Origin of the sequence: Flavobacterium arsenatis (assembly GCF_031456785.1) — a bacterium.
Taxonomy (GTDB): Bacteria; Bacteroidota; Bacteroidia; order Flavobacteriales; family Flavobacteriaceae; genus Flavobacterium; species Flavobacterium arsenatis.
This window is the reverse complement of the sequence record NZ_JAVDVI010000002.1, coordinates 1-57,671: the sequence shown is the minus strand read 5'-3', so window position 1 is coordinate 57,671 and position 57,671 is coordinate 1. Positions and strand designations below refer to the sequence as shown.

General features: G+C 36.3%; 57 protein-coding genes (1 of these 57 running past the window's edge). 34 read left to right on the top strand and 23 right to left on the bottom strand.

All coding sequences use genetic code 11. From position 1 onward, the window contains the following. Positions 1-348 carry the 3' portion of a thioredoxin family protein gene (locus tag J2X31_RS02995; protein WP_310024290.1) on the top strand. Its footprint begins 246 nt before the window's first position, so the window shows 348 of its 594 coding nt (coding positions 247-594); its start codon lies off the left edge, out of view; its stop codon occupies positions 346-348. Position 349: 1 nt separating this feature from the next. Here J2X31_RS02995 and J2X31_RS02990 read toward each other — a convergent pair whose 3' ends face one another. From J2X31_RS02990 to J2X31_RS02965, 6 genes are all read right to left on the bottom strand, one after another. Next, entirely contained in the window at positions 350-682 is a 333-nt protein-coding gene (locus J2X31_RS02990; RefSeq protein ID WP_310024289.1) for a type II toxin-antitoxin system RelE/ParE family toxin, read from the bottom strand. After that, positions 655-822 (bottom strand): hypothetical protein, encoded by a 168-nt coding sequence (locus tag J2X31_RS02985; protein ID WP_310024287.1) that lies wholly within the window; start codon positions 820-822, stop codon positions 655-657. Before J2X31_RS02985 ends, J2X31_RS02990 begins: the two co-directional genes overlap by 28 nt. Before the next feature lie 158 nt (positions 823-980). After that, positions 981-1,691, bottom strand: coding sequence for a tRNA pseudouridine(55) synthase TruB (gene truB / locus J2X31_RS02980; RefSeq protein WP_310024286.1), 711 nt, complete (start codon positions 1,689-1,691; stop codon positions 981-983). 6 nt (positions 1,692-1,697) lie between these two features. Continuing rightward, a complete protein-coding gene (locus J2X31_RS02975) occupies positions 1,698-2,507 on the bottom strand; it encodes an undecaprenyl-diphosphate phosphatase (protein WP_310024285.1) in 810 nt (269 codons plus the stop codon). An 89-nt stretch (positions 2,508-2,596) separates the two neighbouring features. Then, the gene (locus tag J2X31_RS02970; protein WP_310024284.1) at positions 2,597-2,836 is read right to left on the bottom strand and encodes a DUF3098 domain-containing protein; all 240 of its coding nucleotides are present in this window, start codon (positions 2,834-2,836) and stop codon (positions 2,597-2,599) included. Positions 2,837-2,860: 24 nt separating this feature from the next. Further along, positions 2,861-3,736, bottom strand: coding sequence for a cell division protein FtsX (locus J2X31_RS02965; protein WP_310024282.1), 876 nt, complete (start codon positions 3,734-3,736; stop codon positions 2,861-2,863). Positions 3,737-4,306: 570 nt separating this feature from the next. On the opposite strand from J2X31_RS02965, the gene J2X31_RS02960 reads away from it, so the two are divergent. From J2X31_RS02960 to J2X31_RS02950, 3 genes are all read left to right on the top strand, one after another. After that, a complete protein-coding gene (locus J2X31_RS02960; RefSeq protein WP_310024679.1) occupies positions 4,307-7,303 on the top strand; it encodes a leucine--tRNA ligase in 2,997 nt (998 codons plus the stop codon). A gap of 146 nt (positions 7,304-7,449) precedes the next feature. Next, the gene (locus J2X31_RS02955) at positions 7,450-8,103 is read left to right on the top strand and encodes a hypothetical protein (protein ID WP_310024280.1); all 654 of its coding nucleotides are present in this window, start codon (positions 7,450-7,452) and stop codon (positions 8,101-8,103) included. 78 nt (positions 8,104-8,181) lie between these two features. Next, positions 8,182-8,880, top strand: coding sequence for a zinc metallopeptidase (locus J2X31_RS02950; protein ID WP_310024277.1), 699 nt, complete (start codon positions 8,182-8,184; stop codon positions 8,878-8,880). Between the two features lie 383 nt (positions 8,881-9,263). Here J2X31_RS02950 and J2X31_RS02945 read toward each other — a convergent pair whose 3' ends face one another. Continuing rightward, positions 9,264-9,734 carry an Lrp/AsnC family transcriptional regulator gene (locus J2X31_RS02945; protein ID WP_310024275.1) on the bottom strand — a complete coding sequence of 157 codons (471 nt, stop codon included), beginning with the start codon at positions 9,732-9,734 and terminating at the stop codon, positions 9,264-9,266. Between the two features lie 446 nt (positions 9,735-10,180). After that, positions 10,181-11,566 (bottom strand): saccharopine dehydrogenase family protein, encoded by a 1,386-nt coding sequence (locus J2X31_RS02940; RefSeq protein WP_310024273.1) that lies wholly within the window; start codon positions 11,564-11,566, stop codon positions 10,181-10,183. A 118-nt stretch (positions 11,567-11,684) separates the two neighbouring features. Here J2X31_RS02940 and J2X31_RS02935 point away from each other — a divergent pair, with 118 nt between their 5' ends. Then, positions 11,685-12,071: a DUF423 domain-containing protein gene (locus tag J2X31_RS02935; RefSeq protein WP_310024271.1), complete on the top strand. Its 387-nt coding sequence runs from the start codon at positions 11,685-11,687 to the stop codon at positions 12,069-12,071. A 78-nt stretch (positions 12,072-12,149) separates the two neighbouring features. After that, a complete protein-coding gene (gene pckA, locus J2X31_RS02930; protein WP_310024270.1) occupies positions 12,150-13,754 on the top strand; it encodes a phosphoenolpyruvate carboxykinase (ATP) in 1,605 nt (534 codons plus the stop codon). 131 nt (positions 13,755-13,885) lie between these two features. Here the strand turns inward: pckA and J2X31_RS02925 are convergent, their stop codons facing one another. The 4 genes from J2X31_RS02925 to J2X31_RS02910 form a co-directional block, all read right to left on the bottom strand. Beyond that, positions 13,886-15,064 (bottom strand): acyl-CoA dehydrogenase family protein, encoded by a 1,179-nt coding sequence (locus J2X31_RS02925; RefSeq protein ID WP_310024269.1) that lies wholly within the window; start codon positions 15,062-15,064, stop codon positions 13,886-13,888. 212 nt (positions 15,065-15,276) lie between these two features. After that, positions 15,277-15,987 carry a tRNA1(Val) (adenine(37)-N6)-methyltransferase gene (locus J2X31_RS02920; RefSeq protein ID WP_310024268.1) on the bottom strand — a complete coding sequence of 237 codons (711 nt, stop codon included), beginning with the start codon at positions 15,985-15,987 and terminating at the stop codon, positions 15,277-15,279. A 442-nt stretch (positions 15,988-16,429) separates the two neighbouring features. Further along, positions 16,430-16,954 (bottom strand): ribosome maturation factor RimM, encoded by a 525-nt coding sequence (gene rimM, locus J2X31_RS02915; RefSeq protein ID WP_310024266.1) that lies wholly within the window; start codon positions 16,952-16,954, stop codon positions 16,430-16,432. Positions 16,955-16,967: 13 nt separating this feature from the next. Continuing rightward, positions 16,968-17,546 (bottom strand): 30S ribosomal protein S16, encoded by a 579-nt coding sequence (locus J2X31_RS02910; RefSeq protein ID WP_310024265.1) that lies wholly within the window; start codon positions 17,544-17,546, stop codon positions 16,968-16,970. Positions 17,547-17,780: 234 nt separating this feature from the next. Here J2X31_RS02910 and J2X31_RS02905 point away from each other — a divergent pair, with 234 nt between their 5' ends. From J2X31_RS02905 to rbp, 3 genes are all read left to right on the top strand, one after another. Continuing rightward, complete coding sequence (locus J2X31_RS02905; RefSeq protein WP_310024264.1) at positions 17,781-18,305, top strand: DUF6252 domain-containing protein; 525 nt, start codon at positions 17,781-17,783, stop codon at positions 18,303-18,305. A 63-nt stretch (positions 18,306-18,368) separates the two neighbouring features. After that, complete coding sequence (locus tag J2X31_RS02900) at positions 18,369-19,583, top strand: sensor histidine kinase (RefSeq protein ID WP_310024263.1); 1,215 nt, start codon at positions 18,369-18,371, stop codon at positions 19,581-19,583. A gap of 104 nt (positions 19,584-19,687) precedes the next feature. Beyond that, positions 19,688-20,089 (top strand): RNA-binding regulator, encoded by a 402-nt coding sequence (rbp, locus tag J2X31_RS02895; RefSeq protein WP_310024262.1) that lies wholly within the window; start codon positions 19,688-19,690, stop codon positions 20,087-20,089. A gap of 110 nt (positions 20,090-20,199) precedes the next feature. On the opposite strand, the gene J2X31_RS02890 is transcribed toward rbp, so the two are convergent. From J2X31_RS02890 to J2X31_RS02880, 3 genes are read right to left on the bottom strand one after another with little or no spacing between them, the layout of a single operon-like run. Continuing rightward, positions 20,200-22,821 (bottom strand): carboxypeptidase-like regulatory domain-containing protein, encoded by a 2,622-nt coding sequence (locus tag J2X31_RS02890; protein ID WP_310024260.1) that lies wholly within the window; start codon positions 22,819-22,821, stop codon positions 20,200-20,202. Then, a complete protein-coding gene (locus J2X31_RS02885; protein WP_310024259.1) occupies positions 22,814-23,617 on the bottom strand; it encodes a GLPGLI family protein in 804 nt (267 codons plus the stop codon). The genes J2X31_RS02890 and J2X31_RS02885 overlap by 8 nt, the downstream gene beginning before the upstream one ends. Positions 23,618-23,649: 32 nt before the next feature. Beyond that, positions 23,650-23,850, bottom strand: coding sequence for a hypothetical protein (locus J2X31_RS02880; RefSeq protein WP_310024256.1), 201 nt, complete (start codon positions 23,848-23,850; stop codon positions 23,650-23,652). 420 nt (positions 23,851-24,270) lie between these two features. Between J2X31_RS02880 and dnaE the strand changes: the two genes are divergently transcribed. The 4 genes from dnaE (at position 24,271) to trxA (ending at position 30,318) form a co-directional block, all read left to right on the top strand. Next, positions 24,271-28,782: a DNA polymerase III subunit alpha gene (gene dnaE, locus J2X31_RS02875; protein ID WP_310024254.1), complete on the top strand. Its 4,512-nt coding sequence runs from the start codon at positions 24,271-24,273 to the stop codon at positions 28,780-28,782. A 205-nt stretch (positions 28,783-28,987) separates the two neighbouring features. Further along, complete coding sequence (locus J2X31_RS02870; RefSeq protein ID WP_310024252.1) at positions 28,988-29,701, top strand: Abi family protein; 714 nt, start codon at positions 28,988-28,990, stop codon at positions 29,699-29,701. Further along, positions 29,586-29,891 carry an Abi family protein gene (locus J2X31_RS18205; RefSeq protein WP_374725207.1) on the top strand — a complete coding sequence of 102 codons (306 nt, stop codon included), beginning with the start codon at positions 29,586-29,588 and terminating at the stop codon, positions 29,889-29,891. The genes J2X31_RS02870 and J2X31_RS18205 overlap by 116 nt, the downstream gene beginning before the upstream one ends. A gap of 106 nt (positions 29,892-29,997) precedes the next feature. After that, on the top strand, positions 29,998-30,318 hold the full coding sequence (gene trxA / locus J2X31_RS02865; protein ID WP_310024249.1) for a thioredoxin: 321 nt from the start codon (positions 29,998-30,000) through the stop codon (positions 30,316-30,318). Between the two features lie 47 nt (positions 30,319-30,365). On the opposite strand, the gene J2X31_RS02860 is transcribed toward trxA, so the two are convergent. Continuing rightward, positions 30,366-32,249, bottom strand: coding sequence for a tetratricopeptide repeat-containing sensor histidine kinase (locus J2X31_RS02860; protein WP_310024246.1), 1,884 nt, complete (start codon positions 32,247-32,249; stop codon positions 30,366-30,368). Further along, positions 32,246-32,950 (bottom strand): LytR/AlgR family response regulator transcription factor, encoded by a 705-nt coding sequence (locus tag J2X31_RS02855; RefSeq protein ID WP_310024244.1) that lies wholly within the window; start codon positions 32,948-32,950, stop codon positions 32,246-32,248. Before J2X31_RS02855 ends, J2X31_RS02860 begins: the two co-directional genes overlap by 4 nt. 166 nt (positions 32,951-33,116) lie before the next feature. Between J2X31_RS02855 and J2X31_RS02850 the strand changes: the two genes are divergently transcribed. The 8 genes from J2X31_RS02850 (at position 33,117) to J2X31_RS02815 (ending at position 39,024) form a co-directional block, all read left to right on the top strand. Continuing rightward, positions 33,117-33,479, top strand: coding sequence for a hypothetical protein (locus J2X31_RS02850; protein WP_310024242.1), 363 nt, complete (start codon positions 33,117-33,119; stop codon positions 33,477-33,479). A gap of 10 nt (positions 33,480-33,489) precedes the next feature. Next, a complete protein-coding gene (locus J2X31_RS02845) occupies positions 33,490-34,131 on the top strand; it encodes a hypothetical protein (protein WP_310024241.1) in 642 nt (213 codons plus the stop codon). A gap of 429 nt (positions 34,132-34,560) precedes the next feature. After that, positions 34,561-35,442 carry a lipase family protein gene (locus tag J2X31_RS02840; RefSeq protein WP_310024240.1) on the top strand — a complete coding sequence of 294 codons (882 nt, stop codon included), beginning with the start codon at positions 34,561-34,563 and terminating at the stop codon, positions 35,440-35,442. A 47-nt stretch (positions 35,443-35,489) separates the two neighbouring features. Further along, positions 35,490-35,963 (top strand): hypothetical protein, encoded by a 474-nt coding sequence (locus J2X31_RS02835; RefSeq protein WP_310024238.1) that lies wholly within the window; start codon positions 35,490-35,492, stop codon positions 35,961-35,963. A gap of 12 nt (positions 35,964-35,975) precedes the next feature. After that, positions 35,976-36,818 (top strand): hypothetical protein, encoded by an 843-nt coding sequence (locus J2X31_RS02830; RefSeq protein WP_310024237.1) that lies wholly within the window; start codon positions 35,976-35,978, stop codon positions 36,816-36,818. A 9-nt stretch (positions 36,819-36,827) separates the two neighbouring features. Continuing rightward, complete coding sequence (locus tag J2X31_RS02825) at positions 36,828-37,847, top strand: DUF4421 family protein (RefSeq protein WP_310024236.1); 1,020 nt, start codon at positions 36,828-36,830, stop codon at positions 37,845-37,847. Beyond that, positions 37,844-38,572, top strand: a complete 729-nt coding sequence (locus tag J2X31_RS02820; RefSeq protein ID WP_310024235.1) for a DUF3667 domain-containing protein — start codon at positions 37,844-37,846, stop codon at positions 38,570-38,572. The genes J2X31_RS02825 and J2X31_RS02820 overlap by 4 nt, the downstream gene beginning before the upstream one ends. A gap of 29 nt (positions 38,573-38,601) precedes the next feature. Next, entirely contained in the window at positions 38,602-39,024 is a 423-nt protein-coding gene (locus J2X31_RS02815; RefSeq protein ID WP_310024231.1) for a hypothetical protein, read from the top strand. Between the two features lie 94 nt (positions 39,025-39,118). Here J2X31_RS02815 and J2X31_RS02810 read toward each other — a convergent pair whose 3' ends face one another. Then, the gene (locus tag J2X31_RS02810; RefSeq protein ID WP_310024230.1) at positions 39,119-40,657 is read right to left on the bottom strand and encodes a SulP family inorganic anion transporter; all 1,539 of its coding nucleotides are present in this window, start codon (positions 40,655-40,657) and stop codon (positions 39,119-39,121) included. A 93-nt stretch (positions 40,658-40,750) separates the two neighbouring features. Between J2X31_RS02810 and J2X31_RS02805 the strand changes: the two genes are divergently transcribed. The 4 genes from J2X31_RS02805 to J2X31_RS02790 all read left to right on the top strand — a co-directional run bounded on the left by J2X31_RS02805 (position 40,751) and on the right by J2X31_RS02790 (position 44,166). Further along, positions 40,751-41,479 carry a phosphodiester glycosidase family protein gene (locus tag J2X31_RS02805; RefSeq protein WP_310024229.1) on the top strand — a complete coding sequence of 243 codons (729 nt, stop codon included), beginning with the start codon at positions 40,751-40,753 and terminating at the stop codon, positions 41,477-41,479. Beyond that, entirely contained in the window at positions 41,476-42,123 is a 648-nt protein-coding gene (locus J2X31_RS02800) for an alpha/beta hydrolase (protein WP_310024228.1), read from the top strand. The genes J2X31_RS02805 and J2X31_RS02800 overlap by 4 nt, the downstream gene beginning before the upstream one ends. Before the next feature lie 112 nt (positions 42,124-42,235). Continuing rightward, positions 42,236-42,652, top strand: coding sequence for a YMGG-like glycine zipper-containing protein (locus J2X31_RS02795; protein ID WP_310024227.1), 417 nt, complete (start codon positions 42,236-42,238; stop codon positions 42,650-42,652). A gap of 170 nt (positions 42,653-42,822) precedes the next feature. Further along, positions 42,823-44,166, top strand: coding sequence for an FAD-dependent oxidoreductase (locus J2X31_RS02790; RefSeq protein WP_310024225.1), 1,344 nt, complete (start codon positions 42,823-42,825; stop codon positions 44,164-44,166). Positions 44,167-44,314: 148 nt separating this feature from the next. Here J2X31_RS02790 and J2X31_RS02785 read toward each other — a convergent pair whose 3' ends face one another. Beyond that, complete coding sequence (locus J2X31_RS02785) at positions 44,315-45,838, bottom strand: helicase HerA-like domain-containing protein (RefSeq protein WP_310024224.1); 1,524 nt, start codon at positions 45,836-45,838, stop codon at positions 44,315-44,317. Positions 45,839-46,294: 456 nt separating this feature from the next. Here J2X31_RS02785 and J2X31_RS02780 point away from each other — a divergent pair, with 456 nt between their 5' ends. From J2X31_RS02780 to J2X31_RS02750, 7 genes are all read left to right on the top strand, one after another. After that, entirely contained in the window at positions 46,295-47,125 is an 831-nt protein-coding gene (locus J2X31_RS02780; protein ID WP_310024223.1) for a MotA/TolQ/ExbB proton channel family protein, read from the top strand. A gap of 50 nt (positions 47,126-47,175) precedes the next feature. Further along, positions 47,176-47,793 carry an ExbD/TolR family protein gene (locus tag J2X31_RS02775; RefSeq protein ID WP_310024222.1) on the top strand — a complete coding sequence of 206 codons (618 nt, stop codon included), beginning with the start codon at positions 47,176-47,178 and terminating at the stop codon, positions 47,791-47,793. 15 nt (positions 47,794-47,808) lie between these two features. Then, a complete protein-coding gene (locus J2X31_RS02770; protein WP_310024220.1) occupies positions 47,809-48,363 on the top strand; it encodes an ExbD/TolR family protein in 555 nt (184 codons plus the stop codon). A gap of 39 nt (positions 48,364-48,402) precedes the next feature. Beyond that, a complete protein-coding gene (locus J2X31_RS02765; RefSeq protein ID WP_310024219.1) occupies positions 48,403-49,206 on the top strand; it encodes an energy transducer TonB in 804 nt (267 codons plus the stop codon). Between the two features lie 248 nt (positions 49,207-49,454). Then, positions 49,455-50,387, top strand: coding sequence for a substrate-binding domain-containing protein (locus tag J2X31_RS02760; protein WP_310024218.1), 933 nt, complete (start codon positions 49,455-49,457; stop codon positions 50,385-50,387). 11 nt (positions 50,388-50,398) lie between these two features. Next, positions 50,399-52,102 carry a tetratricopeptide repeat protein gene (locus J2X31_RS02755; protein WP_310024217.1) on the top strand — a complete coding sequence of 568 codons (1,704 nt, stop codon included), beginning with the start codon at positions 50,399-50,401 and terminating at the stop codon, positions 52,100-52,102. 251 nt (positions 52,103-52,353) lie between these two features. Beyond that, on the top strand, positions 52,354-52,986 hold the full coding sequence (locus tag J2X31_RS02750) for a 7-carboxy-7-deazaguanine synthase QueE (protein WP_310024215.1): 633 nt from the start codon (positions 52,354-52,356) through the stop codon (positions 52,984-52,986). Between the two features lie 76 nt (positions 52,987-53,062). On the opposite strand, the gene J2X31_RS02745 is transcribed toward J2X31_RS02750, so the two are convergent. After that, positions 53,063-53,773, bottom strand: a complete 711-nt coding sequence (locus tag J2X31_RS02745; protein WP_310024213.1) for a class I SAM-dependent methyltransferase — start codon at positions 53,771-53,773, stop codon at positions 53,063-53,065. A 68-nt stretch (positions 53,774-53,841) separates the two neighbouring features. Here J2X31_RS02745 and J2X31_RS02740 point away from each other — a divergent pair, with 68 nt between their 5' ends. Then, complete coding sequence (locus J2X31_RS02740; protein ID WP_310024677.1) at positions 53,842-54,339, top strand: YkgJ family cysteine cluster protein; 498 nt, start codon at positions 53,842-53,844, stop codon at positions 54,337-54,339. A 31-nt stretch (positions 54,340-54,370) separates the two neighbouring features. On the opposite strand, the gene J2X31_RS02735 is transcribed toward J2X31_RS02740, so the two are convergent. Both J2X31_RS02735 and J2X31_RS02730 read right to left on the bottom strand, forming a co-directional pair. Continuing rightward, entirely contained in the window at positions 54,371-54,595 is a 225-nt protein-coding gene (locus J2X31_RS02735) for a hypothetical protein (protein WP_310024211.1), read from the bottom strand. A 117-nt stretch (positions 54,596-54,712) separates the two neighbouring features. Next, positions 54,713-56,020 (bottom strand): exo-beta-N-acetylmuramidase NamZ family protein, encoded by a 1,308-nt coding sequence (locus J2X31_RS02730; RefSeq protein WP_310024209.1) that lies wholly within the window; start codon positions 56,018-56,020, stop codon positions 54,713-54,715. Positions 56,021-56,111: 91 nt separating this feature from the next. Here J2X31_RS02730 and J2X31_RS02725 point away from each other — a divergent pair, with 91 nt between their 5' ends. Continuing rightward, positions 56,112-57,365 carry an ABC transporter permease gene (locus J2X31_RS02725; protein WP_310024208.1) on the top strand — a complete coding sequence of 418 codons (1,254 nt, stop codon included), beginning with the start codon at positions 56,112-56,114 and terminating at the stop codon, positions 57,363-57,365. On the opposite strand, the gene J2X31_RS02720 is transcribed toward J2X31_RS02725, so the two are convergent. After that, a partial coding sequence (locus J2X31_RS02720; protein ID WP_310024207.1) for a hypothetical protein occupies positions 57,298-57,671 on the bottom strand: 374 nt, incomplete at its 5' end. The genes J2X31_RS02725 and J2X31_RS02720 overlap by 68 nt on opposite strands.

The window sequence follows — 57,671 nt, the reverse complement described above, 5'->3', positions numbered from 1 at the left end:
GGCTGGTGTGGCGATGCAGCTCAACTGCTTCCGATATTCAACAAAATGGCAGTTTTGTCGGACAATATCGATTTGAAAATTGTTTTCCGAGATGAAAATGAAGCTTTGATGAATTTGTTCCTGACAAATGGCGGAAAGTCGATCCCAAAGTTAATTGTACTTGAAAAAGAAACCTTGAATGTAATTTTCGATTGGGGACCAAGACCGTCTGGAGCAACAAAATTGATGAAAGATTATAAGGAAAAATTTGGCGTGATTGATGAAACCATCAAAACCGAATTGCAATTATGGTATTTGCACGACAAGGGAATTTCTACCCAAAATGAGATTTTGGCACTGATGGCCTGAATTAGAGTTTTACTTTTCGTACTTGCTTGATTGTTTTTGGTGAACGGCTTCCGTGGAATGCTCTTAAAACTTCAATTCTATTCACTCTTATTCTGTGGATAATCAAGTAAGAGCCAATAATAATGTTGCGATAGATTTTAGTTTTGGTTTCCAAATGACGGCATTCTGGATGGAGAAGATATTGGGTTTCTAAATTTTCTACATCGTATAAAATGTTATCAAAAAAAGAATCGGCTAGTCTTATTCCAAAAGTAGCCTCTCCATATTCATATATATCTTGGATGTCTGAGTAGTAAAAACTGGATTTTATGACTTTTTTCTTTCCGCCCTCCATTTGTTAAAGCGTTCTTTAAATTCTTCAACCGTCATAAATTCGCCTTCTTCAGCTTCTTTTATCATTGAAACAAATTCCTCTTGAGGCATTGGTTTGCCTGGAGTTGCTCTGTTTTTTTCTTTTTTATTGGAAGTTTTCATAAAAAGATTATTTTGAAAGTGATAGTAAAGATAAGAAAAATGCTTATGAAAATAAATTGGCTAGGGCTTTTTTAATTTAGAGGTAGGAATTCCATTACTTGCACGTTTGCAAGCCAAGTGAATTTCTACTCAAGATGAGATTCTAAACCTTTTATAATTTAAGAATTAGCTTCGGAGATTTTGGTGATTTGTTTTTCAAATTCTTCAGGCGAAACACCATTCTCAACATTGTAATCGCCAATTTTTGTACGTCTCAGAACCGTCAAATGCGAACCCGATTCCATTGCCTTTCCAAAATCAAAAGCCAAGGAACGGATGTAAGTTCCCTTGCTGCATTTTACTCTGAAATCAATCTCAGGAAGAGCTATTCTGGTGATTTCAAATTCGTAAATAGTGGTTTTCCGGGATTGAATTTCAACTTCTTCACCTGCACGAGCGTGTTCGTATAAACGTTTTCCATCTTTTTTAATCGCAGAAAAAATTGGAGGTTTTTGGTCGATTTCACCCAAAAACTGCTTCACAGTTTCGTGAATCAATTCTTCATTAATGTGAGAAGTTGGAAAGGTCTGATCGATTTCCGTTTCTAAATCGTAGGATGGAGTAGTAGCACCAATATAAAAAGTTCCTGTATATTCCTTAGCCTGACCTTGAATTTCTGAAATGCTCTTAGTGAATTTTCCAGTACAAACAATCAGCAATCCGCTTGCCAAAGGATCTAAAGTTCCGGCATGGCCAATCTTGAATTTCTTTGGAAGTCCGGCCTTGTTGATTAGGGCATATTTCAATTTATTAACCGCCTGAAAGGAAGTCCAATGCAAGGGTTTGTCAATTAATATAACCTGTCCTTCCTGATATTCTTGTGCTGTCAATTTAAATTATTTTAGATAAATGAAATAAACCAAAAGCAAGCTTCCGGCAACAATTCGATACCAACCCCAAGGCTTGAAACCGTATTTCTTGATGACACCGATAAAGAATTTTATGGCAATAATTGAAACTATAAAAGCGATAACATTCCCAATTAAAAACAGCTTCAAGTTTTCGCCGTTTTCCATCAATAATTCATATCCTTTAAGTTGCGAATCATTATAAGTCTTTAGAAAAACCGAATAACACGTAACGGCCAACATCGTAGGAACCGCCAAAAAGAAAGAGAACTCCGCAGCAGTCTGTCTCGTTAATCCTTGTTGCATACCACCGATAATCGAGGCGGCAGAACGGCTTGTTCCCGGCATCATCGCCAAACATTGCCAAAAACCAATCGTCACGGCTTTCTTGATGCTGATTTCTTCTTCAGTAGTAACCGTTGGATTTTGAAAGTATTTATCAATAAATAAAAGGACAAAACCACCCAAAATTAACACAATCGCAATCGGAATAGGATTTCCCAAAACCGCATCAATATAATCATCGAAAATATATCCCAAAATTAAAGCAGGAACAACGGCACAAGCCAATTTGATATAAAAATTAAACTTACTGAAGTCGAAAAACTTCTTCCAATATAAAACAACAACGGCCAAGATAGCTCCAAATTGAATCGAAACCTGAAATAGTTTTACAAAATCATCCTCTTGTATTCCAAAATAAGAACTCAAAAAAATCATGTGTCCGGTTGAAGAAACAGGAATATATTCCGTTAAACCTTCAACAATTGCAATAAGAATCGCTTGTATTAAATCCATAAAATAATTAGAAAATGTAGTAATTAGAAAATTAGATAATGAGTTGAATTGGCAATTTGAATTATCTAATTACCGAATTATCAAATTGACTAATTCTTCTTCGGGCTTTTTAAAATTGCATAAATCGTAATTCCAAAACCAATCAACACCGTCGTTGGTGCCAATCTGATTCTTCTGAAATTAAAAATATCTTCGCTAAAAACCGCCGGATCATCCGAACCTCCGCCAGACATCAAGATGAAGCCCAAAGTAATAACGGCAAGACCAATCAGTAAAATTTTATAATTTACCTTCTCAAAAAGAAACTCGTGTTGTGGTTTATTTTCCATTTGTATATTTTTTTTAATCTAAAATTAATAAAGGTCATCCGTCCTCAAATTCAGGAAACGTTGTGTCGCAAAGAACGTGCTGATCCAAGTAATCAAAATCCCAACCAAAAGCACACCAAGCAAAATCGCTCCCGTCATCAATTGGTCTTCCAGAATTTCAAGATTTGGATAAGTAGTGTCAATATAATATAACGTAGCAACCAAAGCGATAATCGCCAAAACAGCCCCAATAATTCCCAATCGGATACTTCTCCAAATGAAAGGTTTTCTAATGAACGACTTTGTCGCCCCAACCATCTGCATCGTCTTGATAATAAAACGGTTCGAGTAAATAGAAAGTCGCATCGAACTGTTAATCAATAAAACCGCCACCAAAGCCAGAAATCCGCTGATGCAAAGGATATAAAAACTCACTTTCTTGATGTTATCGTTCACCAAATTCACCAATTGTTTATCATACACCACATCCGAAACCATCTCGTTGCTTCTCAAACGGCTTTCAATTTTTGCAATACTGTCGTTCACGATATAGTCTGCCTTTAAATGCAGGTCAAACGAATTCTGCAACGGATTGGCACCCAAAAATGTCATGAAATCCTCTCCAATAATATCAGTATGCATCTTGGCCGCTTCTTCCTTGGTCACATAATCATGTGATAAAACAAATCTCGCCGTTTTCATTTCATCGTCAAAAGCCTTGATAATCGTGTCATTGGCCTCGTTTTTCATAAAAACCGTCATCACAATCGTTTCCTTAAAATCGTCCGAAAGTTTTTTAGAATTTACAACAAACAAGCCCAGAATCCCCAACAGGAAAAGCACCAGGAAAACACTTAAAACAACCGAGAAATAAGAAGAAAGCAGTCTGCGTTTTTGAAATTTATCGTAAGAAGAACTCATCTATATAATAATTTTTGGTAAAAATAATAAAGAATTTCTTTAAACACAGTTTATAACGCTCAAAGTTTCAACTTTCGTACAATAAACGTAAATTTGCCACCTCGAATCGATTTTTTTTGTATAGAAGCGAATCGTTCGGGCATTTTTGGAATCCATTTTCCCGCTTTCCGAAGTAGTTTTTGTCTCGTTAAAGAAACGAGACAAAAAGCTACTTTCTCCAATCGGGGCTATTGGAAAAATCATATTACCTTTGGAATCGTTGGTTTTAGGATTACGTTCAAATAAATTACGAATCAAAATATCATCCCTACGGGATTAAAATTTTTAATAGTTTTTTTTAGAAAAAAAAACCACAGGGTTACATTATTAAAGCAAAGAATTTCAGCTAACCAAAACCCCGTATGGGGTGGCATTATTGTAGATGTCAAATAATTGATAAATACAAAAACCCGTAGGGTTGACATTATTATAGATTGCAAAGAATATACGAATACCAAAAACCCGTAGGGTTGACATTATTATAGAAATAAAACAAATCAAAACCCCATCGGGGTGCCATTAATTATAGAAATGAAATACAATCCTAACGAGATCGAAGCCAGATGGCAAAAGTATTGGGCAGAAAACGGAACCTTCCAAGCCGATAACAATTCAGACAAGCCAAAATACTATGTTTTGGACATGTTTCCTTATCCATCCGGAGCCGGCTTGCACGTTGGGCATCCACTGGGTTACATCGCTTCTGATATCTATGCACGATTCAAACGCCACCAAGGTTTCAACGTCCTGCATCCACAAGGCTACGACAGTTTCGGACTTCCTGCTGAACAATATGCTATACAAACCGGTCAGCATCCTGATAAAACTACGAAGGAAAACATCGCCCGTTACAGAGAACAACTAGATAAAATCGGTTTTTCTTTCGATTGGAGTAGAGAAGTTCGTACCTCAAACGCCGATTATTACAAATGGACACAATGGATTTTCATCCAATTGTTCAATTCTTGGTACGATAAGGATGCAAATGAAGCTCGTGACATCAAGACCTTGGTAATGGATTTCGAAGAAAACGGTAACGCAAAAGTAAACGCCGTTTCAGACGATAATATTCCAACCTTCTCTGCCGAAGATTGGAAATCCTATTCAAAAGAAGAACAAGAAAGAATTCTACTAAAATACAGATTAACGTTCCTAGCCGAAACCGAAGTCAACTGGTGTCCGGCATTGGGAACTGTTTTGGCAAACGATGAGATCGTAAACGGCGTTTCAGAACGTGGAGGACATCCCGTAATCCGCAAGAAAATGACGCAATGGAGCATGCGGATTTCTGCCTATGCAGAACGTTTGCTTCAAGGTTTGGATACCATCGATTGGACAGAATCCTTGAAAGAAAGCCAAAGAAACTGGATTGGAAAATCAGTCGGAGCTTCGGTAACTTTTAAAGTAAAAGACTCTGAATTCGAAAGAAATGCTGTCGATTATATCTTAAGCGGAGACGAAACCAACGACCACAAAATTGAAGTCTTCACCACAAGACCCGACACAATTTTCGGGGTAACGTTTATGACCTTGGCACCAGAACACGACTTGGTTGCCAAAATCACAACACCTGAACAAAAACAAGCTGTAGAAGCCTATGTAGAAGCAACAGCAAAACGCAGCGAACGCGAAAGAATGGCCGATGTAAAAACCATTTCGGGTGTTTTCACTGGTGCTTATGCCGAACATCCTTTCACAAAAGAAGCCATTCCAGTTTGGATTGGCGATTACGTTCTGGCTGGTTATGGAACCGGAGCCGTTATGGCCGTTCCTTGTGGTGACGAACGCGATTATGCTTTCGCAAAACATTTCAATATTCCTATCGTAAACATATTTGAAAACGTAGATATTTCGGAAGAAGCCTACGGTTCAAAAGACAATGTGGTGATTGCCAATTCCGATTTCCTAAACGGATTGAATTATAAAGAAGCCACCAAAAAAGCCATCGAAGCTTTAGAGGAATTAAACCAAGGAAAAGGAAAAACAAATTACCGCCTGCGTGATGCCGTTTTCTCCCGCCAAAGATATTGGGGCGAGCCTTTCCCAGTCTATTATGTAAACGAATTGCCACAGATGATCGAAACACAGCATCTGCCGATTCGCCTTCCGGAAGTAGAGAAATATTTGCCAACCGAAGACGGACAACCGCCTTTAGGAAACGCTACAGATTGGGCTTGGGACACCGTTAATAATACAGTGGTAAATAACGAATTGATTGACGACAAAACTATTTTTCCTTTGGAACTCAACACCATGCCAGGTTGGGCAGGAAGTTCGTGGTATTGGTTGCGTTATATGGACGCCCACAACAACGACGAATTTGTTTCGGAAGAAGCACAAAACTATTGGCAGAATGTCGATTTATATATAGGAGGAAGCGAACACGCTACGGGCCACTTGCTGTATTCCCGTTTCTGGAACAAATTTTTGAAAGACAGGGGTTTTGTCAACCAAGAGGAACCGTTCAAGAAATTGATCAATCAGGGGATGATTTTAGGGATGAGTGCTTATATTAGAAGATATAATATAAATTTAGACGGTAAAACTTTCCTTTTTGTTTCTTCGAATAATCAACCATCAATGAAATCTGCAGGAGGATTTTGTTATTTAGAATTTGAAAATGGAGAAAAAATCACAGAGGTTAATGGAGAAAAGTTTAATGAAATTGGAGCACAAACAATCCATGTTGATATTTCATTAATCAATGAAATTACAAACGAATTAGATATAAATAAATTTATAAATCATCCTATATATATTGAATATAAAAATTCTTTATTTGTTGGTGAAAATGGTAAATTTATTAGTAATGAAAATGACAAAATAAAAGTTCATCGCGAAGTAGAAAAGATGTCAAAATCAAAATACAACGTAGTAACCCCAGACGACATCTGCGAAGAATACGGAGCCGACACCTTACGTTTATACGAAATGTTCCTAGGTCCGTTAGAACAAGCAAAACCTTGGAACACCGCCGGAATCACAGGTGTTTTCGGATTCTTGAAAAAACTATGGAAACTCTATTTCGACGAATCAGGAATGATAGTAACTTCAAATCCGGCAAGTCCTGAAGCCTTGAAAGCGTTACATAAAACCATCAAGAAGGTAAACGAAGACATCGAAGGCTTCTCTTTCAATACCTCCGTGAGCCAGTTTATGATTGCCGTAAACGAACTGACGGCTCTAAAATGCCACGAACGTTCCGTTTTGGAACCGCTTGCCATTTTGGTTTCGCCTTATGCACCACACATCGCCGAAGAATTATGGAGAAGATTAGGCCACGAACAAAGCATTTCAACCGCTCCTTTCCCAAAATTCAACCCTGAATATTTGGTAGAAAGCAACAAAGAATATCCAGTTTCGTTCAACGGAAAGATGCGTTTCACTATGACCTTGCCTTTGGATCTAACCAAGGAACAAATCGAGGAAATCGTCATGAAGGACGAAAGGACCATCAAGCAACTCGACGGAAAGATGCCAAACAAAGTCATCATCGTTCCAGGAAAAATAATCAACTTAGTAGGATAAAATAATTGATTCATAAAGTAAATCCCGAGTCGTTTTTTCGACTCGGGATTTTTCTTTTCAAACAACTGTTAATTTTAAATTAAAATCAAAAATTTGGCTAAATATTTGTTTTATAATTAATATTAGTAACCAAAAACTATAAAATCATGAAAGCATTTTACCCTACCTTGTTTTTTGTTTTGTGCTCGTTGACAAGTAGTAACGCACAAAACGACACGACCTCTGTTGAAAAACCTCAAGAAATGACAGTCGATTTGATGGCAATTTACACACCTGTTTTGAACAAAGATTTTTACGGTTTTAACTTCGATTTCAAAGTTTATGTAAAAGAAAAATGGGCAACAGGAGCTAGTTTTTCCTATGCTGGAAAAGAAGTTGACAACAATTTTGGCTATGAAGTTGAACGACCATCACTCAATTTTCTTGCCATCGGTTGGATCAACCAGTATGATGTCATCAAAAAGGAAAAATTCCGATTAGGACTAAATGTCAATAATGGAGTGATCGTTTCCCGCCTCATGGATAAGGATGTCATCGAAGAAGTTTGGACAGAATTTGGCCCTCAGGAAAATTTCAAAAGAGTACGAACCAATACTTTCTATCTGTTCGAGCCAGGCATAGATGCTTCAGTTCGTTTGTTTGGCAACAATTTTTTCCCAGATTTCTATTTGACGGCAAAGGCTAAATACCGTGTCGCAGTAGGAAACGCAAGGTTTGGAGAAACCAGTGATTTCACCAATTATTATGTTGGAGTGGGAGTGTCGCTCATAGGTTTCATGGAAAAACCCGATAAAAATTAACAAGATGAAATTATGTCAGTTCGCTAAAATTGGCTTGCAATTTGCTATATTTGAAGAAACAATAAAAATCAGAACAAAATGATAGGATATTATATATTAATCGGAATTATCGCTTTAGTAAGTTGGGCCGTTAGTGCCCGATTGAAAAGCAAGTTTGAGCAATATTCAAAAGTTGCATTAAGAAATGGAATGAGCGGTGCCGAAATCGCAGAGAAAATGCTAGCCGATCACGGAATTCGTGATGTTAGAGTAATTTCAACACCAGGCCGTTTGACCGATCATTACAATCCAGCCGACAAAACCGTAAACTTAAGTGAAGCCGTTTATAACGAACGAAATGCCGCAGCTGCAGCCGTTGCCGCTCACGAGGTAGGACACGCTGTTCAACACGCCACGGCTTACGAATGGTTGAATATGCGTTCAAAACTAGTTCCAATGGTCAATATTTCATCAGGAATGTCACAATGGCTAATCATTGGTGGATTAATTTTGGGAGCTGCTTCGGGTCTAGGATTCGGTTATTATATTGCAATAGCAGGTTTGGTTTTGATGGCAATTACCACGCTTTTTACCTTCATAACGCTACCTGTAGAATATGACGCAAGTAACCGTGCATTAGCTTGGTTGAAAAATAAAAATATGTTGAGTCAGCAAGAATATGCAGGTTCGGAAGACGCCCTAAAATGGGCTGCAAGAACCTATCTTGTGGCAGCAATCGGAGCCTTGGCATCGTTGCTTTATTGGGCTTTACAAGTTTTTGGAGGTTCAAGAGACTAATTTTCAACGAAAAAATAACAGGAATCCGTTTCGAAAGAAGCGGATTTTTTTTATGTGTTTAATTAAAAGCGAATCGACAGTCTTAGAAATAAAACCATGTTCCTGCCTTCCTTCCTCTCGTCTAAAAGGACGAGATCCCTCCAGTCAGGGCTAGAGAGGAAACTTGAGGCTTCTTTATATTCGCTTGGAAATAGAATTACGCAAAACTATTCGACTAACTTGTCATCCTGACGAAGGAAGGATCCCACACAAACTGGATCCATGTTTTTGTAGATCTACTTGTTGAGATCCTTCCTTCGTCAGGATGACAAGTTTGGAGATGCAGCTTATGGTAAAAAAGATGGTTTCGACAATCCAAAACTCTAAACTCTAAAATCTAAACTCTACAACTGTATCTGCCTTTCAATCTGTTGATCCAGCGAAATAAAAGTTTCCGTTCTGGAAACCCCTCCGATAGCTTGAATTTTAGTATTCAGCAGCGTCATCAAATGCTCGTTGTCGCGGCAAATAATCTTGATCAAAATCGACCAGTTTCCGGTGGTATAATGGCATTCTAAAACCTCGGGAATTTTTTTTAGCTCCTTTACAGTTTCGAGGTTTGTTGCGGCTTTTTCTAGGTATATCCCAACGAAAGCCATCGTGCTATATCCCAAAACCCGATTGTTCACCACAAACTTTGAACCCGAAATAACGCCAGATTGTTCCAGCTTTCGCAAACGTTGGTGTATTGCCGCTCCCGAAATTCCTATTTTATTGGCAATTTGTAGTATCGGTTTTCGGGCATCGTCCATAAGGTCTCGTAGGATTTCCTTGTCGATTCCGTCTATTTCTATTTGTAAGGAGTTTATTTTCATTTTTGGTTGTATTGAAACTTAAAAGTTGTTTTTGATTTAAATTGAAAAGTAAATATAGGAATTTATGATTTAAGATTTTGGATTGCGGAAATAGATTATTGAATACAACCTTTCTTTTCATAATCTAAATACCACAATGTTGTCATCCTGACGAAGGAAGGATCTCCATAAGGATCTCTACAAAAAAACTGGATTCAGTTTGTGTGGGATCCTTCCTTCGTCAGGATGACAAGTTTGTGAAGTGGTTTGCATAGTTCTAGCTCCAAGCGAATATAAAAGTGCCCCAAGTTTTTCATTTAGCCCTGATGGTTGCTACTATCCTTTTGTTCTGGGGTTCAGAACAAAAGATAGTGGCATCCAGCAGGAAAATGGTTTTACTCCCAAGACTACGGATTCGCTTCAAATTGAACAAGAAAATCCGCTTCTTTCGAAACGGATTGTTGTATTTATGAGTATTTTAGATTAGCTCCAATTTTATCGGGATTATAGCCAACGTAGGGCATTGTTTTTTCGTGAAAGCGTACGCCAAATTCTTCGAGTTCTTTCAATATCGGAAGATAGACTTCCTTGTTTAATGGAAGTTGGACACCCGGTGTGGTGATTTTGCCGTTTAGGATCAGCAAGGTTGCCATTGCTACGGGAAGCCCAACGGTTTTGGCCATTGCGGTATAGGTTTGGTCTTCGCCAATGCAAACCATTTTCGAGTCGATTTGTTTTTGCTCGCCATTTAATTCGTATCCGAACTTGTGGTACATTACAATCATGTCCTTGTCGTCTTTTTCCAGAGTCCAGCTGTCGTTTAGGATTTTTTCTAGTATTTGTGCTGGAGTTGCATTTTTGAGTCCAACAATCTTGTTTTCATTAAAAATGTCGAGTTCTACTAGCTTGTCCCACATGATGTCGTCTTGTTCGATTCCGAGGCTCAAACGTGTTTTCAACTCAATGGAATCCGTTGGGTGATAGGGAAGGAAGAGGTTGATGAATTCGCGATAGCTGATGGTTTCGGAATTGTCAATCAAATAGGTATCGTCGGTCATGCCGAGTTGCACAAACATGTTCCAAGCTCTAGAGTAACCAACACGTCGGATGGTTCCTCTATATAAGGTAAGGATGTCTTCGAGGCCATAGATTTCGCGGTATTTCAAGGAATCGCGGTTTGCGTATCCTTCAAATTTTCCGTAGCCTTCTACTTCCAAGAACTCTGTTCTTCTGAATAATTTATGATACGGAATGTATTTATAGGTACCTTCCTGGATGAATTTTGCGGCACCACCCTGTCCCGCCAGAACTACGTTTCTTGGAGCCCAAGTGAATTTGTAATTCCACAAGTTATTGTCGGATTCTGGAGCGACCAAACCGCCACAGAACGATTCAAAAAGCAACATTTTCCCGCCTTGTTCGCGAATTTCATCGATTATTTTCATGGCACTCATGTGATCGATTCCAGGATCGAGGCCAATTTCGTTCATGAAAATGAGGTTATTCGCTTTTGCTTCGGCATCTAAAGATTGTATTGCTTCGCTTATATAGGAAGCCGTGACCATGTGCTTTTTGTATTTGAGGCAGTCTTTTGCTACTTCAAAATGCAGGTGAGCCGGTAGCATCGAAATGACGACATCGGCCTTTTGAATTTCGGTTTGTCTTTGGTTTTCATCAAAAATATCAAAGGCTAAAGCTGTGGCATTTGGATGATTGGCGGTCTTTTTTTCTGCCAGTTCAAGTGATAAATCTCCTATGGTGAGGTGTAGTTGTTCCTCTTCGGATTTGCTTAAAAGGTATTGGATGAGTGAGGAAGCTGAACGTCCTGCTCCAATGATTAGTATATGTCTCATAGTTAGTTTGTGTCACACAAAAGTAGGCATTTGTTATATTTAGATAAAAGAAAAACGTTAAGAATCTTTTATATTTTTTTAAAATGATGTTTGCCTAACTTTATCCAAAATTAAAAAGATGAATAAAAAGATTATTTCTACGGGAGCAATTTTAGGTGCCATTGCAATTATATTAGGTGCTTTTGGAGCACATGCTTTGAAGAAAGTTTTGGATGTCGAGCAACTTTCTACTTTTGAAACTGGAGTAAAGTATCAAATGTATCATGCGTTGTTTTTGCTTTTTGTTGGAACCTCTGTTTTGGTATCCGAAAAGGCAAAAAAAGCTATTTATTATTTAGTGATAACAGGAACGGTCTTTTTTTCGGGTTCCATCTATCTTTTGGCAACAAACGACCTTACAAGCTTTGATTTCAAAGTTATCGGATTCGTAACTCCTATTGGAGGATTCCTATTAATTATGGCTTGGATTTGGTTATTCTTCGATTTATTCAAGAAAAAATCATAATTTTTAAATAAACTACAACGTTGTAATTAATAATTTTTACTTTTGTACTCTGTTTAAAAACAACATAACAATAAAATTATGGATAATAACGCTTTATTTACGAAATCGATTTCGTTAGAAGGTCTTGGGATCAAAAACAATAATGTTCACTATCAGCTGACTCCGGATGAACTTCACGAGATTACAATCCAATCGGGACAAGGAGTTGAAAATTCTACAGGAGCTTTGGCAATCAATACTGGAGAATTTACGGGAAGATCACCACAAGATAGATTTATAGTTAGAGACAGCATTACAGAAGATAAAGTTTGGTGGGGTAAAGTGAATATTCCTTTTTCATCAGAAAATTTCAATAAACTATATGATAAAGTGATGAACTACCTTTCTAATAAAAATGAAATTTTTGTTAGAGATAGTTATGTTTGTGCGGATGACAATTACCGTTTAAATGTTAGAGTTGTAACAGAAACCGCATGGTCGAATTTATTCTGCTACAATATGTTTTTAAGACCGGAAGCTTCAGAGCTTGATGGTTTTTCAGCAGATTGGCATGTGGTGTGTGCTCCAGATTTTATGGCAGATCCGGCTGTTGATGGAACACGTCAGCACAATTTCGCCATATTAGACTTTACTAGAAAAATTGCCTTGATTGGCGGAACAGGTTATACAGGTGAAATGAAGAAAGGTATTTTTTCTGCCTTGAACTTTATTCTTCCGGTTGATAAAAATGCTTTGCCAATGCACTGTAGTGCGAATGTTGGCGACAATGGCGATACAGCAATTTTCTTCGGGTTGTCTGGAACTGGAAAAACAACTTTGTCAGCCGATCCAAAAAGAAAATTGATTGGAGACGACGAACACGGTTGGACAAGTGAAAACACCGTTTTCAATTTCGAAGGCGGATGCTATGCAAAAGTGGTAAACCTAACGGAAGAAAACGAACCGGATATTTTTAGAGCAATCAAAAAAGGAGCAATACTTGAAAATGTGGTTTTCAAAGCGGGAACAAATGAAGTAGATTATGAAGATACTTCCATCACTCCAAACACTAGAGTTAGTTACCCGATTTACCATATTGATAATATTCAGCCGGGTTCTATCGGAAAAAATCCAAAAAATATATTTTTCTTAACAGCAGATTCATTCGGAATTTTGCCTCCAATCTCAAAATTGACACCAGGTCAGGCGGCCTACCACTTTATTTCGGGCTATACTGCAAAAGTAGCTGGAACTGAAGCGGGAGTTACAGAGCCACAGCCTAATTTCTCTGCTTGTTTTGGAGCACCATTCATGCCTTTGCATCCAACAAAATATGCTGAGATGTTAAGCAAGAAGATGAAGGATGCTGGTGTAAAAGTTTGGTTGATCAATACAGGTTGGACAGGTGGTCCTTACGGAATTGGCAATAGAATGAAATTAAAATACACCCGTGAAATGATTACCGCTGCCTTGAATGGAGATTTAGATAACGTAGAATTTGTGAACCATAAGGTTTTTGGAATTGCAAAACCACAATCTTGCCCCAACGTACCAAGTGAAATCCTAAACCCTAGAAATACATGGGCTGATAAAGATTTATATGATGTAAAAGCAGTTGAACTAGGTCAGAAATTCAAGGAAAATTTTGCAAAATTCGAAGAGTTTGCCAACGAAGAAATTATAGCTGGCGGACCATTAGTATAAAAGAACAAAAGTTAGTTTTAATTCCCAAATTTCCCAGTTATGAAAATAGCTGGGTTTTTTATTTGGTTGTACCGCAAAAAAAATTCCATTCGCGAAAGTGAATGGAATCAATATTTTGAATATAATTCAGTTTATTTGAAAGCGGCAATTCCAGTAATATCCATACCTGTAATCAACAAGTGGATGTCGTGAGTTCCTTCGTATGTGATTACAGATTCTAAGTTCATCATGTGACGCATGATAGAATATTCGCCTGTAATTCCCATTCCGCCAAGAATTTGTCTGGCTTCTCTGGCAATGTTGATGGCCATATCCACATTGTTTCTTTTTGCCATAGAAATTTGAGCTGAAGTTGCTTTTCCTTCGTTTCTCAAAACACCCAATCTCCAAGTTAACAATTGAGCTTTTGTGATTTCAGTGATCATTTCGGCTAATTTCTTTTGCTGCAATTGTGTTCCAGCAATTGGCTTGTCAAACTGAATTCTTTCTTTTGCATAACGCAAAGCGGTGTCATAACAATCCATTGCGGCACCGATGGCACCCCAAGCAATTCCATAACGAGCCGAATCCAAACAACCAAGTGGCGCTCCAAGACCAGATTTATTTGGCAATAAATTTTCTTTCGGAACTTTCACATTATCAAAAATCAATTCACCAGTTGCAGATGCACGAAGCGACCATTTGTTGTGGGTTTCTGGAGTTGTAAAGCCTTCCATTCCTCTTTCTACAACCAATCCGTGTATTCTTCCTGATTCGTCTTTTGCCCAAACTACGGCAATATCTGCGAAAGGAGCATTTGAAATCCACATCTTTGCACCATTCAATAAATAATGGTCACCTTTGTCTTTAAAATTAGTAGTCATTCCAGCAGGATTAGATCCGTGGTCAGGTTCGGTCAAGCCAAAACATCCAATAAATTCTCCAGAAGCTAACTTTGGCAAATACTTCATTCTTTGTTCTTCGTTTCCGTATTTCCAAATCGGATACATCACCAAAGAAGATTGAACAGAAGCTGTTGAACGAACGCCAGAATCACCTCTTTCAATTTCTTGCATGATCAATCCGTAAGAAATCTGGTCTAATCCAGCACCACCATATTCTTCAGGAATATAAGGTCCGAAAGCACCGATTTCTGCCAAACCATTAATAATTTGTTTTGGGAATTCTGCCTTTTGAGCATATTCTTCAATAATTGGCGATACCTCACGCTTGACCCATTCACGGGCTGCGTCGCGTACCATTTTATGTTCGTCTGATAATAATTCGTCTAAAAGATAATAATCTGGAGCTTGAAAAAGGTCTGGTCTCATGATATGGTTTTTTAAATCTTCGCAAAAATAACTAATCATTTCTAACAAATCAATAATTCAAAGTGATAATTTCCAGATTAAATTCGATTTTGTTCTAATTCGGGCAATCCGTAAACGGCCGGGCTATCCGTTGCAATCTTTTTTGTTTTTAAAGAAAAAACAAAAAAGGATTTCCACTTCTATCCCTATTGCGAAAACTGCTAAATGATAATTTACATCTTCAAATAAAAATCCCTAGTCAAAGCGATGTATTCTTCTGTGTAAACATGCCGGGAAATTTCAATAACCAATTCGTCAACAGGGAAATTTCCCAATGTATTTCGGCTAAAAGCCAAAAGACTACGTTTGATTTCAGCAGTTGGAGTTCCTTTCACACGAGTGATTTTTATGGGAAATAAATCAACTTCTTTTGCAAGGGAGATGAATTTTTCTTCTTCTTTAAAAGGAATAATTACGGAGAAGATTCCCTTTTCTGAAAGTAATAAGGCTACGGCTTCAATCAATTCTTCGAAAGGCATTGCATCTGCAAAACGAGCCAAATCTCTTTGTTCATTTTCTGTTTTATAATCTTCTGTATAAAAAGGAGGATTCGAAACAATCAAGTCGTATTCGTCTTCCGGTTCTTCTATAAATTCATCCAAACCTGCGTGAAAACAAAATAATCGGTCGCTCCAAGGGGAATTTTCAAAGTTATCTACTGCTTGTTCGTAGGCTTCTTCGTCAATTTCGAGTGCATCAATTTGTTCGGCATAACTTCTCTGGGCAATCATTAAGGCAATGATTCCGGTTCCGGCTCCAATATCCAAAACAGAAAAAGTTTTTTCAGGAATTGGAGTCCAAGCTCCAAGCAAAACGCCATCGGTTCCAACTTTCATGGCACATCGGTCTTGTTCTACTGAAAATTGTTTGAAGTTAAATTTCATAAATTCCAATATTTTAAATTCCAAACTGGTTGAAATCATTTAGGAGAATTGATTTTTGTAATTATGGTTGAAGGTATTTTTCTAATTCTTCAACTTCAAAGAGTAAAACTTCAGAAGTTGTTTTCCACTCTGGATTTAATTCTTGTAGTAAACGAATCCAATATTTTGATTCTTTTGCTTCTTTTCATGCAATTTTTAATCTAAAAGACACGTCTTTTTCGCCAAGTTTCTCATTTGCCCTGTTTTCCATCTTCTATATTTGAAGTAGTTTTAGGTAACAATCTAATATATAACCTACACTCTTTGGCAAATAAAAAAGTTCTTTTCTCTAAATCAAACGGCTTATTTATCATTGAAGTGTATTATTGAAATTTTAAGTTCTCGAATTTTAAAATTTGGAACTACTTGAGCGTTGGAATTTGGAATTTTAATATTGGAATTTCTAAAGATACATTTCAATCAGTCCCTCCGGTAAATCCATCACCACTTTTTTGTTCTCGCGATCAATCTTTACAAGAAAATGATCAATCATTGGAACTAAAATTTCCACATCGCCATTCAAAACTTCAAAAAGAGGTTGGGCAGTAGTGTCATTAACCGATTGAATTTTACCGAAAACCCCCAAGCGTTTGTCTTCAATTTCAAAACCAATCACTTCGTGGAAATAAAATTTGTTGCCCGAAAGTTTTGGCAACATCTTCAAAGGAAGATAAATATGATTGCCAAGTATGGCATCGGCTTCTTCCTCATTGTTCACATCTTCAAAACGAACTCGTAGAAAGTCATTCTTGTGAAGAGAACTATTTTCAATAAAAAAAGGAACCAAGTGTTTGCCGCATTCGACAAACACTGATTCCAAGTTTTCGTATAACTCGGGTTCATCAGTATCTAAATAGATAAGGACTTCACCCTTGAAACTAAATTTTTTTGCGATTTTACCTAAATAGAAACAATCTTCTTTACGCATTATCGCATCAAAATTAAGCTTGAGTTTCTTCGTTGTTTTCTTCTGCAGCAGGAGCTTCTACTTCGGCAACAGCCTCGTCAGTAGCTTCAACTTCAGCAACTTCTTCTTCAACAGGAGCATTTGCAGCGATTGCATCAGCTTCAGCTTTTGCAGCAGCAGCTAAACGTTTTGCGTTAACTTCTTGTTCTGCTTTGAAAGCTTTTGCTTTAGCATCAGCCTGAGCTTTTGATAAACCGTCTTTCTTAGCGTCCACTTTTCCAGCTTTAGCATCTAACCAAGTAGATAATTTTGCATCAGCTTGCTCTTGCGTCAAAGCACCTTTACGAACTCCTCCATCAAGGTGGTGTTTCAATAAAGCACCTTTGTAAGAAAGGATCGCTCTTGCAGTGTCAGTTGGCTGAGCACCGTTGTGCAACCATTTTACAGCGCTATCAAGGTTCAAGTCGATAGTTGCAGGGTTAGTGTTTGGATTGTAAGTACCAATTTTCTCTAGGTATCTACCATCTCTTTTTGAGCGAGCATCTGCCGCTACAACCCAGTAAAAAGGTTTTCCTTTTTTACCGTGTCTTTGTAATCTAATTTTTACAGACATAATCTAAGATTAAATTTTGAGGTACACGACCTCGATTAATTAAGGGTGCAAATATACATCTTTTTTTGATTTGCCCTATTTCTAATTGATTTTTAATGAGTTGTTGGTTTTTAATTTAACCTTGCGGTGGAAATTTGTTAATTATTAATTCACATTGTGAATTTGTCTAAAATTGTTTAGCATATTTCGTTTTAAAAACTATTTTTGTAATCAATTAATTTAGAATACCAAATAATGAAAAAAATTGTATCACTTTTAATAATTTTAGTTCTATTTACTTCTTGCGAAGAAAATATTAGTTCAAACTCACCTTCATTTCAAGCAAGCAAGGATAATTTTATGTGGAGAGCCAACGATTATACAGCAGTGTATAATCCACTTGATAGCACATTAGTTATGACGGCATTTAAGGGTTTGGAAGTAGTGAAGCTATATTCCTATCCAGTAATAATTAATGGAACAGGAGCGAGTACTTTTTTTGAAAACGCAATTTTTGAACTAGGGAATGATGATGTTAATTCTGCATTTTATTCATTTGCAGACAGAGGTGTGAATTTTGAATATGAAACAGGAGTTTCGGACGTTCCAAATGGAGAAATTGTATTGGAAAACACAATAAATCAAAAGCCAGGAACTATTTCAGGTAAATTCAGATTTGACGCACCCTATGTTGGAGCTAGTGAAAGTGCTCCAGAAAGGATAAACTTTCAAAATGGTGTTTTCTATGAGATACCAATCACGATTGGTGTAAACCAATAAGCAATCAACCATTCTGAAAAGAATGGTTTTTTTATATAAGTAAATTAAATTCGGAATAAAAGTATGCAAATTCCTAAAACTCCCGAAAACGAATCTAGAAGACTAAAAGCTTTAAAAGAGTACTCAATATTAGACACCCTTCCTGAAGAAGAATACGACGATATTACAAAATTGGCCTCAAAAATTTGCGAAACGTCGATTTCTACCATAAGTTTGATTGATGAAAAAAGACAATGGTTTAAGTCAAAAGTTGGCTTGAATGAAACAGAAACAAGCAGGAATAACTCCTTTTGTGCTCATGCGATAATTGAGCCAGATAAAATTTTCACAGTAAAAGATTCAAGATTAGACTCCAGGTTCTCTGAGAATCCATTGGTTGTAGGTGAGCCACATGTTATTTTTTATACTGGCGTTCCGCTTGTAAGTCCGGAAGGTTTGCCACTCGGGACTTTATGTGTAATCGATGACAAACCCAAAGAGCTCAACGATGAACAGTTGGTGGCTTTGAAGGCGCTTTCTAATCAGGTGGTTAGTCTTTTTGAGTTGAGAAAAAGCAAAATGTTGCTAGAAAAATTCTCAAAAGATCTTGAAACCAGAAATATTGAACTCGAAAAATTTGCTCATGTAGCAGCACACGATATTAAATCGCCTTTGAATAATATTTCCAGCCTGACAGAAATCTTAATTTCTACATATTCAGAAAATTTGAATGAGGAGGCAAAGATCTTGATGTCTATGCTTGATACTTCTTCCATCGCTTTGCGAAATCTGGTGGATGGTATTTTAGAACACAGTAAGAGCGATTCTATATTGGTGGAAGCCAGAAGTGCTTTTGAAATTAAGAAACTTGTAGAAGAAACGATTAAACTTTTGGATAACAAAGGCGAATGTCAATTTATATTGTCTTTTGGAAATCAAATTGTTTTTACCAACAGGATTGCACTCCAGCAGATATTGATTAATTTGATTGCAAATGGCATTAAGTATAACGACAAGAAAGAAGTTGTCATAGAAATTGGTTTCAAGGATACCGAAAATTTTTATGAATTTTCGGTTGGAGACAATGGTCCAGGAATAAAGGAGGAAAACCAGCAGAAAATCTTCGGGATTTTTGAAATTCTCACCAATGAAGACCGTTTTGGGAACAAAGGAAATGGAATTGGACTTTCTACAGTGAAAAAATTGGTAGAAGGTCTTGGAGGGCAAATAAGCGTTGACTCTGAAATGGGTAAAGGGACAAAGTTTGATTTTACCATCAGCAAGTTTGATTTTATCTAAAATTAAAGTTAAATTTTTTTTCTTTGCTGTATAAATAATCTAAACCATAGTAGATTACAAATTAAATAAACTACATTTGTTGGAATTATAATAAATAGTACATTATGAATATTTTTGTTGGAAGCCTTCCATTTAGTATTGAGGAAGCAGATTTAAGAGAATCTTTTGAGGCTTACGGAGCAGTTGACTCAGTAAAAATCATTACAGATAAATTTACTGGAAGAAGTAAAGGTTTTGGTTTTGTTGAAATGCCAAACGACGACGAAGCACAAAAGGCGATTGACGAATTGAACGGAGCTACTGTTCAAGGACGTGCAATTGTTGTAAATAAATCAGAGCCTAAACCAGAAGGAGAAAGAAGAAGCTTCGGTGGTGGTGGAAACAGCCGTGGTGGAGACTCTCGTGGAGGTTTCAGAGGTGGAAACGATCGCAATAGCGGTGGTGGATACGGAGGAAACAGCCGTGGTGGAGACAACCGTGGAGGTGGAAACAGAGGAGGTTACTAATAACTTCTTTTCGGATTCTATCCAATAATGGGATGATGTACTGTTAGAGATTAACTTTATTTTTTTACCTATACAAAACCATTCGTCAACTTGGCGGATGGTTTTTTGTTTTAGAACCTATATTTAATGGTTAAAAGCAGATATCTTGGAACGAGATTTATGCTGGATTTGTAGGTTGTAAAATCATTTACAGAAATTAGTGTAAATTCGTTTTCATTGACTAAGTTGTTTGCTATCAATCGATAGGAGAATCTACTTTCGCTAGGTGTATAATTTATAATTGCATTTACAAATGAGTAATTTTGATTATTCATTTGATAAAATGTGCTGTTAATTTCAGCTAACCAATTTTTTGAAATGCTGTAATTTGCATTTATAAAAGCATCTTTGGTTTCATTTTTTGATGCTATTTCCATAAATTTAGATTTAAAGAAATTGTAATTGAAACCAAAATCAAAGTTTAGAGGAAATGAAAAATAAGTTGTAGCCGAAAATTTATAACTACTGAAATAGTTTTCTGCATTACTAAAAGTATCGCTGTTGACTTTCATGGGATTGACACTCCAGTTTTGCGATGTTTCTAGCTTTGTAGCTGTTTTTAATTTTCTGAAATAATTCACAATACTAAATGAACCGTTGTAACTCTCGCCTCCATCTGCTAAAAAATAGGTAGAGAAATTAAAATTTTCGTTTATACTACTTTCTGTATTATAATTTTTTGCCGAATTGATATATAAAAAATTTGTGTTTAATGAGAAGCGTTTCACGTCATTAAAATACGTGTGAGAGAAGTGCAATAATTTATTTTTTAGTAAGCCTTCATAATCAGATCCTTTTTTAAAGCTTCTATAATCCGATAATTGAAAATTACTTGCTAAATAATTTATTTCCGGTAGATTGCTGTTTTCTGAATAGGATATATTGATGTTTCCAAAACGGTATCTTTTTAAATTTAGAGCTATCCTTGGATTGATAATGGACTCCACATAAGAATTAAAATTGCTTTTAAAATTATTCTGAATCAAATTTAGACTACCTGTAAAATCAATATGATTATTAAAGTTATAACGCAAACCGTTTTCAAGTGTTGCGACATTTTGTTTTAAATTACTAAAGTTAGTGTAGTCACTATTTTGGTTTTCATTGATGAAAAAATTATTCTTTAGGATTTCATCATTGCTTTCAAATTGAAGCCCTAAAAGATGTTCAAGTTTTTTATAAGTTGAAACTAGCTTGCTTTTTACACCAAAATACTGGACTTTATAGTTGGCATTTTGCCTAATCTTGGCATCAGCTTCGGTATTTAGGAAAGTGTTTAATAAAGGAGAAATTATACTACTTTTTTGGGCAATTCGATCATTTCCGAAATACATATAATTAATGAGCACTTTTGTTTCTGATAGTTTATAAGTATGATTTAAATGATTGTAGAATGTTTCATTTCTATCGTTTGAATATTGATCAACTTGGCTTTCATTAAAAAATAAATCTGCATTTATCTTGTTGTTATTATTCTTGTAAATGAAAATATTTGTCAAGTAATTTTTTTCGTTTATAAAATATTTCAATTCTAATTCTCCAGATGAAAGTGTCTTGTTTCCACCATAATTGCTTATTTCAGTGTTGGTAATAGGATTTGGCTGAATGTTAAAAACAGTTTCAGAAAATGAGTCTTGTATCTGATGGTCGTTCGCAAAGTATCCAACACCTCTTAAAATAATATTTGGTTTTATTTTTTTAGTAAAGCTCAAAGAATTAAAAAAAGCCTTATTAAAAATACTTTGCGATTTACTAAAAGAGCTGTTTTCATTGCTATTGATATTGAAAAAATTTTTAGCTGTTTTTTCGATTCGGTCTTCGCCGAAAGAGTTTAATTCTATTGAAGCTTGCGAAATTTGATCAGTAGCTTTTTCTCCAGAATTATTATAATCTGCAAGATAAAAAAGCTTGATGTTCTTTTTTAATAATCCTAAATTCAGGCTTTCTTTCCATCGGTTTTCAGAAACTACACCAGCTCCTGCAGTAACATTTCCGAACCAAATATTTTGCTTGTCGGCTTTTAGTTTTAAATTGAGTGCAACTTTATCAGAACCGGAAAGTTTTTTCAATATAGGGTTGTCTTCAAAATTGTCAATTATTTGAACTGCATCAAGCACTTTTGCATCAAGATTTTTAGAAAGAATCTTGTAGTTTTTGTCAAATAAATCATCGCCTTCAATTAATAATTTATCTATTGGTTTACCGTGAGCTTTTATAGATCCGTCACTTAAAATTTCAATTCCAGGTAGTTTTTTTAAAATATCTTCAATAGTTTGTTCTGTTTTGTTGCTAAACGAGGCTACTTTAATAGTTGTAGTATCTCGGTCAATTTTTATTTTTTGATGTGACTCGATAACTACTTCTTTCAAAACTTCACTATTTTCTTCAAGTGTAAAATTTAGCTTATAGTTTGATTTAGAATTCAATTCCGTTTGGTTTTCTTTCTTATAAAATCCTAAAGAAGAAACCGTAATGATAATAGATGCATTGTCTTCTTTTTCAAAATCTAAACTATAATTTCCATTTTCATCCGTATAAGTATAAGTCAAGGTATGCTGTTTTTTATCCGAAACGACAACAGAGGCACTTTCAATGCCTCTGTTTTGCGTATCTTTAATGACTCCTGAAATTTGAATTTGTTGAGCAAAAGAAGAATAAGAAAGGAATAAAATAAATAAAAAGTATCTATTCATTTTTACCTATTATTTCTATAAAGTGGTCTTTTAATTTTCCCTTTACAGGAACAATGCCAGGATGTTGTTTAGAAATAATTATCATTTTTTCATACGATTGTTGAATTTCTTCTCTGCAATATTTCTCAAATTCGGGAATTGATAAATAGGTTGCTTTATTGCCTTTAATGTTTCTAATATTACTAATGGGTTCTCTAGTGTTACTAGGATATTCTACACTTTTAAAATACCAAAAAACATTTTTTTCACTATCATAAGCTTCAAGAATTAAACCAGGTAGGCCGTTTAGTTTCCAAGGACCAAAAGGCACTGGGATTTCACTGGTAAACCAAGCAGTATAATTTCTTCCCCTAAAAAGTGCAGTAGCTTTTTTGCATGTGAAGTTGCCAATTTTCTTTGTTTCATTACTAATTTTCCAATCGATCTTTGTAGCAATTTCATTAACAAAAACTTGATTTCCTCTTAAAAAATTAGACCAAATTGTATTTTTTTTTGTATTGTAAAATACCTGATCGCCTATTCTGCTTACTTTCATTCCTAAATGAATGCTTGCACTTTTTTCATCATCATTAGAATAAGTAGTTTGTTTATCTATATTCTCCGTTTTTTCCAAACTGTCTTTAGCGGTTACATAATAGGATTTTTCCTTGTTAAAAACCATGTAAGCATTGCTATCGGGTCCTTTAGCGTTTCCAGTTCCAATTGCATCAATAAAGCCATAATAAATCAATCCTTTTTTCTGGCTATATAAAGTAGATGCGTATAATAAAATAAAAATATATAATAAGTTTTTCATAAAAATAAAAATGCTTTATGCTTTGAATGTGATTATGGGGTACTAACGGGCATTCTGCAAATTAAGTTGCCAATGTCCTTAGCAGCACTTAGTCCACATTCGCAACTGAAATAATATACTGCACCATCACTACAAGTAGCTTTATAATGTTTTTTTTCTGAATCCCCAAGACTTGAAAATGATAATAGTGATAATGATAATATTGCTACTGAAAATATAAATATTTTTTTCATGATTTTATTTTTGTCCTTTAGAGGCACAGATTAGCGATCCTACATATTTTGCATCATCTAACTTGCAATCACAAGTAAAATAGTGAATTGTGCCGTCTTTACAAGTTTGTTTATAGAGTGTTTGCACAACAGGTTCTTGATTGGTTGATTTAAATGATGATAATCCCATTACTAAGGCAGTAAGAGTTAATGTAAACATTGTTTTTTCATAAATATAATATTAAATTGTTTTTGTTTTAAAGCATAAAGCCTTACAAATAACAAATAAAAAAATAACATTTCAAAGTGTTTTTTTTAAATAATTCAATAAATCCATAAAATGTATTGTTGAAGGAGGTTTAGCTCTATTATTTTTTTAATAAAAAAAGCGTAATTTTGGAATTTACTTTTTCACTATTATAATTTGGAATTTTTAAGCCTATGTATTTAATATTCGATACCGAAACCACCGGATTACCAAAACGTTGGGATGCACCCATTACCGATGTCAACAACTGGCCTCGATGCATCCAAATAGCTTGGCAGTTACACGATGAAATGGGGAAGCTCATTGAGCATCAAGATTATCTGGTAAAACCAGAAGGTTTTAATATTCCCTATGATGCCGAAAGAATCCACGGTATTTCAACCGAGTTGGCTCAGGCCGATGGTATTTCATTAGCAGAAGTCTTAGAGAAATTCAACATTGCCCTATCAAAAGCAAAATTTATAGTAGGCCAGAACCTAGGTTTTGATGTCAATATTATGGGTTGTGAATTCCACAGAATGGGTGTGAATTCTCCAATGAGCTTGATGCCAGTTTTGGATACCTGTACAGAAGTTACAGCTTCGCTTCTCAAACTTCCAGGAGGAAGGGGAGGTAAATTTAAACTTCCAACATTAACAGAATTACACGAATACTTATTCCATAAACCTTTTGCAGAAGCCCACAATGCAACTGCCGATGTTGAAGCAACTACAAGATGTTTCCTTGAATTAATCCGCCGTGAGGTTTTTACAAAAGAAGAACTTGATGTTCCTTCAGGTTATTTTCAGGATTTTCAAAATTACAATACCGGAGAAATCCAGCTCATCGGATTAAAACATATTAATCTAAAAGCAGCTTCGGATAAAATCAGGGAAAGTTTCCAAAAAGCACAGGAAACGCCAATCGCTACTCCATCATCTGGAACAAATAAAGCTTTTGCTGATGCACGTTTCGCTCATCTTCACAATCATACACAGTTTTCAGTATTGCAATCAACCATTGCCATTAATGATTTGGTAAAGGCATCGGCTAAATTTAAAATGCCGGCTGTTGCCATGACCGATACTGGAAATATGATGGGAGCTTTCCATTTTGTGAGTGCGGTTATGAACCACAACAAAGCGGCTTCTGCAAAGAATAAAACATTAATTGAAAGTGGAGAAGAACCAACAGAAACGGAAATCAAGCCAATTGTTGGTTGTGAATTCAATATATGCGATGATCATAAAGACAAGACCAAGAAGGACAACGGATATCAAGTAGTCTTATTGGCAAAAAATAAAAAAGGCTACCATAATTTAGCCAAAATGTCTTCGATTGCTTTTACGGACGGATTCTATTATGTTCCCCGAATTGATAGAAAAGTCGTTGAGAAATACAAAGAAGACCTGATTGTATTATCCGGAAATTTATACGGAGAAATTCCGAGTAAGATTTTAAATGTAGGTGAAAACCAAGCCGAAGAGGCTTTAATTTGGTGGAAAGAACAATTCGGAGCTGATTTTTATCTGGAATTAATGCGTCACAAGCAGGAAGATGAAAATCGTGTCAACCAAACTTTGATTACTTTCGCAAAAAAACACAATGTTAAGCTAATTGCTACCAATAATACCTATTATGTAAATAAAGAAGATGCCAATGCCCACGATATTTTATTGTGTGTAAAAGATGGCGAAAAACAGGCAACACCAATTGGCCGAGGCCGAGGGTATCGCTATGGAATGCCCAATCAAGACTATTATTTCAAGTCTGGCGAAGAAATGAAGCAGCTTTTTGCTGATTTGCCAGAAGCCATTATCAATATTCAAGAAGTAATCGATAAGGTTGAGGCTTACTCTTTATATAGAGATGTATTGCTTCCAAAATTTGATATTCCAGAAGAATTTTTTGTTGTCGAAGATGAAGCCGATGGCGGTGTTCGTGGAGAAAACAAATACTTGCGACACCTTACAATGGTTGGTGCCAAAAAAAGATACGGTGAAATCACACCAGACATTCAAGAGCGTTTGGATTTTGAATTATTGACAATTTCAAATTCTGGATATCCGGGTTATTTCTTGATTGTTCAGGATTTCATTGCCAAAGCACGTGAAATGGACGTTTCTGTTGGGCCAGGTCGTGGTTCTGCTGCAGGTTCTGCGGTTGCTTATTGTTTAGGAATTACGAACATCGACCCCATTAAATACGATTTGCTTTTTGAGCGTTTCCTAAATCCCGACCGTGTGTCGATGCCTGATATTGATATCGATTTTGATGATGAAGGCCGAGGTCGTGTAATGGACTATGTAATCAATAAATACGGCTCAAATCAGGTAGCTCAAATCATTACCTATGGTAAAATGGCAACAAAATCGGCCATTCGTGATACCGCCCGTGTACTGGATTTGCCACTTTTTGAAGCCGATAGAATAGCAAAATTGATTCCTGGAATGATGCCATCCAAATGGAATCTGGCTCGATTTTTATCCGAAGATGAAGGCGAAGTCAAAAAAGCTTTACGTTCGGAAGAATTTGATCGGGTGAAGGAATTGATAGCAATAGCCAATGTAAAAGATTTAGCTGGAGAAACGATTCAACAGGCTAAAATCCTCGAAGGATCGATGCGAAACACCGGAATCCACGCTTGTGGTGTCATCATCACGCCAAGTGATATTACCAATTTCGTTCCCGTAACCACAGCTAAAGATTCTGATTTATATGTAACCCAATTTGACAACTCGGTTGCCGAAAGTGCCGGATTGCTGAAGATGGACTTTTTGGGTTTGAAGACCCTTACCCTGATAAAAGACACGGTTAAGTTGGTGAAATATCGTTTAAATATCGACTTGGATCCTGATGCTTTTCCGATAGACGATAAGGAAACCTACGAACTCTTTCAAAGAGGTGAAACGGTTGGGGTTTTCCAATACGAGTCGCCCGGAATGCAGAAATACATGAAGGATTTGAAACCTACGGTTTTTGCCGATTTAATTGCGATGAATGCCTTGTATCGACCAGGACCTTTGGAATATATCCCTTCTTTCGTTCGAAGAAAAAATGGAGAAGAAGAAATAAAATACGATTTGGAAGCCTGTGAAGAATATCTGGCAGAAACCTATGGAATTACAGTTTACCAAGAGCAGGTAATGCTTTTGTCGCAAAAATTGGCAGGATTCTCAAAAGGTGATGCCGATGTTTTGCGTAAGGCGATGGGGAAAAAGCAAATTGAAGTCCTCAATAAGATGAAGCCTCAATTTGTGAACCAAGCTGCTGAAAAAGGACATGATCCTGTAATTTTAGAAAAAATATGGAAAGACTGGGAGGCATTTGCGAGTTATGCCTTTAATAAATCGCACTCTACTTGCTATGCTTGGATTGCCTACCAAACGGCTTATTTGAAAGCCCATTATCCGGCGGAATATATGGCGGCCGTTCTTTCGAATAATATGAACGACATCAAGCAGGTTTCTTTTTTCATGGAAGAATGCAAACGCATGGGCTTGCAGGTTCTAGGTCCAGATGTAAATGAATCGTACTATAAGTTTACGGTAAATGAAGATTATGCCGTCCGTTTCGGAATGGGAGCGGTGAAAGGTGTCGGAATGGGAGCCGTTCAAACCATTGTAGAAAATAGAAAAGACGGCAATTATAAATCAATTTTTGATTTAGGAAAACGAATCGATTTAAGAGCTGCCAATAAGAAAGCATTCGAAAATTTAGCTTTGGCTGGAGGTTTTGATTGTTTCACTGATACGCATCGGGCTCAATATTTTCATCACGATGGAGACGGAATCACCTTCTTGGAAAAAGCCATCCGTTATGGTGCAAAATTTCAGGAAAACGAAAATTCATCACAGGTAAGCTTGTTTGGAGATGCTTCGGAAGTACAAATTGCCGAGCCACAAATTCCACCTTGTGAAGATTGGAGTACCATGGAAAAACTCGCCAAGGAAAAAGAGGTGGTTGGAATTTATATTTCTGGACATCCGCTTGACGATTTTAAATTTGAAATGAAATACTTCTGCAATGCAAGATTGGAATATTTAAAGAATCTAGAGAAGTTTGTGGGTAGGAATCTCACTGTTGCCGGAATTGTAACCAACGTACAAAGACGAACCGCCAAAAACGGAAAGGATTGGGCTATTTTTACACTCGAAGGATACGATGAAAGTTACGAGTTCAAGATATTTGGAGAGGAATATCTAAAGTTTCATTATTATCTGATTGCAAATAACTTTGTCTATTTCAAGATAAATGTAAAAGAAGGATGGACGGATAAAGAAACCGGTAAGAAAAGCGAGCCAAGAATGCAGTTTCTCGAAGCAAAACAATTGCAAGACATCCTGACTTCATTCGCAAAAAAAATCATTATCGATTTGGACATTAAACAGTTGGAAACCGATTTCATCCAAAACCTTAACGATATTTTTCAAAGACATAAAGGCGATAACCAAGTGGCGTTTGAAGTTTTAGAAAAAGATAAAGTGCAACGAATCGTTCAAGAAGAGCCTGTTTTGACAGAATCGGAAGAAGAGGTTCAGGAAGATGATGAAACGGCACAAATGGTACAAGTTTTGGTTCCAACAGTAGTTGAGGAAGATAGGATAATCACGAGGCTTTCAATGTCGAGCAGAAAGAAAATTAAGATATCAAATGAATTGTTGCAGGAACTTGAAAAAATGCAAATTGAATTTAAGCTGAATTAGGTTGTTTAACAATGCATAAATTTAATTAAGAAAGTTAAAATAATCAATGTAGAATATCTTAGAAAAGTAGATGAAATACTAAAATTTAGTAAAGGATTTGTATAAGTTGTATAATTGTTCGTACATTTGTATCAACATGCTTACTCCGCTTCTCGTCAGATCAGCGCGCTCAGAGTAAGCTTTTTGCATTTTTATACTTTCGTTAATGAGTTTAGTTCCGTTTAATAAACCGCCATTTAGCTATCTCCAACAGCTAGAACAACTACAAGAACGAGGTTTGCAAATTCCTAATGTTGCAAAAGCAACGCATTTATTAGAAAGCATAAGTTATTATAGATTAAGTGGATATTGGTATCCATTGTTGGCGGATAAAGAAAATCATACTTTTAAAGAATCGGCCACATTTGATACTGCTTTTAATTTGTATTGTTTTGATAGAGAACTTCGTGTTTTAATTATTCAGGAATTAGAAAAAATTGAAGTTTCAATTCGAGCAAAAATGATTTATTTATTATCACATCAAAATGGTGCTTTTTGGTATCAAGATACGAACTTATTTAAAAATCAAATTAGTCACAGTAAAACCTTAGTTAGTTTAGACAATGAGTACAAAAGAAGTGATGCTGATTTTATTGTAGCTTTTAGAGATAAATATTCTAATCCGTTACCACCAAGTTGGATGCTTTTAGAATTAACATCTTTTGGAACGTTATCTTCTTTATTTAGTAATTTAAAGCCAACAAGAACTAAACGAAATATTGCTAATTATTTTGGTCTGGATGAAAATACCTTTGCTTCTTTGGATGCACAGTATTGTTTACATCAGAAATGTTTGTGCACATCATTCGCGTTTATGGAATCGTGTCATGAGTATCCAACCAATAAAACCAATAAATACAATAAAACCTTGGTTAGATGACAGTGCAGTATCAAACAATAAAACATATTTTATTTTGTTAATGGTACTATATTTATTACAAACAATTAATCCAAAAAATTCTTTTTCACAAAGATTTCAAGCTTTATTAGCAAAATATCCAAATGTTGATACAAGAGCAATGGGTTTTCCAGGTAATTGGAAAAATGAACCCATTTGGAAAGAACAGTAATTACTTCTAACGATAATTGAATAGCCAAAACTGATTTTCATTTAACAAAAGATTAAAGATAAAAAGAGTAATTTTGTACAATAAATTAAACTAAATAATTAAAAATATGGCATTAGCAATAACAGATGCTACTTTTGACGAAGTAGTATTGAAATCAGACAAACCAGTAGTAGTAGATTTTTGGGCAGCTTGGTGTGGACCATGTAGAATGGTTGGACCGGTTATCGACGAAATTGCAACAGAATATGAAGGAAAAGCAACAGTTGGTAAGGTTGACGTTGACGCAAACCAAGAATTTGCAGCAAAATATGGCGTTAGAAACATTCCAACAGTTTTGGTTTTCCAAAACGGAGAGGTAGTTGGTCGTCAAGTTGGAGTAGCTCCTAAAAAAGCTTACACAGACGCTATCGATGCTTTGTTGTCTTAATCAAAAGCACTCATTATAAAGAAGGTTTGACGAAAGTCAAGCCTTTTTTATTGGTCAAATTTTAAGGTAAAAATGGTTCCTTGGGTTGGTTCGGAAGTTACTGAAATCTCACAATTAATGGATTTTGCCAAATCTCGAATCAAATGCAATCCTAAACCCGATTTAATTCCTATGACTTCTTTATCGTCATACAAAGCTTTAAATTGATCCTGATTTATTCCAGGACCATTATCGGAAACCGACAAATAAATTTTTTCGTTTTCCTTCCAGGCTTTCCAAACAATGGTTGGATTTGTCGTTTTTTCTAATGCTTTGATGGCATTTCCTGTCAAATTTCTAATGATGGTTTTCAAATAATTTTCATCTGAAATCAATTCGATGTTGGAAGGATTTTCGAACACAATTATAGTTTTTTCTTCGCTTGAAAAATGCTTTTCCGTATCTTCAAAGAGTTTCGCAATCGAAAGCTTTTTAGGTTGAGGCATAAAGTTTTCCATCTGTCCTTTGGACCAAAGCAACAAATCTTCCATCGAAGTCAGTAGGTTTTCGGCACCTGTAATTGTTTTGTTTTCCAATCGTTTCTTGATTTCTTCATTCAATAATTCTGGATTTTCTTTCTGAAGATGTAAAAAATGGATGAGGTTTGAAACTGGAGCCCTTAAATCGTGATTTAAAATCGAAAAGAAACGCGTCTTGGTTTTATTTGCCTGGTCCAAATCCGAATTTAATACTTTTAATTTTTCATTTGTTTTTCTTCTGTTACTGCTTTGATAAAAAAGCAAGACTCCAATTGTAGCCAACAGAAAAATTCCTCCAATATAAAACCATTTTTGTTTTTCCTTGGTTTCAAGCATCAATTTGTTGAGTTGAATTTCCTTGTCGCGAAGTTCAATCTCTTTCTGACTTTCCAATTTGGCAATCTTGTTTTTGCTTTCCTGTGAAAAGATGGAATCTCTCAAATTGTAATGTTTCACAAGATAAAGATGTGCTTCGTTTGGTTGATTTTTCAAGGCATATAAATCGGACAGACGTCCATAAGCATCCATCAAATTTTGTCTCGTGTCCGATAATTTGGAATAATCAACGGCTTTCTTCAGCATTTTCTCAGCATCTGAAAGTAGTTCGCTTTTGGCTTTACGGCTGAACTTTTTCCTTAATCCATCGTCCTTATACAATTCTAAATAAGCAGTCGAAAGGATAATGCTGTTGTTCACTGCCGAAACATAATCTGGAGCAATACTGTCCCAAATCGATTTAGATTCTAACAGATAATCAAGCTTCAATTTATAATCAGGTGTGACTTCTGCCAGAAAATTTGTCAATTCTGCAATCTGAAAAACATCCTTTCGTTCCTTGAAAATCTTCAAACTCTTTTCAAAAAAATCCTTTGCTTGTTTCTTTTTATTTTGGTCTCGGGCAATAAGTCCCATTTGATAATAGCAATAGGCAAGCGTCTCAATATCATTTGCCTTTACTGCAATTTTATACGACTCGTCGATGTATTTTTGTGCAAGAGAAAAATTCCCTTCCCGAAGATAAATGTTGCTGATGTTCATCAAAGTAATGTGCCGAAAATTCAAAAGATTTTCAGAGTATTCCAATGATTTTAAGTAGTAATCCAGTGCTTCCGAGTGTTTTCCTCGATCCAGATAACTGTTCCCGATGTTGTTGTAGCAAATTGTAAGTCCTTTTGTCCACTTTATTTTTTTTGAAAGTTGCAATGCTTCGTGGGCATAATCCAATCCTTTCTGGAAATCGGTAAAACGATAACAGTATTCTAATTTTATCAGGCTTCTGATTTTTACAGAATCAATCCTAGTGGTTTTCACGACATTTAAAAGCGAATCAATCTTCTGCTGCTTTTTCACGTCTGTTTCTTGGGCGAAAATCCCAAAACTAAAGAGCAGGTATAGCAAAACAATCTTTTTCATGGCAAAAGGGATAACGCATCTTTGTAGCTTCTTCCAATTGGGATAGCGATATTTTCATTTATAAAAACTTCATTCGATCCAATTTTATGAATTAGGTTCTTCTGAACGGCAAAACTCCGATGAATCCGAACAAACGATTGAAAATGGTCTTCTTTTAACAACGTTCCAATGCTCGACAAAACACAATGCCGTTTGTGATTGGTCACCAAAAGCGTATAATCTTTCAAGGCTTCCAGATATAAAATTTCGTGAAGTTTCACTTTAGTTTGTTCGTGGCCTTCTTTTATATAAATAAAATCGCCACCAATACTCGATTCATAAAGTAAAGCTTTGGTCTTTATTTCCATAAATTCATCGATTCGTTCAATTGCTTTCGAAAAGCGGTCAAATTTTAATGGTTTTATGATGAAATCCAAAGTTTCCAGTTCAAAACTCTCCACAGCATGTTCTGGATGCGAGGTTATGAAGACGCAAACTGGAATTGAGGAAAGGACTTTCCTTAATTCTAAACCGTTTATTCCGGGCATATCAACATCTAAAAAAAGAACATCCACTGAATTATTTTGGCAAAAGGCAAGTGCTTCTTTTGCAGACAAAAACGCACCAAGAAGTTTAAGATGCGGAAATCTTTTCACAAACGAAACCACCATCAATTGGTCAATTTCGTCGTCATCAACTATTATGCAGTTTAGATTTTTCATTGGCATATAGCTTCAACAGTTTGAGGGCTACTCAAATATAAGATTTTTTTCAATATACCTTGCTATTGGTCTATTTAAAATGCTGTTGGTCTATTGGTTGTTTTTACTCTGATTGTATCGCATCAACTTTGATGAAAATTCGAAGATTAACCTATAAATCAATGTTATGAAAAATCTAAAAAGAATAATAATGCTATCGTTCATCTTAGTAATATCAATGTCCTGTTCGAGTGATGATAAAAAAGAGAGCATAGCAGATTGTGAAACCAAGAATTACGGAATTCTAACAGTAAATTTCGGTTCAAACCAAACCAAACACGGCATCCTTTTCACTAATACGGCTACTTCCGAATCTCGGGATAAGATAGTTCAAGCCGGAAAGAGCGAAGATACCGTTCATCTTAAACCAGGAAGCTACTCTATAGAAATTTCAAGTCTCAACCAGCAGAACCAATCGCTCGATTCAGAGGTGTTTCAAAACTATTCCATCAGCAAATGCGACGAAAAATCAATCAATGTTGAATTCTAAAAAAATTAATATGAAAACAAATTTTAAAATAATTGCAACCGCAATAATAACCAGCTTGCTTTTTGCTTGTTCATCAAACGACGATAATCAAAAAATTGAGGTCGTAAACATTGATGCCACAAGCTATGTGTTGGCTGGAAAAATACTCAACAATCATCTCACGATAATAACGTTTAATGCTGATAACCAAGCTTTAATTAAAAGTTTGGAACAAGATATTCAAGTAAATTATTCGGTTCATGGGGATACCATAAAAATAGAAAATTATGGATTTATAAAAATTCAAGACAATGCAATCGTTTCATCAGATATAGACGGTTTAGATTTCGATCAAGCAGAATTATTACTACCAGCCTCCGAAAATGCATTCAAGGATAAAGATTTCGGAGGTATAGTAGCAACATCAAGCGGAATGCAATTTCAGCACTATGTGAGGTTTTCCTCAGATGGCTCGCTTTATGGAATCAGTAATGTATTCAATCAAGCCACTCCAAACAGTGAATATGAATTGATTTACAACATCGCTGGAACACATCAAACGGAATCCTATACTGACATTTTTTATTTGCACAACAACATATTATTCTATGAAATCGTAAATCAGCAATTTGGTATAGTTTATTACTACAGCGAAGGATTATCCCAGCAATAATGTAATAACAATCCACAACAGTTTAATTTGGTTTAGTTAGAAGAAGGTATAACGTAAGTTGTGCCTTTTTTTATTGCCAAAAGTGAAAGGTTAGAACCAAAAATAAATCCATAGCCATTATTCAATAATAAGTTTAGGCTAATCTTTGTCTTCCCAAGATTATTTTTTTGTCGGTATTATTTTTATTTCGGTTATTTGTGTAGATAAGATCTGTATTCAAAACACCCCAATATGAAACACCTCTTCCTTTTCCTTGCCTTTTTAGTTGTGCTGCCTTCTTTTGCACAGCGTTTAAAGCCCGGCTTCGACAAAAAGGAATATACCGAACTGCTTCATGCCTTTTCACGCTGGACCGACAGCACAGGCTTTAAGGACATTCCAGAAACAACACACTACAAAACTACTTACCGGGCCAAGGAAATAGGACTGATGAACTGCTGGGAACTCTATGAAACCGAAGGACATAATGTTATCAGTATTCGCGGTACGAGGGACAAGCCGTTGAGCTGGATGGCAAATTTTCACGCGGCTATGATTCCGGCAATCGGTACTTTGAAACTGACGGATTCGCTTACTTATGACTATCGTTTTGCGAATAATCCGAGGGCGGGCGTTCATGTGGGCTGGGCTGTATCGTGTGGTTTTTTAGTTGGGGATATTACGGTCAAAATCAAGGAACAGTATGCAAAAGGCGTTCGGGATTTCATCATCTTCGGCCACAGCCAGGGTGCGGCAATTGCGTTTTTGATGACGGCACAGCTCAAGTATTATCAAACCAATGGCACTTTGCCGGAGGACATTCAATTTAAAACCTATTGCAGTGCGGCTCCCAAACCGGGCAACTTATATTTCTCTTATGATTATGAGGCTTCAACCCAGATTGGGTGGTCGTTGACGGTGGTGAATGGTGCCGACTGGGTGCCGGAACTTCCAGTGACGATACAATCTACAGAGGATTTTAATCTTACCAATCCGTTCAATAACATCCATGAGATGATCAAGAAGAGGCCGTTGTTGGAGCGTCCGATCATGGAGTTTGTATATTCGGAACTTACAAAATACAACAGGAAAGCCGTAAAACGCTATCAGACCTATCTGGGTAAATTTGTGTCGAAGGCTATTGCCAAGGAAGTGCAGGGTTTTGAAGATCCTACCTATATGCACTCCAATTATTATGTGCGTTGTGGTACCGCCGTGATCCTGAATCCGGATGCAGACTATTATACTCATTTCCCCGATGACGACAAGAAGATCTTGGTGCACCATAATTTGAAGGCCTATTTATATCTTTTAGAAAAGTTAAAACTTTAAAGAAAAATTATTATTTTTATGCTTCAAACCCCAAAAAAACAATCATTATGAAAAAATTATTATTTTCAGCTTTATTGCTGATAGGCTTGTGCAATGTGGCTAATGCCCAATTGGATGGTTTCAGAGTTGGCGTTAGCGGAGGCCTTCCGTTATCAGATGCTTCGGATATTTCTTCTTTTAATGTAGGAGTAGATGCAAGTTATCTCTTTGGCATCACAGATACGTTTGCCGCTGGTGTGGCTACGGGTTATTCTACCTTTTTAGGGAAAGATGGTTTTGATGACTATTCCTTTATTCCGGTTGCACTCTCGCTTAGGGCAGGATATGGCTCAAGTATTTTCTACACGGCAGACATTGGATATGCAGTTGCCACTACCACAGATGCCGAAGGCGGTTTGTACCTGTTGCCAAAGGCAGGATGGACAAACGGACAATGGGATGCTTTTATTTTCTACAAAAACATTGATGCCGATGATGTTTCTGTAGCATCTATTGGAGTTGGAGCAGCTTATAAATTTTAAAAAAATAATCCTATGAAAAAGATATTTTCTAAAAAGATACTGCTTTTGATGGTGGTACTTTTCAATACGGTAGTAGCATTTGCCCAAGATAAGGTAACCATGCTAAATGGCGAGAAGCGAGAAGGGAAAATCATTGCCGTTAGGGACGATGCTATTAAATTTGTTTACAAAGGCGAAACCCTAGAATATGAATTTAAGAAGGCTGACATCAGTATGATTGAATTTGCAAGCGGCAGGAAAGAAGTTGTAAATGCTCCATCAGCTGCAGTAGTTTCCTCTAATCCGGCGGCCCGAAAAGGCAAGGTTGCCGTTCTCCCTTTTGAGTTTATTACCAATGATGGTTCGCTCGATGCTACCGCCATGTCGCATCAGTTGCAAACCGAGACCTATAATTCAGTTAAGGAAAACACGACGCTCAATCAGGTGCAGGATCCTATAACTACCAACAGCCTTTTGGCAAAAGCAGGACTCAACGGCAGCAACCTTATGACCAAGACTCCGGCAGAAATGGCCGAGTTGCTGGGTGTGGAGCACGTTTTATATGGCATTGCCAATGTAATCATACAAGGAAGTTCTACCTACGGAAGCGGTGTTTCTTCCATCAACGGAAAATCAACCGAGAAGAAGCAGGACGATACCAAGAAGACCAAAAGTTCGGGTACTGTTTTTTCCTCAAACAATGCCACGGTTCAAACCAACTACGACACCAAGATTGATTTGAACTTCTATAACGACCAAGGAACAAACGAGTATTCGCAATCCCGTAACTCTTTTGGAAATGGCTTTGAGGCCTATCGTGCTACCATCAATTATCTGATCAAACGCTGTCCGTTCGGAACAAAGGCAAAACGCTAATACTACGGTATGATAAAGAAACAACTCTTTTTTTGGATGGTATTTTGTGTCGGAGTCCTCCAGGCCCAAGATACCATTCCAAAAACAGATACCATCAAAAAAAAGCGTGTCTCCAATGAGTATGTAGAGCTTTATGATGATGATGTAAAGTTGCGATTGGGTTTTAGCAACAGCTTTAACTCCTTTCATATAAAGGATCCTGCAGACAATCTTGATTTTACTTTAGCTCCGAACCAAAGAATCAAGACCACGCTAACGTTTGCCTATAAATTCATAGAATTTGACATTGGCTATACCCCAAAATTCATCCGTTTCAACAAGGACGATAGCGAAAAGATAAAGTCGAGCTTCTATAACATTGGAGCCCGCTTCTATTTCGGCCAATGGATCCAGAATGTGCAACACTCCAGGACAAAAGGTTTTTATGTAGATAAAGATGATATTGGTGCTACCGAAAATGTTCTGTTTCCAAGTTTCCAGGTTTCCCGATATGGAGGCAGCACGTCCTATTTGTTTAATCCGAATTTTTCGTTCAGGGCGATTTATAATCAAAGCGAATGGCAGAAGCAAAGTGTGGGGAGTTTTGTTCCCAGCATCAACTACAACTATACCGAAATCACGGATGATACCCCAGGAAAGGACCATATCATAGACGTAGCGATTGGACCGGCTTATTATTACAACTGGGTAATCGATAATAGGTTTTTAGTGGCTCCGGGTGTTTATGGAGGCGTTGGCTATAACCACACCAAAACGGTTTATGAGGATGCTACCCTGGATGAGGTTGTAGATGGAATTTCCTTGCAGACCCAATTTAGGCTTACGTTGAGCTACAATTCGGAGAAATTTTATACGGGTGCAACTGCAAGCTTAAACACCTTCTATTATGATACTGATCCAAAGATTCATTTGCAGGACCGCCAGCAGTTTTTTGAGTTCTATGTAGGCTATCGTTTTAAAGGCCCTGAGAAAGTGGGCAAATTTTTAGATAATCCGCCAAAACCTCCAATGAAACCCAAGAAAAAATGAGTATAACCTGTAAGAATTGCGGAAACGTATTTGAAGGAAACTTTTGCAACAACTGTGGTCAACCGGCAGATACCCATGGCATAGATACTCATTTTGTGATGCATGATCTTAGTCATGGCATTCTTCATGTGCATGGAGGTTTGTTCTATTCGGCTAGGGAATTGTTTACCCGTCCAGGTCATGCTATCCGGGATTATATTGAGGGGAAAAGGGTGAGGCATTACAAACCCATTTCGATGTTGGTGGTGTTGGCCACATTTTACGGGCTTTTCTATTATACATTTGAAATCGATATATTTTCGGGAAAAAATGATAATCTTTTCGACTATAAGATGGTCAATGAGTGGATAGGGCATCACTTTCCAATCATCATCCTTTTGCAGCTTCCGATATTTGCTCTAAGTTCGTATTTAGTATTTCGTAAGCAAGGCTATAATTATTATGAGCACGTAATCCTAAACTCTTTCTTTAGTGCACAGAAAGTATGGTTTCGGATGTTTGTATTGCTCGTGTTGGTTGTAATCAGTAAGAAAGATCATTTCAGCGAGGTTTCCAATTGGTTGTTTTTTCCAGAGCTTCTCTTGATGGTATGGTCCTACGGGCAATTTTTCAAGAACATGCCTAAGGTAACTGTTTTTTGGAAGACATTGCTAGCGTTGCTTATTGGATCAACCATTTCGATAAGTCTTGCCGTATTGTTTATTGTTGTGTTTTTGATGAATTGATTTATTAGAGTTTCAATAATGATTATAATATGAAAGAAACATTTTTAGTGGTGTTGTTTGTATTCACTATTCAAAATAGCGAAGCTGTAAACACTACGGCATCTCCAAAAGAATGTGAAGAAAGGAGTGTGACGCTAAAATCAGAATTCAAGTCCAGGAATAAGTATTTCTTTTTTAGGGAGACAAGCCATAAAAAAGGTAAACGATTTGACAGAATCATAAATTCGAAAGGAAACATTGTAATGGAAATTATGATGAAGTCAGACACCAAAGGAGATGAATATTTGTTTCGTAAATTTCATAGATTGGTTATTCTAGAAAACGAAATACACGAGGTTATTTGTAAAATGGGCAAGGAGAAAGGAAAAGTAATTGTTTATAATTTTTGTGGAGAGCAATTGAGGAAAATAGAAATGAAGTCGAGTGAATTATATGATAAGTATGGTTTTTAGTTTTTACTGACTAGGTATAAAATAAAAAAAAATCCCAAGCTCGATCGAGGTTGGGATTTTTAGTTTTGTCAAGAATAAATGCTTTAACACCAAATTAGTTTTTATTCACCACCAATTTATAAGTAGGGTCTTCCATAATGTTTACATCAATAATCGCTTCAGCATTTTTCAACAACGCGATACAGTCTGGACTCAAATGACGCAGATGTACTTTCTTGCCTACTTTATGATAACGGTTTGTGATGGCATTCAAGGCTTCAATGGCCGACATATCTACGATTCGGCTTTCCTTGAAGTCGATGATCACTACGGTAGGATCTTCCTGAATATTAAATTTTTCGGCAAATCCGGTTACCGAACCAAAAAATAGAGGTCCGAAAATCTCGTAATGCTTTACTCCATTTTCATCGATGTGTTTTCTAGCTCTGATGCGTTTTGCATTGTCCCAGGCGAAAACAAGAGCAGCGATAACTACCCCTATTAATACGGCTAAAGCCAAATTGTGAAGCAAAACGGTAATCAGTGTAACGGCAATCATTACAAACACATCCGATTTTGGCATTCGTTTGAAGATGCGTAAACTCGCCCATTCAAAAGTTCCTATGGCTACCATGATCATTACTCCTGTCAATGCCGCCATAGGTAGCAACTCGATTACTGGAGCCCCAATCAATATGATAGTCAAAATTGTTAAAGCAGCGACAATGCCCGAAAGTCTTGCCCTTGATCCAGCCGAAAGGTTGACCAAGGTTTGGGCAATCATCGGGCAACCACCCATTCCGAAGAAAAAACCGTTGGCCAGATTAGCACCACCTTGAGCCAGACATTCGCGGTTGCTGTTTCCTTTTGTGGCGGTAATTTCATCTACCAGATTCAGCGTCAGCAAACCTTCTGTGAGTCCGACAGCCGCCATGATCAAGGCAAAAGGGAAGATGATTTGCAGGGTTTCTAAATTAAAAGGAATATTTGGGATATGAAAAGGAGGCAAGCTTCCACTAACCGAAGCAATGTCTCTAACTTGTTTGGTATCAATATCAAAAAGCAACACCACGCCAAAAACTACGATAATGGCGACAAGCGAAGCAGGAATGGCTTTGGTGATTTTTGGCAAAAATACCACAATGGCAATTGTCATGGCAACAAGTCCTGCCATAATAAGGAAAGGTGTTCCCGTGAGCCATTCTATTTGACCGTTTATCACGGTTTTGAATTGCTCAAATTGTGCCATAAAGATGATAATGGCCAATCCATTCACAAAACCAAACATTACAGGTTGCGGTACAAGGCGTATGAACTTTCCGAGTTTTAATAACCCAACGGCAATTTGTATAACTCCAGCCAAGGCTATGGCTCCGAAGACATATTCCAGTCCGTGGGATTTCATCAAGGCAATCAAAACAATCACGGTTGCACCAGCACCGCCCGATATCAAACCCGGTCTTCCGCCAAAGATGGCTGTTATAAGTCCCATAATAAAGGCTCCGTATAGCCCCACCAAAGGAGGAAATCCTGCCAGGATTGCAAATGATAGCGATTCGGGAATCATGGTCATGGCAACAGTCAGTCCAGCTAATATTTCGGTTCTGTAGTTTACTTTTTGGGATAAATCAAATAGGTTGAATGCTGTTTTCATAGGTTTTGATAATAATGCAAAAGTAGTTTTTTTAGGGATTATAGAAATACTATTTTGTTTTGATGTATTTTAGTTCGGTAAAAACACCAGTTTATGATGAAAAGTAGAATTAAAATCATTACAACAACAATAATAGTTTTGTGTCTTGCAATTTTTATTTCGGCTTATATTCAAAAAAATACGGATGAACGTTTTGTTGTCTGCATTGTAGATCCTGTCCAAAAGCAAGTCAAGTTGTATTGGAAAAACGATAAACAACAGCATTTCAAGAGTATTCAAAATTTAAAATCATGGCTTGAAAACCGCAATCAGAAGTTGGAGTTTGCAATGAATGCTGGGATGTATAAAAAAGACAATTCTCCTCAAGGACTTTATATCGAAAAAACAAAAATGCTTTCACCAATTGGCACTGCTAGCGGGAATGGTAATTTTTATATGAAACCAAATGGAGTGTTTTATCTGACAACTAAAAAGAAGGCTGGAATTTGTGTCTCGAAAGAATTAAAAAACATTTCAGAAATAGAATATGCTACACAGTCTGGACCAATGTTGTTGGTTGAAGGAAAGATTCATTCAGATTTTAAAAAAGGTTCATCAAATGTGCATATCCGAAATGGTGTTGGGATTCTGCCCGACGGCAAAATAGTTTTTGCAATGTCTAAAAAGGAAATTAATTTCTATGATTTTGCAACCTATTTTAAAAGTTTGGGATGCAAGAATGCTTTGTATTTAGATGGATTTGTTTCCAGAACCTATTTTCCAAAGGAAAATTGGATTCAAACCGATGGGAATTTTGGAGTCATAATTGGAGTTGTTGAATGAAAAAGATCTACATATTTAGCGGATTAGGAGCCGACAAGCGAGTATTCAAATACCTAGATTTTTCAGGTTTTGATATTACTTTTATTGAATGGATTACGCCCGAAAATAAAGAATCTATTGGATATTATGCAAAACGTTTAACCGAACAAATCCATACCGATAATCCAATCTTGATAGGATTATCCTTCGGAGGAATAATAGCTGGTGAAGTAGCAAAGCATATTCAAACGGAGAAAATTATTTTGATTGCTTCGGCAAAAAGCTATAAAGAAATTCCTTTTTACTACCGATGGTTGGGAGCTTTAAAAGTTCATAAACTAGTACCGACAAGCTTAATGAAACAATCCAATTTTTTTAGTTATTGGTTGTTCGGAATCAAAACTAACGAAGATAAAAAATTATTGACAGAGATATTAAATGACACAGATCCTCGACTCTTAAAGTGGGCCATCAATGCAATTGTCAATTGGAAAAATATAATAGAGCCTCAAAAGTATATTCATATTCATGGATCTTCTGATAAGATTTTGCCGTTAAGATTTGTAAATGCTGCTATTATAATAGAAGATGGAGGGCATTTTATGACAATAAACAAACCAGAAGAATTAAATCAGATAATCAAGCAATCCCTTTTAAACTCATAACCATTTAACCAACCTCACCTCACTAATCTTATAAACCTTATTCAAAATTTCATAACGTAATTCATTTTATGCTACCGTTTCTTTGTAATGAACATTTTAAATAAAAACAATTATGAAAGCATTATATGTAACATTATTAGCATTAGCTATTTTTTCATGTAAGAATACTAATGATGAAGCTATGGTTTATGAAGATGCTAAACAAGTAGCGATCGATTCTATGAAAATGGAAATGGCAAAGCAAAGGGTCATTGACTCAATGAAATTGGAAGCTCAAAAACAACAAGAACAAGCAAGGAAGGAAGTTGTAGTAGTCAATCAAGCTACTCCAGCAACAACCACAACCACTACAGAGAAAAAGCAATGGAGTTCGGCAGCTAAAGGAGCTGTTATTGGAGCTGGTGTAGGTGCCGCAACAGGAGCTATCGTAAGTAAGAAAAAAGGAGAAGGAGCCATCATTGGTGGTTTGGCAGGAGCCGGTGTTGGTGCCGGAACAGGAGCGATTATTGATTCTAAAAAGAAAAAATAACAACCCTATATATATTCCCCGAAAACGCGTTTGAGATTTGTTTCAAACGCGTTTTTCTATTTTCGGATTGTCTATTAACCTTTTAAACCCTTAAACTTTTAAACCATTTTCAATACTTAACAATAATAAATACTTATTTTTACGGCCTTATTTATTTAGAATATTCCCTGATGCAAAAATCCCTAAAGATAGCCGTTGTTGGTTCTGGATTGGTTGGTACGTTACTGGCTATTTATTTAAAGAGAGCTGGACACACGGTTCATGTTTTTGACAGAAGTCCTGATATCAGAAAAATCCAATTCTCCGGACGATCGATTAATCTTGTGATGTCTAACCGTGGTTGGAAAACTCTGAAAGATATTGGTCTTGACGAAGAAATCAAGAAAATAGGTATTCCGGTTGACAAGCGTGCGATTCATACTGGCGATAAGCTCAACTATCAATATTATGGAAAAGATGGCGAGGCTATTTTTTCCTTGTCGAGAGGACTGCTCAACCGAAAGATGATTGATTTGGCCGAAGCCGAAGGGGTAGAATTCTTCTTTGACCATAAGGTTTGGGATGTTACCCTTTCGGATGCTTCACTTCATATCGGCGAAACCGAAAGAGGGGAGTGGGAAGAACTGAAATACGACAAAGTTTTTGGTGCCGATGGGGCTTTCTCAAGAGTACGCCACAGAATGCAACGTCAGAGTATGTTCAATTATTCGCAGGAGTTTTTAAAGATTGGCTATAAGGAGCTTAATATTCCGGCTAATGCCGATGGTACTCATAAACTCGATAAAAATTCCTTGCACATCTGGCCAAGAGGCGAATTTATGCTGATGGCTTTGGCGAATCCTGACGGAAGTTTTACTTGTACGTTATTTATGCCACACGAAGGCGATAATTCCTTTGAAAATTTAAAAGACAAGGAAACATTGGTGGCCTTTTTCGCCAATCATTTTCCAGATACCAAAGAAGTGATTCCGAATTTGGTGGAAGATTTCTTTAAGAATCCTACCAGTTATTTGGTTACGATGAAATGCTTCCCATGGACATTTGAAGATAAAGTTGCCTTGATTGGTGATGCCTGTCATGCCATTGTTCCGTTTTATGGTCATGGGATGAATGCCGGTTTTGAAGATATTACGATTTTAAGTGAAATTATGCAAAAGCACGGCGACGATTGGGAGACCATCTTCAAGGAATACGAAGAATCAAGAAAGCCAAATGCAGATGCCATTGCCGAACTTTCCTATCGGAATTTTATGGAAATGAGTTCGAAAACAGCTGATGAAAAATTCCTGCTTCAGAAAAAAATAGAAAAACATTTCTCCGAAAAATATCCAGACAAATGGATGCCATTATACAGCAGGGTTACCTTTAGCTCACATCCTTATTCAGAGGCTTTGGCGATGGGCGACTTTCAAGATGGCATTATGAAGCAAGTTTTGGAAATGGATGATATTGAAAACATTTGGGACAGTAAGGAAGTGGAGGAGAGGATAATTTCACTATTAAATCACAAATAGCAATTTCCAAATATCAAATAATTCCAAGCTTCAATACTTGGATTATAAATAAAAATTCCAAACAGTTGCCAAAAGCAAAGGTTTGGAATTTTTTAAGTTAAATAATTTGATAATTGTAATTTATTTGTTTTTTGGAATTTTAAAGGAGTTATTTTTTAAACAACTTGGTCAGTACCCCAAAAACACCCCGAATAAAAGTAGCACTTGTAAGCACCTTTATCACGCCTTTTGTAGTTTGGCTCATTGGTTCGGAAGCAGTTTTACGTTGTCGTTTTTCTTCCTGTTTTTTAGTTTCAATTTCCTTGGCTTCCGATTCTATGGTTTGGATTTTCTTGTTCAGCATTTCATAGGCACTTTCGCGGTCGATGATTTCGCTGTATTTCTTTACCAGTTTCGATTTGTTGTTGATTGCCGCAATTTCATTTTCAGATAAAACATCCATTCTGCTCATTGGAGCTCGCATCATTGTTGCAACAAGAGGTGTAGGAATTCCTTTTTCGTTTAAGGCGGTAACCAATGCTTCTCCAATTCCTAGATTGGTCAAGGTTTCGTCGGTTTTATAGTAGTCGGAAAGCGGATAATTTTCCGCTGTCATCTTGATTGCTTTTCTGTCATTTGCCGTAAAGGCTCTTAAAGCATGTTGAATTTTCAGACCCAATTGTGCCAAAACACCACTCGGAACGTCCATTGGATTTTGCGTCACAAAGTAAATCCCGATTCCTTTTGAGCGGATTAATTTTACGATGCTTTCAATTTGTTCCAACAAGGCTTTGCTGGCTTCATTAAATATAAGGTGTGCTTCGTCTATGAAAATCACTAATTCTGGCTGACCAGAATCTCCTTGTTCGGGCATTTGCTGGTAGATTTCGGCCAATAAGCTCAACATGAATGTAGAGAATAATTTCGGCTTATCTTGAATATCTGTGAGACGTATTATATTAATGTATCCTTTTCCGTTTTCATCAATCCGCATCAAATCATTAATGTCAAACGACATTTCTCCAAAAAACAAATCGCCACCCTGCTGTTCGAGTTCGATGATTTTTCTCAAAATCGTTCCCGTTGTTGAGGTTGAAATCTTGCCGTAGTGTTCCTCAATTTCAGCCTTTCCTTCCTCTGTAATATAATTGATGACTTTTTTGATGTCTTTTAAATCGATAAGAGGCATCTTGTTGTCGTCACAATATTTAAAAATCACAGCTACAACTCCTGCTTGAGTATCATTAAGATTCAAAATTCTTGAAAACAGTACAGGTCCAAATTCTGTAACGGTTGCTCGAAGCCTGACTCCGTTTTGAGCGGATAAAGTCATCAATTCCACTGGAAATCCGGAAGAAGAATACGGCAAGCCAATTTTTGCATGCCTTTCGGTTATAAACGGCAATTCTTCGCCAGGTTTTGCAATACCGCTAAAATCGCCTTTTATGTCCATCATTAAAACGGGAATCCCAAACGAGGACAATTGTTCAGAAAGCACTTGGATGGTTTTTGTTTTCCCGGTTCCCGTAGCTCCAGCAATAAGCCCGTGACGGTTTAGGGTTTTGAGTGGGATTTTTACATAAGAATCAGCTAAAGCCTCCCCATCGAGAATGGCACCACCTAAAATAATACTCTCGCCTTTGGAAGAATATCCTTGATTTATGTGTGCTGAAAACACTTCTTTTTTTGACATTTTGCTTCGGAATTAGATTGTTATTGCTTCAAACATAAAAACAAAAATAAAATAGTTTTTCAATTGATGATTATTTTGAATGAAAATATTGATAAAAGAAGTGTTTTTAATGTAAAATTAATGTTATGTACAATAAAATTAATAGGAATGAAGTTATTAAAGTAGAAGAGTTACTCTTGATGTTTTGTCAAGGAAATTAAATAAATCCGCAATCTCATTATTGAATTTTGAATAATTTATTACGAAATCGATTTATTATTAAAAATATCAGATTTAATATTGATTTAACACGTTGTTATTGTTATCAAAAATTATTGTTAATAATCAATAAAAAAGGACTTTTTATTTTTTTATATGATGTAAAAATTTAAATTTGTCGTTCTGATATTAATCATTAAAGAAACCTTAATCATTAAGTATTATTAAAATTTTTAAAAAACTAAAATTTAAAAAAAGATGGCAAACGCAAATGTAGCGCAAAAAGGAAATGGTTCAAATGGAGGTAATTTATTCTCTGGACTTGTTATTGTTGGATGTATAATAATTGGTATCTTGGTAAGGGAATTTGTAATGGGTCACGGTTCTAACTTCGAAGGAGGAGTGAACACAGGACATCCACTTCCAGGAAACTATTTAGGAATGGTTTATAAAGGAGGAAATATCGTTCCAGTTTTGATGGGATTGATGTTAATGGTAGTTGCATTTTCTATCGAGCGTTTTTTCGTTATTTCTAAAGCTGCCGGAACAGGAAGTTTAGACAAATTCATGAAAAATGTACAAGAAAACATTCACGCAGGTAACATCGATGCAGCAATTGCTGATTGTGACAAACAAAAAGGTTCTGTTGCAAATGCAATTAAATCAGCTTTGATTAAATATAATGAAGTGAAAAAAGAAGGTTTTGATAGCGAAGCTGCTGCAGAAACTATTCAAAAAGAAATCGAAGAAGCTACTTCATTAGAAATGCCAATGTTGGAAAAAAACATGACGATTATTTCTTCATTAGTATCATTAGGAACACTTGTAGGTTTGTTGGGAACGGTAATGGGGATGATCACGGCGTTTGGTGCCTTGGCAACTTCTGGAGCTCCAGATCAAGCTGCATTAGCAAATGGTATTTCTGAAGCCTTGATTAATACGGCAACAGGTATTGCTACTTCTGCATTAGCAATTATCTCTTACAACTTCTTTACTTCTAAAATCGATACCTTGACATACTCTATTGATGAGGCAGGTGCAACTATCGTTGGAACTTACAGAAGGTTCAGAGGAAGTTTAAGAAACTAATAACTAATTGTAGTAAGCCGTTATAGGCTATCTATTAAAAAAATATATAAATGGCTAAAGTAAAAATGTCCAAGAAAGCCACAGCGATTGATATGACCGCGATGTGTGATGTTTCTTTTCTTTTGCTGACTTTCTTTATATTAACAGCTACGGCAAAACAACCGGAAGTAATTCCGGTTGAAACGCCAGCTTCAACTGTGCAAGTAAAATTGCCTGATACTGACTTGGCTATTGTTACAATAGGCGATAGCGGAAAAGTTTTCTTCGGAGTAAAAGCTCCAGATGTTCGAATCAAGACATTGGAACTTATAGGGGAAAAATATAACGTTCAGTTTTCAGAAGAAGAGAAAAAGAGATTTAGCTTGATTGAAGAATTTGGAGTTCCTGTGAATCAATTAAAAGGTTTGATAGGACTATCTTCTAGTGATAGAAATGTAAAAGGAAGACAAATTGGTATACCACATGATTCGATAGACAATCAATTGACAGAATGGGTTAAGGCTGCTCGATATGCAAATGCAGAAGTTAATCAGCAACAGCTGAATTTTGCAATCAAAGGCGATGCAAAAGAGCAATATCCAGAAATTAAAAAAGTTATGGATATTTTGCAGGAACAAAAAGTAAACAAATTCAATTTGGTTACTGGATTAAGAGGTGAAAATTTTTAATATAAAAAATATAAAATGGCACAATTAGATACTGGCGACAGTGGAGGTGGTAAAAAAGGTGGCAAAGTAAGAAGTAAAAAACAAAATTCTTCTGTCGATTTAACTGCAATGGTGGATTTGGCATTCTTGTTGATTACTTTCTTTATGTTAACAACTTCATTATCAAAACCTCAATCTATGGATTTGGCGATGCCTGATAAGGATCCTACCAAGAAAATTCAGGATGATATTCTGGTTTCTGAAGAAAGAACGATGGTTGTTTTATTAGGGCCTGATGACAAATTGCAAATGTATATGGGGCAATTTGATAAACCAAAACAAGCTCCAAAGGCAGTTGGTTACGGTAAGGATGGTATTCGTAAGGATATTTTAGAGAAAATGAAATCGGTACCTTTAGCAACAAGAACTACAGCAAAACCTAATGGTGAAGACTTGATCGTAATCATTAAGCCAAGTAAAGAGTCTGACTATAAAAATTTAGTTGATATACTAGATGAAATGGCTATTTGCAAAGTGAAAGTATATGCTATCGATGATATTACTCCTCAAGAAGAGCAGTTGTTTGAATAATTACGAATTTTCTTTTTAGAAAATTATAAAACATATAGTATGAAATTAGATATATACAAACAAAAGTGGATCGACATGGTCTTTGAGGGTCGTAACAAAAGTTATGGTGCCTACAAATTGCGTAAGCAAAACCCTAAAGACACACTTAAAGGATTTTTCATTGGTGCTGCCGCTTTCGCTGGTCTTCTATCTTTGCCATTAATCAATTGGGAAGGAAGTAAAGAAGATAAAGAAACAGAAAAGGTTACTATGGTAGATATGGCAACATTGGCACCACCTCCTGAAGAAGTAAAACCTTTAACTCCACCACCACCACCACCTCCTCCTGCACCAAAAATTGACGAAGTAAAATTTGTTAAGCCAAAGGTTGTAGAAAAGGAAAAGGTTGTAGAGGAAATCAAGTCAATTGAGGACCTTAAAGACAAGAATGTTGGTGCAAAAGATTTGAAGGGTCAAGAAGATGGTAAAATCGTTATTGATGCTCCATCTGGTGACGGACCTCAAACAGACTCTAAAATAGTTGAAGATACCAACCAAATCTATACAGCGGTAGAAGTAAAACCTGATTTTCCAGGTGGAATTCAGAAGTTTTATGATTTCGTAGGTAAGAACTACAGAGTTCCTGAAGGAGAAGATTTGAAAGGTAAAGTGTTCGTTCAATTCGTAGTAGAAAAAGATGGATCTTTAACGGATATAAAAGTAATTAGAGATTTAGGTTATGGAACTGGAAAAGAAGCCATCAGGGTGTTGCAAAAATCCCCAAAATGGAAACCAGGTATCCAAAACGGTCGCCCGGTTAGGGTTCTATATTCATTACCAATCAGCATTGTGTCTGGAAATTAAGGAATGCACAACAGAAAAAATACACACGAAAGAGTTCAGAAATCGCTTAAAGGGCGATTTCTGTTCGTTATAGGAATACTCTTCTTTTTGATTTATTTTGTTTTGGGAATGATTGTCATTTTTTGGAAAGAATTTCCAATAGCATTGCCCGAAACTTATAGGATGGCATTTGGTGTATTGCTCATTGTTTACTCATTTCTACGCTTTATACGTCTTCTGCAAACAAAATAATGTTAAAAAACTTAATTATGAAATCTTCATTATTTAAAATATCGGTTTTAATCGGAATCTTTTCGATAGTTATTTATGCTTGCAAGGACAAAGACAATAATGAAAAATTAGAAGAAACTGTTCTGCAAGGGACTGCAACAATCTATGTTGATCAGACACTTCAGCCAATTGTTGAAGATCAAACGGCAGTATTCGAAAGCCAATACAACGTGAAATTGAATTTAGTCAATCAATCTGAATCGGAAGTTGTAAATGCTTTGCTTACCGATAAAACGCAAATTGCAGTCTTGTCCAGAAAGCTCACAAAAGAAGAAGAAAATCATTTCAATCAAAAGAAAATTATCCCAAAAATCACGCATTTTGCTTCGGATGCAATTGTTTTTATTACCAATAAGGCTTCTCAAGACACATTAATAGATCTTCAAGAAGTGCTAAATTTATTGCAAGAAAAAGAAAGCAAGATCAAAGCATTGGTTTTCGAAAATCCAAATTCAAGTATCGTTAGCTACATGAATAATCTGGCGGGAGTAAAAAACGGACAAAAGAAAAATATCTACTCCCTGAATTCTCATAAAGAAGTTTTAGAATATGTTTCCAATAATCAAGGATCAATTGGGGTGATAGGACTCAATTTGTTGGTACAGCCTTTTGAAGACACAAAGCAATATACAGACAAGATTGCCGTTATGAGTGTCAGAAATGTTAAAAGTCAACCCAATAATGTTTTGTACTATAAACCCAACCAAAGCAATCTTGGCGAGGGTTTATACCCACTAAAACGACCAATTTATATGTTAAATTATCAGGGAACTGCTGGTTTGGGTATGGGTTTTGCTTCTTTTGTTGCCGGAGACATAGGACAAAGAATTATTCTGAAGTCAGGTTTACTGCCTGTTAGGATTCCTTCACGAGAACTTAACATCCGAAAAGAAATTATCAATAATAAATAAATCAGAATACTATGAACAAGTTAAAATTTTTCAGTATCGCCTTTCTTGCTTTTGGAGCTGGAGCTTATGCTCAAGATTTAGAGCAAGCTAAAAAAGCGATTGATGCTGAACAGTATGAAAAAGCCAAAACGATTTTAAAAACCTTAATTAATACTAAAGCTGATGAAGGAAAGAATTTCTTTGTATTAGGAAATCTTTACCTTACTCAAAAGCTGGAAGATTCGGCAAAAGTTACCTACGAAAAAGGATTAACAGCCAAAAAGGATGGAACTTTTAACTACATAGGTTTAGGTCAGATTGATTTAGACAACGGAAATACAGTTGGTGCAAAATCAAATTTTGATAAAGCCACAGCCGATATGAGAAAAAAAGATTTCGAACAATTCATGTACATCGGTCGTGCTTATATGAATGTCGAAAAACCAGATTATAAGGCAGCACTTGTTCAATTGAATAAAGCTAAAGCAGTTCAGCCAATGGATGCCCAAGTTTTATTGTCATTAGGAGATGCCTACAAAGGTGACGGAAACGTAAACGAAGCTTATTCAGCTTACCGTAATTCCTTTGATGCTGACAATAGTGTATTGAGAGCTAAATTACAATTAGGAGTAATCACCAAAGGTTCAAAAGCCTTCAAAGAAGCAAAAGCAGCCTTCGATAACATCTTGGCAACAAACCCAACTTATGGACCGGCTTACAGGGAAATAGCAGAAACCTATTATTTATGGGCATTAAACGATAAAGCTCAATATGCAGCCTACAATAAATTGGCCATAGAGAACTACCAGAAGTATATGAGCTTGACCGATTATTCATTGGATTCACGTATGCGTCATGCCGATTTCCTTGTCTTGACAAAAGACTATGCGGCACTTGAAAAAGAAGCAAACGAAATGCAAAAATTGGATAAAGTAAACCCAAGAATCCTACGTTATTTAGGATATTCAGCTTTCGAAAATAAGAATCCAGATGCAACTATTACAGCATTGAATGACTTTCTTACAAAAAGTAATGCAAAGCCAATTGGTCGTGATTACCTATATTTAGGTATGGCAAAAACTACAAAAGCACTAACCACTACAACCGCAGCAGATGGTAAAACCGACAGTAAAGTTGATCAGCCATTATTTGATTCAGGAGTAGCCGACATCAAAAAAGGAGTTGAAATGGATCCAGCAATGGCAAACGAATTGAACGACATCGGAAAAAAATTCTTTGACTTGAAACTATACAATCAAGCGGCAGCCATTTATGAAGTTGCAACAACAAATCCAAACTCAAGAAATTTCCTCTACGACAATTTCTATCTAGGATATGCACTGTACTTTGGTAATGTGAATCTTGAAGAAGGTCAAAAAATAGATCCTATTATCGTTTCTAAAGCAAATACCGCTTTCGATAACGTAATTGCAGCTTCGCCAACAACACAAGATGCATACATTTATAAAGCTCGTATCAACAGTTTGCTTGAAGATGATGCAGTTGCCCAAGCCGAAATGGTTAAGAACTACGAAGAATTCATCAGAGTGGTAACCGAAAAAGGAGCCGAAGAAGTTGCAAAACCAGCCAACCAAACCAAGTTTGTTGAAGCCTACAATAACCTAGGAATTCACTTCGCGAAAAAAGATAAAGCTAAAGCAAGAGAATATTTCCAGAAAGCATTAGCTATCGATCCAAACGACGAAACTGCAAAAAGCACATTGAAATTATTGTAAAAGAAATTCAAGTATAATCAAACCGATAGCATCACGTTATCGGTTTTTTTATTTTAGAAGCAAATCGTTTGGGCATTTTCAGAAACCCTGTCTGCCGACAGGCAGGCATTTTCCTGCCTTCCTTCCTCTCGTCGTAAAAGACGAGATCCCTCCAGTCAGTCGTGAGACTTCGGGCTATGATAATAACTTTAGGCTTCTTTTAAACATTTGTAAAAAAGAACCCTATCTTTGCAAACTATTTAAAAAATAAAATGTTACCAAAAGAAATACAAACCGAAGTCGAAAAAGGAACAATGCTTCCACTCATGGAGGAATTCTATACCATTCAAGGCGAAGGTTATCATACAGGAACAGCCGCCTATTTCATCAGAATTGGCGGATGCGATGTTGGCTGTCATTGGTGCGATGTAAAGGAAAGCTGGAATGCAGCCCTTCATCCGCCAACCCACATCAATCAGATTGTAGAAAATGCTTCAAAATATTCCGAAACAGTTGTCATAACAGGAGGCGAACCTTTAACATGGGACATGACTTTGCTTACGCAAATGCTAAAAGACAGAAACCGTCGTGTTCACATCGAAACTTCTGGAGCCTATCCCTTAACCGGAACTTGGGACTGGATTTGCCTTTCTCCAAAAAAGAACAAACTTCCAACTCAAACCGTTTATGATAATGCACACGAACTGAAAGTCATCATCTACAACAAGCACGATTTCATCTTTGCCGAAGAGCAAGCCGAAAAAGTAAATCAAAATGCAATTTTGTTCCTTCAACCAGAATGGAGCAAAAAAGAAGAAATGACGCCACTAATTGTAGATTATGTAATGAACAATCCAAAATGGAGGGTTTCATTGCAAACCCATAAATATTTGAATATTCCTTGATGAATTATTAAATAGCAAATCCCAAATTCCAATTGAAACACATAGGAATTTGGGATTAGTTTTTTTATATCAAAAATCAAAGTGTTAGCCTCGCCAAATAATCAAAATGTTCACCTTCTTTAATCAATTCACATTTCAAACCATTATCAAAACAAGCATTCTGCAAAGTGTTATAATCTAAATACAACCACTCAAAAGTATCCTCTTTTTCATTTTTGTAAGTAACGGTAAAAGTAACTTCTCCGTAATAGTTATCAGACGGAATCCATTTTCCACCATCTTCATCTTCATCAAACATATAAATAATGTCAGAACTGTCAATTAAAATCTGCCCATCAGGATTCAATAATGATTTTAATTTCTGTAAAAATGTAGGCACTTTTTCCAATTTACCGAAAATTCCAGTTCCGTTCATCAATAGCAAGATCGTGTCAAACTTATTTGCATCTGAATCCAAATCCAAAACATCAATTTCAACAGCATTTTTCAGTCCACGAAGTTGGCAACATTCAATCGCATTTTCCGAAATATCAATCGAAGTGACATCCAATCCTTTTTCATTTTGGAGATATAAACTGTGGCTTCCCGCTCCACATCCAACATCAAGAACTTTTCCTTTTGAAAGCTCTAAAGCTTTTTGTTCAATCGAAGGCATTTCTTTAAAAGAACGAAACAAATAGGCAACCGACATTTCATCTTCTTCAGAAATAGAAGTTTCGGTAATTAAATCTTCGGGAGAATTATTCGTTTGATAATCCAATATGGCTTTTCCGAAAAGGTCTTTCATCAAATGTTTATGAGTTTAAAAGTTTATGGGTTTAAAAGTTGTTTAACTTTGCAGAAGAAATTGTAATGATGCTAAAGCCAAATTTAAACGAACTCGGAAAACTAGCCAAAGATAAGCATATCGAAAACAAAAAGTATTTTGATAAGCTGAAAAAGAAACCGCCACGTGATCTGGACTATGTGATGCAAGAAATCCATGACAATGAGTTCAAAAAAACCGATTGTTTGAAATGTGCGAATTGTTGCAAAACTACTGGGCCGCTTTTTACGTTTGCCGATATCGAACGAATTTCGAAATCGTTCCGACAAAAGCCACAACAGTTCATCGATCAATATTTGAGAATTGATGAAGACAAGGATTATGTCTTGAAAAGTGTTCCTTGTACTTTTTTGGATGCGGAGAATTATTGTATGATTTATGATGTAAGGCCAAAAGCATGTAGAGAATTCCCTCACACGGATAGGAAGAAGTTTCAGCAAATTTCAAATCTCACCTTAAGAAATGTTGGAATCTGTCCGGCAGCCTACAATATTGTTGAAGAGATGAAAAAGAGAATAAAATTATAAACGAAAAGTCCTGCAAATGAGCAGGACTTTTTTATACAAACATATAATCGTCTGAGGATTCTATCAAATCTAAAGTTCTTCCTCTAACGCTGTCAACAAAATTTCTGATTCGGATTTCAAGGTATTCAATCATTTTGGACACCCATATTTTTGCCTGCTCAAAAAGTTCGATACCCTTTTCGATACCTTCGTTTAGGAATGCGATGAATTTCTTCAGTTCATCCATAAAGGTCATTATAATTTCAGCTCTTTTCATATCAATAGATTTGGTTTATTAGTTGTTTAAATAATTCCCACTAATTTAAGGAATAGGTAAACAATAACGAATAATCAATATGATAAATTTTTCTTATTTTTTCAGATAAACAAAAAATTAATAAATGAGATATTTTTGTCGCATGATTCTAAATTCCTCCAAGCCTAAGACCCAGCTTTCTCGTATTTGCTCTTCGGGCATTCCGGCCTGAATCTGAAACTGAAGTGTTTTGTTCCCAGCAAGTTTTGTAAAGAAAGACGTGAAGAATTTTGTTTTGTCTAAAGTTTCCTGATAAGCTCGAATTAACCATTTCAACTCCAAACGCGTCACTTTTTCAACATTTCTCAAATCTTCGCCGTAACAATTTAATCCATTGTTAGGAGGATTGGTCGAACCAACATTAGGTTCAGGTTTGAAAGAAAACCCAGTATTTGGCAAATAAGGCGAACCATAAACTTGAAATTGCATGTCTGTCCCTCTTCCAATACTCACATTTGTTCCTTCAAAAAAACACAAACTAGCATACAAATTGATGGATTGATCATTTGGCAAGTTTGGCGAAGGCTTCACAGGAAGACTGTATGGCATTTCTCTTTTGTAGTTTTCACAAGGAACAATCTTCAATTCGCATTGGATTCCATTTGCAAGCCAACCCTGACCGTTAATCATCAATGCGTATTCGCCAATGGTCATGCCATGCAAGACAGGAATCGTGTGCATTCCTATAAAGCTCGAATGTTCTGGTTCGAGAATTGGTCCGTCAACAATTCCTCCATTCGGATTTGGCCTGTCAAGAATAATCAACGGGATTCCTTGTTCTGCACAAGCTTCCATAATATAATGAAGGTGCGAAATATAAGTATAAAAACGAGCACCCACATCTTGCAAGTCAAACATCAAAACATCAATTCCTTCCAATTGTTGTGGACTTGGTTTTTTGCTATTTCCATATAATGACAAAATAGGCAAACCCGTCTTGGTGTCTTTTCCATCTGTAATCAGTTCTCCATTTGCGGCAGTTCCTCTGAAACCATGCTCTGGAGCATAAATTTTAACCAGATCAACATCTTTTTGCTTAACCAGATAATCTACTATATGTTCCGTTCTAATAAGCAAACTTTCTTTATGTAAACCTTCCTCTTTTGGAAGTTGAACGATAGAGTCGTAGGTGATCAATCCGGTTTGGTTGGTAACAATGCCTACTTTTTTGTTTTCAATTAATTTGAAATAGCTCAAAACATTATCGGCACCTGTCAAGAATTTCTCCGTTTTTATCTTTGTCTTTAAAGTCGTTTCAGCTGGAACAGAGTAATTGACTTTCGAAACCGTTTTGCACGAAACCAAAAATAAAGTAAAAAGAAAAAACGTTAAGGCAGTAGAAGTAACGAAACGTAAGCTATTTTTTGTAAGAGAAACAAAACCCATTATTTATAAAGGAATATAATTATTAGTAAAAGTGGCGTAAATTAAACGCTAAAACTGTATTTTTGAAAATCAAATCAGCAAAAATATCAAATTGAATTTAGAATATTTCATAGCCAAAAGACTAATTACTGCTAAAAACCATAAAAGTAGTATATCTGCACCAATTATAAAAATTGCAATTTCCGCCATTGCAATCGGAATGATTATGATGATTGTTTCCGTAGCAACCGGAATTGGACTAAAGCAAAAGATTCGCCAAAAGGTTTCCGATTTCAACGGACATATTATTATTTCCAATTATGACGACAATCAATCCGAAGTAAGTCTGATTCCAATTTCCACAAATCAAGATTTCTACCCAAAATTCAACTCCATTCCAGAAGTCAGCCACATTCAAGCAGTCGCCACAAAGATGGGGATCATCCGAACCGAAACCGCTTTCGAAGGCATACTATATAAAGGAGTAGGAAAGGAATACCAGTGGAACAATATAAAGGAGTATCTTGTAGGAGGCCGAATTCCAAACCTAAAGCAAAATCTAAATGACGAAGTTGTAATTTCAAAATTCCTTGCCGATAGACTCAAGCTAAAAGTAGGCGACAAGTTCACCACCTTCTTCATGAAAGACGAAGTGAACAAACTTCCAAACCGTCGTGCTTTCAAGATTACAGGAATCTTCAATTCAGGATTTCCAGAATTCGATGCCAAATATGTTCTGGGAGATATCCGTCACATTCAAAGAATCAACAAATGGCAACCAGAAGAAGTAGGCTCCTTCGAAGTTTTTGTAAACGATTTCGATAATATAGAAACCATCGGAAAAGAAGTCTATGAAAACACCTTCAATAAAACCGATGCAACAAAATCCCTAGACACCAAAACCATCATCGATAAATACTACTACATCTTCGATTGGCTCAAAATGTTCGACATCAATATCCAGATCATTCTCATCGTAATGATAATCGTCGCCACAATCAATATGATAGTCGCTTTATTAGTCCTCATTCTAGAGCGAACACAAATGATAGGAATTCTAAAATCCCTCGGAGCCAATAACTGGACCATCCGAAAAATTTTCCTCTTCAATGCATCGCATCTTATTTTCCGCGGACTACTTTGGGGTAATGTAATAGGAATAGGACTCATTTTAATTCAGCAGTATTTTGGGATCATCAAGCTCAACCCAGAAAACTACTATGTCAACGAGGCACCAGTCTATATAAATTGGACCTACATACTTCTCCTTAACATAGGAACCATAACAATATGCCTCCTCATATTATTAATACCTTCCTATATAATAACAAAAATCTCTCCCGTAAAAGCAATCCGTTTCGATTAGAAGCGAACCTTCGGGCTTCCAATAATTCCATTTTCCCGTCCTCCCTCCAAATCTTTTCTTTTTCCGAGGGAAAAAAGAAAAGGATTTTTCCTCCGGCCGGGGCTATGGTGGAGGCTTTCGGGCATCCCGGGAACCTTTTTTTCCTGCCGTCCTGCAAAAAGACGCATCCTTCTATTCCGGCGGAGGGCTTCAATTTCCTCACCGCCACATAATCCTCACGGTTGCCTTGGTGATATTGTGGAGCAAACCCTGATGCCTTCGAAAAAACTTTCCATTCCAAGGCACACGTTTCCAGCGGATTGTAAA

Coding starts and splice junctions, on each gene's coding strand:
- J2X31_RS02800 (WP_310024228.1), top strand. CDS start 41,476: ATGAAAAAGATCTACATATTTAGCGGATTAGGAGCCGACAAGCGAGTA.
- J2X31_RS02990 (WP_310024289.1), bottom strand. CDS start 682: ATGGAGGGCGGAAAGAAAAAAGTCATAAAATCCAGTTTTTACTACTCA.
- J2X31_RS02740 (WP_310024677.1), top strand. CDS start 53,842: ATGCTAAAGCCAAATTTAAACGAACTCGGAAAACTAGCCAAAGATAAG.
- J2X31_RS02945 (WP_310024275.1), bottom strand. CDS start 9,734: ATGAAAATAAACTCCTTACAAATAGAAATAGACGGAATCGACAAGGAA.
- J2X31_RS02950 (WP_310024277.1), top strand. CDS start 8,182: ATGATAGGATATTATATATTAATCGGAATTATCGCTTTAGTAAGTTGG.
- J2X31_RS02845 (WP_310024241.1), top strand. CDS start 33,490: ATGAAAACAAATTTTAAAATAATTGCAACCGCAATAATAACCAGCTTG.
- J2X31_RS02830 (WP_310024237.1), top strand. CDS start 35,976: ATGAAAAAGATATTTTCTAAAAAGATACTGCTTTTGATGGTGGTACTT.
- J2X31_RS02955 (WP_310024280.1), top strand. CDS start 7,450: ATGAAAGCATTTTACCCTACCTTGTTTTTTGTTTTGTGCTCGTTGACA.
- J2X31_RS02730 (WP_310024209.1), bottom strand. CDS start 56,020: ATGGGTTTTGTTTCTCTTACAAAAAATAGCTTACGTTTCGTTACTTCT.
- J2X31_RS02985 (WP_310024287.1), bottom strand. CDS start 822: ATGAAAACTTCCAATAAAAAAGAAAAAAACAGAGCAACTCCAGGCAAA.
- J2X31_RS02920 (WP_310024268.1), bottom strand. CDS start 15,987: ATGAAATTTAACTTCAAACAATTTTCAGTAGAACAAGACCGATGTGCC.
- J2X31_RS02975 (WP_310024285.1), bottom strand. CDS start 2,507: ATGGATTTAATACAAGCGATTCTTATTGCAATTGTTGAAGGTTTAACG.
- J2X31_RS02890 (WP_310024260.1), bottom strand. CDS start 22,821: ATGAATAGATACTTTTTATTTATTTTATTCCTTTCTTATTCTTCTTTT.
- trxA (WP_310024249.1), top strand. CDS start 29,998: ATGGCATTAGCAATAACAGATGCTACTTTTGACGAAGTAGTATTGAAA.
- J2X31_RS02905 (WP_310024264.1), top strand. CDS start 17,781: ATGAAAAAAATTGTATCACTTTTAATAATTTTAGTTCTATTTACTTCT.
- pckA (WP_310024270.1), top strand. CDS start 12,150: ATGGATAATAACGCTTTATTTACGAAATCGATTTCGTTAGAAGGTCTT.
- J2X31_RS02825 (WP_310024236.1), top strand. CDS start 36,828: ATGATAAAGAAACAACTCTTTTTTTGGATGGTATTTTGTGTCGGAGTC.
- J2X31_RS02775 (WP_310024222.1), top strand. CDS start 47,176: ATGGCTAAAGTAAAAATGTCCAAGAAAGCCACAGCGATTGATATGACC.
- dnaE (WP_310024254.1), top strand. CDS start 24,271: ATGTATTTAATATTCGATACCGAAACCACCGGATTACCAAAACGTTGG.
- J2X31_RS02760 (WP_310024218.1), top strand. CDS start 49,455: ATGAAATCTTCATTATTTAAAATATCGGTTTTAATCGGAATCTTTTCG.
- J2X31_RS02840 (WP_310024240.1), top strand. CDS start 34,561: ATGAACTGCTGGGAACTCTATGAAACCGAAGGACATAATGTTATCAGT.
- J2X31_RS02880 (WP_310024256.1), bottom strand. CDS start 23,850: ATGAAAAAAATATTTATATTTTCAGTAGCAATATTATCATTATCACTA.
- J2X31_RS02770 (WP_310024220.1), top strand. CDS start 47,809: ATGGCACAATTAGATACTGGCGACAGTGGAGGTGGTAAAAAAGGTGGC.
- J2X31_RS18205 (WP_374725207.1), top strand. CDS start 29,586: ATGCACAGTATTGTTTACATCAGAAATGTTTGTGCACATCATTCGCGT.
- J2X31_RS02780 (WP_310024223.1), top strand. CDS start 46,295: ATGGCAAACGCAAATGTAGCGCAAAAAGGAAATGGTTCAAATGGAGGT.
- J2X31_RS02790 (WP_310024225.1), top strand. CDS start 42,823: ATGCAAAAATCCCTAAAGATAGCCGTTGTTGGTTCTGGATTGGTTGGT.
- J2X31_RS02815 (WP_310024231.1), top strand. CDS start 38,602: ATGAAAGAAACATTTTTAGTGGTGTTGTTTGTATTCACTATTCAAAAT.
- rbp (WP_310024262.1), top strand. CDS start 19,688: ATGAATATTTTTGTTGGAAGCCTTCCATTTAGTATTGAGGAAGCAGAT.
- J2X31_RS02925 (WP_310024269.1), bottom strand. CDS start 15,064: ATGAGACCAGACCTTTTTCAAGCTCCAGATTATTATCTTTTAGACGAA.
- J2X31_RS02910 (WP_310024265.1), bottom strand. CDS start 17,546: ATGTCTGTAAAAATTAGATTACAAAGACACGGTAAAAAAGGAAAACCT.
- J2X31_RS02810 (WP_310024230.1), bottom strand. CDS start 40,657: ATGAAAACAGCATTCAACCTATTTGATTTATCCCAAAAAGTAAACTAC.
- J2X31_RS02900 (WP_310024263.1), top strand. CDS start 18,369: ATGCAAATTCCTAAAACTCCCGAAAACGAATCTAGAAGACTAAAAGCT.
- J2X31_RS02750 (WP_310024215.1), top strand. CDS start 52,354: ATGTTACCAAAAGAAATACAAACCGAAGTCGAAAAAGGAACAATGCTT.
- J2X31_RS02885 (WP_310024259.1), bottom strand. CDS start 23,617: ATGAAAAACTTATTATATATTTTTATTTTATTATACGCATCTACTTTA.
- J2X31_RS02835 (WP_310024238.1), top strand. CDS start 35,490: ATGAAAAAATTATTATTTTCAGCTTTATTGCTGATAGGCTTGTGCAAT.
- J2X31_RS02855 (WP_310024244.1), bottom strand. CDS start 32,950: ATGAAAAATCTAAACTGCATAATAGTTGATGACGACGAAATTGACCAA.
- J2X31_RS02850 (WP_310024242.1), top strand. CDS start 33,117: ATGAAAAATCTAAAAAGAATAATAATGCTATCGTTCATCTTAGTAATA.
- J2X31_RS02940 (WP_310024273.1), bottom strand. CDS start 11,566: ATGAGACATATACTAATCATTGGAGCAGGACGTTCAGCTTCCTCACTC.
- J2X31_RS02870 (WP_310024252.1), top strand. CDS start 28,988: ATGAGTTTAGTTCCGTTTAATAAACCGCCATTTAGCTATCTCCAACAG.
- J2X31_RS02765 (WP_310024219.1), top strand. CDS start 48,403: ATGAAATTAGATATATACAAACAAAAGTGGATCGACATGGTCTTTGAG.
- J2X31_RS02860 (WP_310024246.1), bottom strand. CDS start 32,249: ATGAAAAAGATTGTTTTGCTATACCTGCTCTTTAGTTTTGGGATTTTC.
- J2X31_RS02935 (WP_310024271.1), top strand. CDS start 11,685: ATGAATAAAAAGATTATTTCTACGGGAGCAATTTTAGGTGCCATTGCA.
- J2X31_RS02795 (WP_310024227.1), top strand. CDS start 42,236: ATGAAAGCATTATATGTAACATTATTAGCATTAGCTATTTTTTCATGT.
- J2X31_RS02960 (WP_310024679.1), top strand. CDS start 4,307: ATGAAATACAATCCTAACGAGATCGAAGCCAGATGGCAAAAGTATTGG.
- J2X31_RS02805 (WP_310024229.1), top strand. CDS start 40,751: ATGATGAAAAGTAGAATTAAAATCATTACAACAACAATAATAGTTTTG.
- J2X31_RS02735 (WP_310024211.1), bottom strand. CDS start 54,595: ATGAAAAGAGCTGAAATTATAATGACCTTTATGGATGAACTGAAGAAA.
- J2X31_RS02745 (WP_310024213.1), bottom strand. CDS start 53,773: ATGAAAGACCTTTTCGGAAAAGCCATATTGGATTATCAAACGAATAAT.
- J2X31_RS02965 (WP_310024282.1), bottom strand. CDS start 3,736: ATGAGTTCTTCTTACGATAAATTTCAAAAACGCAGACTGCTTTCTTCT.
- J2X31_RS02970 (WP_310024284.1), bottom strand. CDS start 2,836: ATGGAAAATAAACCACAACACGAGTTTCTTTTTGAGAAGGTAAATTAT.
- J2X31_RS02820 (WP_310024235.1), top strand. CDS start 37,844: ATGAGTATAACCTGTAAGAATTGCGGAAACGTATTTGAAGGAAACTTT.
- J2X31_RS02785 (WP_310024224.1), bottom strand. CDS start 45,838: ATGTCAAAAAAAGAAGTGTTTTCAGCACACATAAATCAAGGATATTCT.
- rimM (WP_310024266.1), bottom strand. CDS start 16,954: ATGCGTAAAGAAGATTGTTTCTATTTAGGTAAAATCGCAAAAAAATTT.
- J2X31_RS02755 (WP_310024217.1), top strand. CDS start 50,399: ATGAACAAGTTAAAATTTTTCAGTATCGCCTTTCTTGCTTTTGGAGCT.